Source organism: Brevibacillus sp. YAE8, assembly GCF_057543335.1.
In genome coordinates, this window is the sequence record NZ_BAAIYG010000011.1 from 1 (window position 1) to 56,712 (window position 56,712).

At 55.1% G+C, this 56,712-nt stretch carries 55 protein-coding genes and 2 riboswitches (1 of these 57 only partly in view); of the genes, 37 read left to right on the plus strand and 18 right to left on the minus strand.

What is annotated here, in order from left to right; genetic code table 11:
* Window positions 1–255: 255 nt before the first annotated feature.
* The 7 genes from AC27IT_RS14840 to AC27IT_RS14870 form a co-directional block, all read right to left on the minus strand.
* Window positions 256–588: a spore coat protein gene (locus tag AC27IT_RS14840; protein ID WP_005826671.1), complete on the minus strand. Its 333-nt coding sequence runs from the start codon at window positions 586–588 to the stop codon at window positions 256–258.
* Window positions 589–603: 15 nt separating this feature from the next.
* Complete coding sequence (locus tag AC27IT_RS14845; protein ID WP_005826669.1) at window positions 604–912, minus strand: ferritin-like domain-containing protein; 309 nt, start codon at window positions 910–912, stop codon at window positions 604–606.
* 110 nt (window positions 913–1,022) lie between these two features.
* Window positions 1,023–1,838, minus strand: coding sequence for a hypothetical protein (locus AC27IT_RS14850; RefSeq protein WP_026558494.1), 816 nt, complete (start codon window positions 1,836–1,838; stop codon window positions 1,023–1,025).
* A 146-nt stretch (window positions 1,839–1,984) separates the two neighbouring features.
* On the minus strand, window positions 1,985–2,827 hold the full coding sequence (proC, locus tag AC27IT_RS14855; RefSeq protein WP_025844033.1) for a pyrroline-5-carboxylate reductase: 843 nt from the start codon (window positions 2,825–2,827) through the stop codon (window positions 1,985–1,987).
* 20 nt (window positions 2,828–2,847) lie between these two features.
* Entirely contained in the window at window positions 2,848–4,116 is a 1,269-nt protein-coding gene (locus tag AC27IT_RS14860) for a glutamate-5-semialdehyde dehydrogenase (RefSeq protein ID WP_005826665.1), read from the minus strand.
* A 32-nt stretch (window positions 4,117–4,148) separates the two neighbouring features.
* Entirely contained in the window at window positions 4,149–5,261 is a 1,113-nt protein-coding gene (gene proB / locus AC27IT_RS14865) for a glutamate 5-kinase (protein WP_005826664.1), read from the minus strand.
* Between the two features lie 358 nt (window positions 5,262–5,619).
* Window positions 5,620–6,234, minus strand: coding sequence for a hypothetical protein (locus tag AC27IT_RS14870; protein WP_429777852.1), 615 nt, complete (start codon window positions 6,232–6,234; stop codon window positions 5,620–5,622).
* 196 nt (window positions 6,235–6,430) lie between these two features.
* Between AC27IT_RS14870 and AC27IT_RS14875 the strand changes: the two genes are divergently transcribed.
* From AC27IT_RS14875 to AC27IT_RS14905, 7 genes are all read left to right on the plus strand, one after another.
* Window positions 6,431–6,847 carry a hypothetical protein gene (locus tag AC27IT_RS14875; RefSeq protein WP_005826661.1) on the plus strand — a complete coding sequence of 139 codons (417 nt, stop codon included), beginning with the start codon at window positions 6,431–6,433 and terminating at the stop codon, window positions 6,845–6,847.
* 171 nt (window positions 6,848–7,018) lie between these two features.
* A complete protein-coding gene (locus AC27IT_RS14880; protein WP_005826659.1) occupies window positions 7,019–7,744 on the plus strand; it encodes an ABC transporter ATP-binding protein in 726 nt (241 codons plus the stop codon).
* The gene (locus AC27IT_RS14885) at window positions 7,737–9,404 is read left to right on the plus strand and encodes a putative ABC transporter permease subunit (RefSeq protein ID WP_431809686.1); all 1,668 of its coding nucleotides are present in this window, start codon (window positions 7,737–7,739) and stop codon (window positions 9,402–9,404) included. The genes AC27IT_RS14880 and AC27IT_RS14885 overlap by 8 nt, the downstream gene beginning before the upstream one ends.
* A gap of 259 nt (window positions 9,405–9,663) precedes the next feature.
* Entirely contained in the window at window positions 9,664–10,779 is a 1,116-nt protein-coding gene (locus AC27IT_RS14890; protein ID WP_025844037.1) for an S-layer homology domain-containing protein, read from the plus strand.
* A 368-nt stretch (window positions 10,780–11,147) separates the two neighbouring features.
* Window positions 11,148–13,556: a 3-hydroxyacyl-CoA dehydrogenase/enoyl-CoA hydratase family protein gene (locus tag AC27IT_RS14895; protein ID WP_005826655.1), complete on the plus strand. Its 2,409-nt coding sequence runs from the start codon at window positions 11,148–11,150 to the stop codon at window positions 13,554–13,556.
* Between the two features lie 19 nt (window positions 13,557–13,575).
* Window positions 13,576–14,754 (plus strand): acetyl-CoA C-acetyltransferase, encoded by a 1,179-nt coding sequence (locus AC27IT_RS14900; protein ID WP_487091879.1) that lies wholly within the window; start codon window positions 13,576–13,578, stop codon window positions 14,752–14,754.
* A gap of 36 nt (window positions 14,755–14,790) precedes the next feature.
* A complete protein-coding gene (locus AC27IT_RS14905; protein ID WP_005826652.1) occupies window positions 14,791–16,569 on the plus strand; it encodes an acyl-CoA dehydrogenase family protein in 1,779 nt (592 codons plus the stop codon).
* An 84-nt stretch (window positions 16,570–16,653) separates the two neighbouring features.
* Here the strand turns inward: AC27IT_RS14905 and AC27IT_RS14910 are convergent, their stop codons facing one another.
* Entirely contained in the window at window positions 16,654–16,908 is a 255-nt protein-coding gene (locus tag AC27IT_RS14910; RefSeq protein WP_487091880.1) for a Ger(x)C family spore germination C-terminal domain-containing protein, read from the minus strand.
* Between the two features lie 170 nt (window positions 16,909–17,078).
* On the opposite strand from AC27IT_RS14910, the gene AC27IT_RS14915 reads away from it, so the two are divergent.
* Window positions 17,079–17,339: a hypothetical protein gene (locus tag AC27IT_RS14915; RefSeq protein ID WP_487091881.1), complete on the plus strand. Its 261-nt coding sequence runs from the start codon at window positions 17,079–17,081 to the stop codon at window positions 17,337–17,339.
* A gap of 10 nt (window positions 17,340–17,349) precedes the next feature.
* Here the strand turns inward: AC27IT_RS14915 and AC27IT_RS14920 are convergent, their stop codons facing one another.
* Complete coding sequence (locus tag AC27IT_RS14920) at window positions 17,350–18,093, minus strand: GerAB/ArcD/ProY family transporter (protein ID WP_238503997.1); 744 nt, start codon at window positions 18,091–18,093, stop codon at window positions 17,350–17,352.
* Window positions 18,094–18,254: 161 nt separating this feature from the next.
* Between AC27IT_RS14920 and AC27IT_RS14925 the strand changes: the two genes are divergently transcribed.
* The 3 genes from AC27IT_RS14925 to AC27IT_RS14935 are packed head-to-tail and all read left to right on the plus strand — an operon-like array spanning window position 18,255 to window position 21,999.
* On the plus strand, window positions 18,255–19,790 hold the full coding sequence (locus tag AC27IT_RS14925) for a spore germination protein (protein WP_025844042.1): 1,536 nt from the start codon (window positions 18,255–18,257) through the stop codon (window positions 19,788–19,790).
* A complete protein-coding gene (locus AC27IT_RS14930) occupies window positions 19,787–20,878 on the plus strand; it encodes a GerAB/ArcD/ProY family transporter (RefSeq protein ID WP_025844043.1) in 1,092 nt (363 codons plus the stop codon). Before AC27IT_RS14925 ends, AC27IT_RS14930 begins: the two co-directional genes overlap by 4 nt.
* Entirely contained in the window at window positions 20,875–21,999 is a 1,125-nt protein-coding gene (locus tag AC27IT_RS14935; RefSeq protein WP_005826641.1) for a Ger(x)C family spore germination protein, read from the plus strand. The genes AC27IT_RS14930 and AC27IT_RS14935 overlap by 4 nt, the downstream gene beginning before the upstream one ends.
* Before the next feature lie 78 nt (window positions 22,000–22,077).
* Here the strand turns inward: AC27IT_RS14935 and AC27IT_RS14940 are convergent, their stop codons facing one another.
* The 4 genes from AC27IT_RS14940 to AC27IT_RS14955 are packed head-to-tail and all read right to left on the minus strand — an operon-like array spanning window position 22,078 to window position 25,144.
* Window positions 22,078–22,590, minus strand: coding sequence for a 1,2-dihydroxy-3-keto-5-methylthiopentene dioxygenase (locus AC27IT_RS14940; RefSeq protein ID WP_005826638.1), 513 nt, complete (start codon window positions 22,588–22,590; stop codon window positions 22,078–22,080).
* A gap of 17 nt (window positions 22,591–22,607) precedes the next feature.
* Window positions 22,608–23,261 (minus strand): methylthioribulose 1-phosphate dehydratase, encoded by a 654-nt coding sequence (locus AC27IT_RS14945; RefSeq protein ID WP_005826636.1) that lies wholly within the window; start codon window positions 23,259–23,261, stop codon window positions 22,608–22,610.
* A gap of 3 nt (window positions 23,262–23,264) precedes the next feature.
* The gene (locus AC27IT_RS14950; protein WP_025844045.1) at window positions 23,265–23,933 is read right to left on the minus strand and encodes a 2-hydroxy-3-keto-5-methylthiopentenyl-1-phosphate phosphatase; all 669 of its coding nucleotides are present in this window, start codon (window positions 23,931–23,933) and stop codon (window positions 23,265–23,267) included.
* Window positions 23,930–25,144 carry a 2,3-diketo-5-methylthiopentyl-1-phosphate enolase gene (locus AC27IT_RS14955; RefSeq protein ID WP_448792343.1) on the minus strand — a complete coding sequence of 405 codons (1,215 nt, stop codon included), beginning with the start codon at window positions 25,142–25,144 and terminating at the stop codon, window positions 23,930–23,932. The genes AC27IT_RS14950 and AC27IT_RS14955 overlap by 4 nt, the downstream gene beginning before the upstream one ends.
* A gap of 119 nt (window positions 25,145–25,263) precedes the next feature.
* A riboswitch (SAM riboswitch) is annotated at window positions 25,264–25,414 on the minus strand.
* Window positions 25,415–25,571: 157 nt separating this feature from the next.
* Here AC27IT_RS14955 and AC27IT_RS14960 point away from each other — a divergent pair.
* The 9 genes from AC27IT_RS14960 to AC27IT_RS15000 all read left to right on the plus strand — a co-directional run bounded on the left by AC27IT_RS14960 (window position 25,572) and on the right by AC27IT_RS15000 (window position 36,306).
* Complete coding sequence (locus tag AC27IT_RS14960; RefSeq protein WP_026558502.1) at window positions 25,572–26,090, plus strand: sigma-70 family RNA polymerase sigma factor; 519 nt, start codon at window positions 25,572–25,574, stop codon at window positions 26,088–26,090.
* Window positions 26,087–27,280, plus strand: coding sequence for an anti-sigma factor (locus AC27IT_RS14965; RefSeq protein ID WP_122953066.1), 1,194 nt, complete (start codon window positions 26,087–26,089; stop codon window positions 27,278–27,280). Before AC27IT_RS14960 ends, AC27IT_RS14965 begins: the two co-directional genes overlap by 4 nt.
* 92 nt (window positions 27,281–27,372) lie before the next feature.
* Window positions 27,373–27,518: riboswitch (SAM riboswitch) on the plus strand.
* 180 nt (window positions 27,519–27,698) lie between these two features.
* Window positions 27,699–28,928, plus strand: a complete 1,230-nt coding sequence (gene mtnK, locus AC27IT_RS14970; RefSeq protein ID WP_005826623.1) for an S-methyl-5-thioribose kinase — start codon at window positions 27,699–27,701, stop codon at window positions 28,926–28,928.
* The gene (gene mtnA, locus AC27IT_RS14975) at window positions 28,925–29,965 is read left to right on the plus strand and encodes an S-methyl-5-thioribose-1-phosphate isomerase (RefSeq protein WP_005826621.1); all 1,041 of its coding nucleotides are present in this window, start codon (window positions 28,925–28,927) and stop codon (window positions 29,963–29,965) included. Before mtnK ends, mtnA begins: the two co-directional genes overlap by 4 nt.
* Before the next feature lie 159 nt (window positions 29,966–30,124).
* On the plus strand, window positions 30,125–30,679 hold the full coding sequence (locus AC27IT_RS14980; protein WP_007776467.1) for a GNAT family N-acetyltransferase: 555 nt from the start codon (window positions 30,125–30,127) through the stop codon (window positions 30,677–30,679).
* Window positions 30,680–30,906: 227 nt separating this feature from the next.
* Window positions 30,907–32,649 carry an ABC transporter ATP-binding protein gene (locus AC27IT_RS14985; RefSeq protein WP_487091882.1) on the plus strand — a complete coding sequence of 581 codons (1,743 nt, stop codon included), beginning with the start codon at window positions 30,907–30,909 and terminating at the stop codon, window positions 32,647–32,649.
* 27 nt (window positions 32,650–32,676) lie between these two features.
* Window positions 32,677–34,764 (plus strand): ABC transporter ATP-binding protein, encoded by a 2,088-nt coding sequence (locus AC27IT_RS14990; RefSeq protein WP_487091883.1) that lies wholly within the window; start codon window positions 32,677–32,679, stop codon window positions 34,762–34,764.
* 39 nt (window positions 34,765–34,803) lie between these two features.
* Complete coding sequence (locus AC27IT_RS14995; protein WP_487091884.1) at window positions 34,804–35,988, plus strand: MFS transporter; 1,185 nt, start codon at window positions 34,804–34,806, stop codon at window positions 35,986–35,988.
* 177 nt (window positions 35,989–36,165) lie between these two features.
* Window positions 36,166–36,306, plus strand: a complete 141-nt coding sequence (locus AC27IT_RS15000; RefSeq protein WP_167333240.1) for a hypothetical protein — start codon at window positions 36,166–36,168, stop codon at window positions 36,304–36,306.
* A gap of 95 nt (window positions 36,307–36,401) precedes the next feature.
* Here the strand turns inward: AC27IT_RS15000 and AC27IT_RS15005 are convergent, their stop codons facing one another.
* The 3 genes from AC27IT_RS15005 to sppA form a co-directional block, all read right to left on the minus strand.
* Window positions 36,402–37,412: a CAP domain-containing protein gene (locus tag AC27IT_RS15005; RefSeq protein WP_487091885.1), complete on the minus strand. Its 1,011-nt coding sequence runs from the start codon at window positions 37,410–37,412 to the stop codon at window positions 36,402–36,404.
* 132 nt (window positions 37,413–37,544) lie between these two features.
* Window positions 37,545–38,018 carry an RDD family protein gene (locus tag AC27IT_RS15010; RefSeq protein WP_007776457.1) on the minus strand — a complete coding sequence of 158 codons (474 nt, stop codon included), beginning with the start codon at window positions 38,016–38,018 and terminating at the stop codon, window positions 37,545–37,547.
* A 15-nt stretch (window positions 38,019–38,033) separates the two neighbouring features.
* On the minus strand, window positions 38,034–39,005 hold the full coding sequence (gene sppA / locus AC27IT_RS15015; protein ID WP_005826609.1) for a signal peptide peptidase SppA: 972 nt from the start codon (window positions 39,003–39,005) through the stop codon (window positions 38,034–38,036).
* A gap of 182 nt (window positions 39,006–39,187) precedes the next feature.
* Between sppA and AC27IT_RS15020 the strand changes: the two genes are divergently transcribed.
* Window positions 39,188–39,916: an amino acid ABC transporter ATP-binding protein gene (locus AC27IT_RS15020; RefSeq protein WP_005826607.1), complete on the plus strand. Its 729-nt coding sequence runs from the start codon at window positions 39,188–39,190 to the stop codon at window positions 39,914–39,916.
* Window positions 39,917–39,971: 55 nt separating this feature from the next.
* Here the strand turns inward: AC27IT_RS15020 and AC27IT_RS15025 are convergent, their stop codons facing one another.
* Window positions 39,972–40,673 (minus strand): polysaccharide deacetylase family protein, encoded by a 702-nt coding sequence (locus AC27IT_RS15025; protein ID WP_005826604.1) that lies wholly within the window; start codon window positions 40,671–40,673, stop codon window positions 39,972–39,974.
* 141 nt (window positions 40,674–40,814) lie between these two features.
* Between AC27IT_RS15025 and AC27IT_RS15030 the strand changes: the two genes are divergently transcribed.
* The 6 genes from AC27IT_RS15030 to gcvH all read left to right on the plus strand — a co-directional run bounded on the left by AC27IT_RS15030 (window position 40,815) and on the right by gcvH (window position 44,327).
* Window positions 40,815–41,627, plus strand: coding sequence for a DUF2797 domain-containing protein (locus AC27IT_RS15030; RefSeq protein ID WP_005826602.1), 813 nt, complete (start codon window positions 40,815–40,817; stop codon window positions 41,625–41,627).
* Window positions 41,628–41,685: 58 nt separating this feature from the next.
* Window positions 41,686–41,874, plus strand: a complete 189-nt coding sequence (locus tag AC27IT_RS15035) for a hypothetical protein (RefSeq protein WP_005826599.1) — start codon at window positions 41,686–41,688, stop codon at window positions 41,872–41,874.
* Window positions 41,875–42,013: 139 nt separating this feature from the next.
* Entirely contained in the window at window positions 42,014–42,376 is a 363-nt protein-coding gene (locus tag AC27IT_RS15040; protein ID WP_005826597.1) for an arsenate reductase family protein, read from the plus strand.
* 3 nt (window positions 42,377–42,379) lie between these two features.
* Window positions 42,380–43,567, plus strand: coding sequence for an aminotransferase class I/II-fold pyridoxal phosphate-dependent enzyme (locus AC27IT_RS15045; protein WP_025844052.1), 1,188 nt, complete (start codon window positions 42,380–42,382; stop codon window positions 43,565–43,567).
* 56 nt (window positions 43,568–43,623) lie between these two features.
* The gene (locus AC27IT_RS15050; RefSeq protein ID WP_005826592.1) at window positions 43,624–43,887 is read left to right on the plus strand and encodes a hypothetical protein; all 264 of its coding nucleotides are present in this window, start codon (window positions 43,624–43,626) and stop codon (window positions 43,885–43,887) included.
* Window positions 43,888–43,946: 59 nt separating this feature from the next.
* Window positions 43,947–44,327: a glycine cleavage system protein GcvH gene (gene gcvH / locus AC27IT_RS15055; protein ID WP_005826591.1), complete on the plus strand. Its 381-nt coding sequence runs from the start codon at window positions 43,947–43,949 to the stop codon at window positions 44,325–44,327.
* Between the two features lie 307 nt (window positions 44,328–44,634).
* Here the strand turns inward: gcvH and AC27IT_RS15060 are convergent, their stop codons facing one another.
* A complete protein-coding gene (locus AC27IT_RS15060) occupies window positions 44,635–46,689 on the minus strand; it encodes a methyl-accepting chemotaxis protein (RefSeq protein WP_007780223.1) in 2,055 nt (684 codons plus the stop codon).
* A 304-nt stretch (window positions 46,690–46,993) separates the two neighbouring features.
* On the opposite strand from AC27IT_RS15060, the gene AC27IT_RS15065 reads away from it, so the two are divergent.
* The 10 genes from AC27IT_RS15065 to sufB form a co-directional block, all read left to right on the plus strand.
* Complete coding sequence (locus tag AC27IT_RS15065; protein WP_005826586.1) at window positions 46,994–47,428, plus strand: hypothetical protein; 435 nt, start codon at window positions 46,994–46,996, stop codon at window positions 47,426–47,428.
* Between the two features lie 28 nt (window positions 47,429–47,456).
* On the plus strand, window positions 47,457–47,849 hold the full coding sequence (locus AC27IT_RS15070; protein WP_005826584.1) for a VOC family protein: 393 nt from the start codon (window positions 47,457–47,459) through the stop codon (window positions 47,847–47,849).
* A gap of 185 nt (window positions 47,850–48,034) precedes the next feature.
* Window positions 48,035–48,376 (plus strand): hypothetical protein, encoded by a 342-nt coding sequence (locus tag AC27IT_RS15075; RefSeq protein WP_005826582.1) that lies wholly within the window; start codon window positions 48,035–48,037, stop codon window positions 48,374–48,376.
* Window positions 48,377–48,454: 78 nt separating this feature from the next.
* Window positions 48,455–49,615, plus strand: a complete 1,161-nt coding sequence (locus AC27IT_RS15080; RefSeq protein WP_221842300.1) for a M20 peptidase aminoacylase family protein — start codon at window positions 48,455–48,457, stop codon at window positions 49,613–49,615.
* A 360-nt stretch (window positions 49,616–49,975) separates the two neighbouring features.
* Window positions 49,976–51,556: a phosphoenolpyruvate carboxykinase (ATP) gene (pckA, locus tag AC27IT_RS15085; RefSeq protein ID WP_005826578.1), complete on the plus strand. Its 1,581-nt coding sequence runs from the start codon at window positions 49,976–49,978 to the stop codon at window positions 51,554–51,556.
* Between the two features lie 524 nt (window positions 51,557–52,080).
* Window positions 52,081–52,869, plus strand: a complete 789-nt coding sequence (sufC, locus tag AC27IT_RS15090) for a Fe-S cluster assembly ATPase SufC (protein WP_005832072.1) — start codon at window positions 52,081–52,083, stop codon at window positions 52,867–52,869.
* A gap of 21 nt (window positions 52,870–52,890) precedes the next feature.
* On the plus strand, window positions 52,891–54,189 hold the full coding sequence (gene sufD / locus AC27IT_RS15095; RefSeq protein WP_005832073.1) for a Fe-S cluster assembly protein SufD: 1,299 nt from the start codon (window positions 52,891–52,893) through the stop codon (window positions 54,187–54,189).
* A complete protein-coding gene (locus AC27IT_RS15100; RefSeq protein WP_007780199.1) occupies window positions 54,189–55,415 on the plus strand; it encodes a cysteine desulfurase in 1,227 nt (408 codons plus the stop codon). Before sufD ends, AC27IT_RS15100 begins: the two co-directional genes overlap by 1 nt.
* Complete coding sequence (gene sufU, locus AC27IT_RS15105) at window positions 55,402–55,839, plus strand: Fe-S cluster assembly sulfur transfer protein SufU (protein ID WP_005832076.1); 438 nt, start codon at window positions 55,402–55,404, stop codon at window positions 55,837–55,839. Before AC27IT_RS15100 ends, sufU begins: the two co-directional genes overlap by 14 nt.
* Before the next feature lie 40 nt (window positions 55,840–55,879).
* On the plus strand, window positions 55,880–56,712 hold the 5' portion of the coding sequence (sufB, locus tag AC27IT_RS15110) for a Fe-S cluster assembly protein SufB (protein WP_025844056.1). The gene runs 565 nt beyond the window's last position; the window shows 833 of its 1,398 coding nt (coding positions 1–833); the start codon lies at window positions 55,880–55,882; its stop codon lies off the right edge, out of view.

Genomic DNA, 56,712 nt, shown 5'->3' on the forward strand with positions numbered 1-56,712 from the left:
GAAGAGCCTACGGCTACCGCAATCTAGAGAGATTCAAGATTCGCATTAGACTGGAGTGTAAACCGGCTACATAACTACGAAAAACTGCGATAGAGGGAGATCAAGCACGTTTTACGGTGAAGAGCTATAAAATTATACAATTTGGAAAAAGAAGTAAAAAGCCCCTCCACAAGAAAACGCCGCAAGCACAACAAACAGCCCCGGCCCGAATGGGAATCGGACCAGGGCTGCATCACCCATGCTGGAAAAGCCAAACTATTGATACGGAAACTGACTGGAGTAGCCGGAGAACTGCTGGTAAGCTTGCTGCAGCTTTTGCTGTTCCTCCGCTTCGAGCTTGTACCAGCCTTTTTGGAACATGAGGTTGAACGTATCGCGCGCCGACTGGTGCGTCTCGTTCAACAGTTGCAGCATGTCGCTGTACAGTTGCTGGTGGCTCATCTCGCGCACCGCGACGTTCAGGCTGTCGGTGACATATTTGCAGGTCGCCAGACAATCGTTGAGAAAATCGCGGTCATTCATTTGCGGCCCTTTGATTTGCGGCAACTGTCCGGATTGCGGGTTTGCGATCTGGTTTTGGTTTGGCATCCTTGTTCTCCTCCCTTACTGCATCTGTTGTTGCTGTTGTTGGGATTGGGTCTGCGGCAAGGTCGCCATGACGGCTGTGTTGTTGTTTTGCAGGTGGGAGAGCAGCTTTTCGTAGTGCTGCTGGTGCATGCGGCCCGTTTTCTCCAGACATTGCTTCACGTCCGGGTCTGTGGCTTGCTGGGCAAAGAAATGCAGCTTTTTAAAGGCGAGCAGCTCCCAGGACAACGCATCTTTCAGGTAGCTCAAGTCTTTGGTCGTGATGACTTTGGGCGGCTCGGGAATCGGCGCTTGTTGAAAAGGCGTGGAAGACATGATGGATGGCATCTGATTGCTCCTTTCATGTGTGATACACGTATAGGATGGGCAACAAGACAGCAAGTAACCCTGCCTCTTTCCGCCAAAAAAAGAACCGATCCGAGAAAGGACCGGTTCCGCTATTTTGCAGAGGCCAGCTCCAGCGAGGCGACCTGAATGTCGATGCTGGCCGGGGCGATGTTGAGGCAAAAGCTGGCTTCCTTGTGCAAATCTTCCTGAATGTCCCGGATCAATCGGGTCATATCCGCCAAATAAGGCAGCTTGAGGGCCAGCGTGATCTGCAGGCGAGGCAAATCGTCGAAGGAAAAGGCAACTTTGACGACCTGGCTGACTTCTTCGTAACGGCTGCAAGCAGCCAGCGTAATTTTGCGCAGCACTTGGGGATGAATCAGGATGCGGCCGCCGGAAAAAGGCGGGTGAACCACGGTCGATTCGCCGATGACTTCCTTTTTCGAGCTGAAAATGCGGGTGGCAGAAGCGATCAGCCGCTGCAAATAGTCTTTTTCAACCTCGACCCGCGGGATCGGGATGACGTGCCTGCCCATCGTCTCCCGCACGTAGCGCGCCGCCTCGATTTCCTGCGGCGGCTTGATGGACTCGATGGGAATGTATTCAATAGAAGCAGGAAGGTGCAGCGCCTCGACAATCCGTGTAATCATGCGCTGCGACGTGCCGAGAATCAGCAAGCGTCCCGGCTGAATCTGCTCCAGGCTGCGCCGCACTTCCTCTGCGTGCTCGTCGTAGTGAAAAATCGCCCGCTTGACCGCCTGGATTTTTGTCTTTTCGTACTTGGCGGAGGTACCAGCCACCTTGCGACCCTGGTAGATCAGGATGCCGTCGTCAATAATGGCGTCGATATTCATGCGGTGGGCGAGTTCTAGTGCACTGGAGCTTTTTCCTGTACCACTGGTGCCGTACAAGGCGTAGATTTCCATCGGATACCTCCCTCGTTAAGCTTCTCGCAAAAAATAGGGCAACGGTGCGCCTGCTTGCGTGCGCGTCTGGACATGCTTTGTTTCAACATGGTAACGCACAGGCGGCTCACGAAGCAACCATCTTTGCGAAAAGCTCTTACCGATACTTACCGATACTGCGCGCCCATTTCCCTGGCGCGCTCTGTCGCCCGCAGGATGGCTGCTGTTACCGCCTCCTGGAACCGATACGACTCCAACACTTCCAGCCCGGCCTGCGTAGTTCCGCCAGGGCTGGTGACTTGCCTGCGCAGCAGGGCAGGCTCTGCGCGCGTCTCCAGCAGCATATGGGCCGCGCCGATCACCGTCTGGAGAGTGAGCTGACGGGCCATTTCCCGATCCAGCCCGGCTGTCGCGCCTGCTCCCATCATCGCTTCGACCAAATAATAAATATAGGCCGGGCCGCTGCCGGACAGCCCTGTGATAATATCGAGCTCTTCTTCTGCGACTTCGTGCACGGTGCCAATCGCTTCAAACAGGCGCGTGGCGAGTGCAAGCTGCTCGGGACGCACAAACGCATTGGCACTCAGTCCTGTCGCAGACAGCCCGACAGCGGATGACGTGTTCGGCATCGTGCGAATGATCGGGCAGTCTACCCCCAGCCATTCGCCGATCAGGCTGGTAGGAACGCCTGCGATGACGGAAATAATCAGTTGGTTCGGAGAGATGGTTCCGCGCAGTTCGAGTAGCGCTTCCCCCGCGTCCTTTGGCTTGATCGCCAAAATCAAAATGTCAGATGCCCGCGCCACCGCCAGTTTATCCGTGGTGGCGTTGACCCCGTATGCGTCCGTCAACTGCTCCAGGCGCTCCGCGTTGTTGCGGTTGGTGACAAAGATGCGGTCTGCTGCGGTCAAGCCTTTTTTCAAAATCCCCGAAAGCATCGCTTCCACGATGGAGCCTGCGCCGAGAAAGCCGATTTGTCCGGTTGTTATACTGGCTGTTTGGTTGCTCATCGCTGTTTCCTCCCTTTGGACTAGCGGATTTGTCCCGTTCCACGTACGACGTACTTGTAGGAAGTGAGTGCGGGCAAGCCCATCGGCCCGCGGGCGTGCAGCTTTTGCGTGCTGATCCCGATCTCGGCGCCAAAGCCGAACTCTCCGCCGTCGGTAAAGCGGGTAGAGGCGTTGTGATAGACAGCAGTTGCGTCGACAGCGGCCAAAAATTGATTCGCTGCGGCGTCGTCTTCCGTCACGATCGCTTCGGAGTGGCCTGAGCTGTGCGCGGTTATATGCTCAATCGCTTCGGCCAGACTGTCGACTGTGCGGACAGCCAGGATGAGAGCGGAGTATTCCGTATCCCAGTCCGCCGCCTGGGCTTCGCGGAGGAGAGAAGCGAGCTCATGGTGCGCCTCTCGCGTTTTGGCGCAGACGCGCAGTTCGACTCCTTGATCGAGCAGCTTTTGCAGCAGCGCCCGCTGGTAGTCGTGCGGCCAGTTGCGGTGGAGGAGCAGCGTTTCGGCTGCGTTGCAGACCGCGGGGCGGCTTGTTTTCGCGTTGACGGCGATTGCTTCTGCCATGTCGTAGCGGGCCGCCTGATCGATATAGATGTGGCAGTTGCCTACTCCCGTTTCCAGCACAGGCACGCTGGACAGTTGCAGCACGCGCTGGATCAGACCTGCTCCGCCGCGCGGGATGATGACGTCGACCAGTCCGTTTGCGGTACATAACAGGTCGACAGAAGCATGCTCGGCAAAAGGCAGGTATTGCACAGCGGCTTCGGGTAGTTCTGTCGCTGCCAGCGCCTCGCGAATCGAGCGGGCCAGCGCGACGTTGCTGTTGACGGCGCTGTGGCTGCCGCGCAGGACGATCGCATTGCCGGTTTTCAGCGCAATCGCCGCCGCATCGACGGTGACATTCGGCCGAGCTTCGTACACCATGCCGATGACGCCAAGCGGGACGCGAATCTGTTCGATGACGAGACCATTCGGCTGCGTCCAGGAATCCATTTTTTGTCCGACAGGATCATCGAGAGCGGCCAAGGAAGCCAGGCTTTCCACGAGATCGTGTACACGCGCAGGTGTCAGGCGCAGGCGGTCGAGGTAAGAGGCGGGCTGTCCGTCAACTTCCGCCTTGGCGATATCCAGCTCGTTTGCCGCCAGGATGGTTTTTTCGTCGGCCAGCAGCTTTTCGCCGATGGCAGCCAATGCCCTGTCTTTTTCTGTACGGGTCAAGAGCGCCATTTGCCGTGAAGCCTGTTTAGCCAGCGAGAGTTGTGCATACACTTTTTCTTTCAAGCTTTCCATTGTCTCCCCATCTCCTTTTCTCTCTTTCGGTTTCAAAACGTTTTCGAGCGTGCCGGGGTCCATTCATCGCGGTGGATTACGGTACCGCTGCGTCGCGTCAAGCCAGAAGGTGAGAGCGAATCCAGGAGCTGGGCAGCGCCGTACCTGCTGACGCCCCGGCCGATCAGAGCGCCTTCGCAATACACCTCGATAACCTCGCCTTCCTCGAACATCCCCGAGACATCGCGTACGCCCGCCAGAAGCAGGCTGCGGCTTTTTTCCAAAATCGCTTCCGCCGCCCCGCTGTCGACCGTGATCGTGCCGCGAACAGGGGAGTGGAGCGCGATCCATTGCTTGCGCGTGGAAACGCCGGCTGTTGCAGGGGATTCGGGACGGTAGCCGACGTAGGTGCCATCGCCGTTGCCCGCAAGCACCTTGATAAGATCAGCCGATTGCGCCAATTTTCCGATAAAGCTCGGGATTCCCAAGCCTTGCGCCGTTTTCGCGGCGATCAGCTTCGAGCGCATTCCGCCCGTGCCGAGCTGTGACGCGCCTCCTGCCAACGCCTCGATTTCCTCTGTCACCTGCTCAAGCGAGCCGATTCGCCGGGCGTCCGGATGGTGGCGCGGGTCTTTGTCGTACAGTCCGTTCGTATCGGTGAGAATCATGTACAAATCAGCGTGGACCAGTCCGGCCACCAGCGCGCCGAGCATGTCGTTGTCGCCAAAGGTCAGCTCCGCCACAGATACCGTGTCATTTTCGTTGATGATCGGTAAAATGTTTTTGTCCAAAAGCAGCGACAACGTTTGAAAAGCGTGCTGGTAGCGCTCGCGATCGGAGAAGTCTCCCCGCGTCAGCAAAATTTGCGCCACGCTGAAGTGATGGGCCGCGAACATTTGCGTGTACGTCTGCATCAGCAGGCTTTGCCCGATGGCTGCGGCGGCCTGCTTGGCAGCGAGAGAGCGGGGGCGCTGCTGGTAGCCAAGACGTTGATAACCGCTCGCGACCGCGCCCGAGGAAACGAGCACGACCTGGTGCCCTGCCTCGCGCAGCTTGCTGACAGCGGAGACGAGCAAGGACATTTTCGCCGGGTCCACGCCACCGCCTGCCGCGGCAATCGAACTGCTGCCCACTTTGACAACCAAACGCATTTTTCCCTTCTTCATACTTTGACCTCCTAGCACTTACTTGTAATAAAAAAAGCCCAATCGTCTCTTTGATAAGGACGAAAGGGCATGTTAGCCTTACGCGGTACCACCTTAATTGACGTCTGCCGACAGAAGATACCCGTCAAGTCGCAAACATCCAGCTCTCTTTCTTTGATAACAGGTGAAAGAAACCCGTCCAGGTCTTCCCTGGATGCTCTGGGGTGGGTTCAAACCGATTCATGGACGAAACCTCTCAGCCGTTGGATTTCGCTCTCTGGACCTGAAGGGCGGTTTTACTGTTCCCCGTCATTGCCGCTCGCTATGCGCTTGTTAATTCACTATTATTCGCCGGGCCTATAAGAAATGTCAAGAGGGTTTATTGAAATTGTTCGCTGCCGTACGTGCCCGATCTTGTTTTGATCTCGAACCGCTTCGTCTTCTGATCGCGAACGAGGCGGTAGTGCAGCGTGCGGTCGGAGGCAAAAGACGAGTCGGTCGCGTCCTGGACCGTTACGTTCAGCTCGCCGTTTGCTTTGGCGACCGTCGTATTGCGGACGGAGATCAGGACCGGATAGTCGACGCGCGGAATCGCAATGTACAGCTTTTCCTTGACCAGCTTCGTCGTCAGCTTGTCGTACATCGCCAGCGCGAGCGGCGTGCTCCAGAAACGGCCGAAGTACTTGACGATTTTGTCCTTGCTGTCAAATTGCTTCGGCAGCTCGCGGAACGCCAGCCCGTCCTCGTAGACGGTTTTGCCTTTGGCGTTGTCGAGCGCGGCGAAGTACACTTCCTCCAGCAGATGTTCGGCACGGTTGAGGAACAGGACGACATCCATTTTGTTGTCGCCGAGCTTCTGCATGGCAGACAGCTTCACGGGCTTGCTCTGGGCTTTCGTCTTGCTTTTGCTCTCTTCCTTGCCGGGAAGGGCACAGCCTGTAACGATCAGGGAGAGGGACAGAAAAATCATCCATTTTTTCCAGTTGGTTTTCATTGCGCACCTCACTTGAAAAGCCGTTGTTACCTGTTAGCGTGTGTGGCAAAAGAAATAAATAACCATGTGAAAAGATGCCAGTTGAAAAACAGGGCGGGATCACGGAAAAAGGAAACAGGATAGGGGTTGTCTGACAACGGGATTATGTCTATCATGGAGAGAGTTGTGCAGATCGAACGATTGAGGTGGAAAATACATGTTTGGATTTGGAAAAAAGGCAAAGAAGCTAGATGGCATTGATATTTTGATTATCAAGACCATTGAGGCGAAAAACCGCAACTTTTACCAGGTTGCTTTTCCCAGCGTGGTAGCAAACGATGTGATGTCCATGCTGCAAAAGCTGGAAAAATCGAAAATCAACCAGCAAGAATTTTTGGGCGAGATCGGCGGCTTTCGCATCGTGACTCACCTGGAAGCGCTGACCAGTTACAATGTGCTCGATGACGCGGATATGGAAGCGCAGCCTGTACAAATTGCCGATTTCGCAAACATCCTGCTCCGCCGCCTGGAAGCGCTGGCGGAAAGCGGCAAGCTCGGTGAATCCGAAGAGTTGGCGTTCATCATGGGCGAGCTGACGATGCTGCGCGATGGCAGCTTTGTACCGCAAGAGTAAAGAATACCCGGATGTTGAAGCCGGCCTTACGCTGGGCAGAATACATGATAAGCCGTTGGGAAACCGACGGCTTTTTTCGTATCCGCAACTTTCTCCGGCCATCGGGCGTATAGCATAAAGTGGAATCTGTTGGAAATGGGAAAAGTAAAACAGATAGAAGGAGGGACGGACATGATCGAGCTGGTGAATGTGACGAAAAGCTACAACGGGACAAACAAAGCGGTCGATCAGCTAAATCTGACAGTGCCGAAGGGGGAAATATTCGGCTTCCTCGGCCCCAATGGAGCAGGGAAGACGACGACGATCAAGATGGTGACCGGAGTGATCCGCCCGGACCAGGGCGAAATTACGATTAACGGAAAAAACATCGCTTCCCAGCCGCTTGAAGCCAAGCAGCAGTTTGGCTATGTACCGGACAGCCCGGACCAGTTTTTGCGGCTGAAAGGGCTGGAGTACGTCAGCTTCATGGCCGATATGTACGATGTGCCAAAAGACGTGCGCGGGAAGCGGATTCTGGAACTGGCGAACCGCTTTGAAATGACGAACGCGCTCGGCGACCCGATTCAGAGCTACTCGCACGGGATGCGGCAAAAAATCATGATTATGGGCGTGCTTGTGCACAACCCCGAGGTGTGGATTCTCGACGAGCCGTTGACCGGGCTGGACCCGAAGTCGTCGTTTACGCTGAAAGAGATGATGCGGGAGCATGCCGACAGCGGGCGCACCGTATTTTTTTCGACCCACGTGCTGGAAGTGGCGGAAAAGCTCTGTGACCGTGTCGCGATCATCAACAAAGGGAAAATTTTGTTTTGCGGTACCTTCAAAGAGATGCAGCAGCATTTTCAGTCAGATGTTTCGCTGGAGAGCCTGTTCCTGGAGCTGACGAAGCATGAATAAAGTCCTGCTGTTATCCAAAGTGCTGCTTAAAAATGCGGGCTCGACCTGGGGGGCGAAAAAAGGAAGCGGCTGGAAGAAACTGCTGCTTGTCTTGGCGATTTTGATCGGACTGATTCCGATGATGCTCGGGGCTGTCGTCTTTATTTCCGCGATGTACGACGGGCTGGCGCTGCTCGGACAGGAAGCGGCGTTGCTCGGACTGGGAGTGACGGTGGTTTCGGTGGCGATTTTCGTCTTCGGGATTTTGTACGTCCTGAGCGTGTTTTACTACTCGCAGGATGTCGAGCAACTGTTGCCGTTGCCGCTTCGGCCGATGCACATTCTTGGGGCCAAATTCATTGTCGCGCTCTGCTATGAGTATCTTACGGCACTGGTTTTGCTGGGACCGCTTCTGGTAACATACGGAGTGAAGAGCGGGGGAGGCTTTCTGTACTACCTGTTTGCCGTCCTCATTTTTTTGCTCGTGCCCATCGTTCCGCTTGTGATGGCGGCAGTTGTGGTCATGCTGTTCATGCGCTTTACGAACGTGGGCAAAAGCAAGGAGCGCTTCCGCTTAATCAGCGGCCTGTTTGCGATTTGTCTGGCAGTCGGGTTTCAAATGGTCGTGCAGCGCCAGACGAGCGGCGGGGTAGACAGCATAGAACAACTGCAGGAGCTGATTGCCAGCCAGGAGAACGCGTTGTTGAACCTGGTGACGCAGTTTTTCCCTGCGGGCAGGCTCGCGGCACTCGCCTTGCAAGACAGCGGCACGCTGGAATCGCTCGGCTATCTGGCAGTCTTTTTCCTGGTGGCGGTTGCCAGTCTGATCGTCTTTCTTGTGGTCGGAAACAGCTTGTACTTCGCTGGGGTCATGGGGATCAGCGACGCTGTGGCCAAACGAAAAACGGTCGGAGATGCGGCTTTTCAAAAGCTCGTGAAGCAGCGCTCAAGACTCTTGTCCTACTTCTGGAAGGAATGGAAAATGCTCTGGCGGACGCCTGCCTTTTTCCTGAACTGCACGCTCTCCGGCATTCTCGTGCCGATCGTGGCCTTGCTGCCTTTGCTCGCCCGCCGGGATAGCGGAGAGATGCTCGCGCGCCTGCAAGCGACGCTACAGGGCGAGCACGCCGGAGCCATCAGCCTGGCGATTGCCTTCGCCGCTTTTGTGATGCTGGGTGCTCTCAACAGCACTTCGGTTACGGCGATTTCCAGGGATGGACAAGGGTTCTTTTACAACAAGACATTGCCGATTTTGCCCCAGCACCTTTTGCTGGCAAAAGTCATGCCGGGTATCATCCTCAGCACGATCAGCATGTTGTTGCTGCTGGCCGAAGCTGTCTGGCTTCTGGCGCTGTCCGGGGAGTTCATCGTCTGGGCGATCCTGTGCGGGATTCCGGGCGTGATCTTCATCAACCTGGTCGGCATCATGGTCGACCTGCACCTGCCCAAGCTGGGATGGAGCTCAGAGCAGGAAGCGGTGAAGCAGAATCTCAATCCGCTGTTCTCGCTTCTCGTCGGCCTGGTGGCGGGAGGACTGGTTGTCGTGGCTATTAGTTTTGCGGGGACTTCTCTGTTTGCAACGGCTCTGGGACTTTTCGCTCTTTTTGCCCTTCTGGACTTCGGAATTTACCGATTGCTTGTTGCCAAAGGACCAGGGTGGCTGGAAAAGATCGAAGAGTGAGCATAACGTTTGGCTGCTGAAAAGCCGTTCTCCCCGTGCTGGAGTGCGGCTTTTTTCACATGGTCAACGCCAATTAGGAACATTTTGTGAAAAGAGGGTATAAAGAAGTGCGCGATCCATCCCGATACATGAAAGGGGGATCGTTGTTGTCCGGGACGCTCGTCGAGTCCTGGACCTTTCTGCCACAGAAACGGCAGGGAGAACTACATAGAAAAAGGGGTAAAGATTCTGGCAAAGGAGAAAGGAGTATGCGTATAACATGATGAAGCGTTTTGCTCTCTGTTTTCTCATGGCATTGCTGCTCGTGCAAACTGCATGGACGGGCGGTGCACATGCTGCAGGTGTTTTCGATGACACCGAAGGACACTGGGCAGAGCAACAAATTGAAGAACTGGCGAGCCTGGGGATTGTAAAGCGAAACAGCAGCCACGCGTTTTATCCGAACAAGCCGATTACGCGCGGCGAAGCGCTGGCTCTGCTCAACCGCGTATTTGAGACGGCCTACGGCTCACTTGAGCTGCCGCAGCGAAAAAGCAACCTGGACTACCGCTTTCTGCTTCGGGGGGAAGTAGAACAACTGTTGGTCAACATGAAGGCGATCTGGCAAGTAGAAACGAATGCGCTGTCCAGCTACGATCCGGGCGACAGAATGCTCTATTACTTGTACCTGGCCGAAAGCGGGCAACTGCTCAAAAAACAGCAAAAAGAAAATCCTGACTGGTGGCTGTCCAGCGAAGCCATGCAGCGGCCGTTGACCCGAGAAGAGGCGAGCCTGCTGTTGTTCCACGTGCTGGCGCCGCAAAAATTCAGAACGGCCAATTTGAAGCCGCAAGACGCGGTGACGTACTTCAACAGCTTTTACGAGTGGAAGCAGGATCGGTTCTACCGCGATACATACTCTCCATACCCGCTGGCTATTCGCGAGTTTCAGTTGTTTTTGACCGAAAAGACGTTTTCACCCGAGAAAATCATGACCCGCGCGGAATATGCCGTCGTCATGAAGCGACTGCTCGATTATTACCGCACCGATATGGCAGCCCAGTTCCGCAGCACGGTGGCGCAGCAGCAAAATATCGCCCAACTGTACTTGCGCTCCGCTACTCTCGCGCTGGAGAAAAAGCAGCAGGCCCGCTTGGCCGCCGTGTTCGCTCCCGAACCGTTAAAAGCGATGACAACGCTTCCGCAAGTGCCGAAGTACAACGGCCCGGTGACGATTACAAGCAAGACAGACATGAATGACCCGAAAATTCTTTGGCTGATCGGCCACTATCGCGACCCGGTAAACGGAGACTTCCAGGTCGAATACAAGCTGGAGCAGGATGCGTCGAATGCTTATGGGCGCAAAATCACAGCCGTTCTTTATTCGGAAAAATAGGCAAGCACTATGGGGAGCATCTGTTGCAGGATGCTCCTCTTTGTTTTGAAATGGAAAAGAGGAAGAAACATCGACAAGTGACGATTGCAAATGACAGAATTTTCGATTACAATAAAACTGAACGGTGACTCAGTAGGGGGTCAGCCAAAACATCTCAGGGCGGGTAACATAGCCAACACGTGGGATGTATTTTTTGGCCCACCAACTGAATGAGCATTCATTCAACAAGAGCATGAGCCTTGGCATACAGGAATATGGTTAAGAATAGTAGAACTTATGGAAATGATCTACTAATCTGAAAAGTTGAGCAAGGATGGCAGCCATTGTGATTATGCCTCGACAGAGGTTCTCTAAAGGAGGATTTGAAGATGGAACGCAAAATTCGCAAAGCGGCGGTTCTCGGCTCTGGCGTCATGGGCGCCGGGATTGCCGCACATCTCGCCAACGTCGGCATCCCTACTTATTTGCTGGACATCGTACCGCGCGAACTGACGGCGGACGAGAGTAAAAAAGGACTGACACTGGCTGATCCGGCAGTGAAAAACCGCATTGCACAGGCGGGCAAAGACAGGCTGCTCAAGGAAAAGCCAGCTCCGCTCTACGATAAAAAGAACATCGAGCTGATAACGGTAGGCAACTTCGAAGACCATTTGCCGCTGCTCGCCGAAGTCGACTGGATCATCGAGGTCGTCGTGGAGAACCTCGAAGTGAAGAAAAGTGTGTTCGCGCAAGTAGAAGCACACCGCAAGCCAGGGACGATCGTCTCTTCCAATACGTCCGGCGTTTCTATCAACGAGATGGCAGAAGGCCGCTCTGACGATTTCCGCAAACATTTTCTCGGCACGCACTTTTTCAACCCGCCGCGCTATTTGAAGCTGCTGGAGCTGATTCCCGGACGCGATACCGACCCGGCCATCGTAGCTTTCATGAAGCAGTTCGGGGAGCATGTGCTCGGAAAAGGAATGGTCGTCTGCAAGGACACGCCAAACTTCATCGCCAACCGCATCGGTACATACGGATTGCAGGTTTCGATCCACGAGATGGTGCGTCTTGGCCTCGGGGTAGATGAAGTCGATGCGCTGACAGGCCCGGTAATCGGCCGTCCGAAGAGCGCGACGTTCCGCACGCTCGATGTCGTCGGGCTGGACACGTATGTGCATGTCGCAGGAAACGTCCGCAACAAGAGCACGGACGAAGCGGAGCGCGCTGTCTTTGAGGTTCCGGATTTCGTTTTGCAAATGGTCGAGAAGCGCTGGATCGGACAAAAGGCAGGGCAAGGCTTTTTCAAACAGGTGAAGTCGGCGCAGGGCAAAGAAATTTTGGCGCTGGACATCAACACATTGGAATACCGCCCGAGCGTGAAGCCGAAGTTCCCGTCGCTGGACGCGGCCAAGACGGCGAAAACATTGCCGGAAAAGCTGCGGGCGCTCGCATACGGCAAGGACAAGGGCAGCGAGTTTGTCTGGAGCGTTTTCAAAAAAGTGCTGCTGTATTCCGCTGAAAAGGCTTACGAGATCGCCGACGACATCGTTGCAGTCGATCAGGCGATGAAGTGGGGCTTCGGCTGGGAGCTGGGGCCGTTCGAGACGTGGGATGCCATCGGCGTGGAAAAATCAGTGGCGCGGATGCGCGAGGAAAACGAGCGGATTCCCGCGCTGGTCGAGGAGCTGCTCGCGAGCGGCAAAACCTCCTTCTACCAAAAGGCAGAAGGCAAGCGCCAGGCGTTTGCGATCGGCGGCGTCTACAAAGGCATCGAGGAAAACAAGGAAAACATCAACCTCGCCGCGCTCAAGGAGCAAGGCAAGTTGATTAAGAAAAACGCGGGCGCTGCCCTGATCGACCTGGGCGATGGCGTCGCGTGTCTGGAGTTCACTTCGCCGCACAACGCGCTCGGACTGGATGTATTGCAGATGGCGAACCAGGCGGCAGAAGAGGTGCAGAAAAACTTCGCCGGACTGGTGATCGGCAACCAGGGCAAAAACTTCTGCGTCGGGATGAACCTTGCGATGGCGCTGATGGAAGCGCAAGATGAAAACTGGCTGGAGCTCGACATGCTCGTCAGCAATTTCCACAAAGCGGCCAGAGCGATTCGCTACATGCACCGCCCGGTCGTGGCGGCACCGTTCGGCATGACGCTCGGCGGCGGCGTCGAGGTCACGTACTTGGCTGACCGCGTACAGGTGGCAGCGGAAACGTACCTTGGACTCGTCGAGGTCGGCGTCGGGCTTTTGCCAGGTGGCGGCGGCACGAAGGAAATGCTGTTCCGCGCCATGGAAAACGTGCCGGAGGGCGGCAGCGTGCCAGTCGACCCGTTCCCGTTTGTCGCCAGAGCTTTTGAAACGATTGCGATGGCAAAAGTTTCGACTAGCGGACAGGAAGCGATCAACCTCGGCTATTTGCGGCCGACTGACCGGATCAGCATCAACTCTGACCATCTGTTGTACGATGCGAAGCAGCTCGTGCTCGCGATGGACAAAGAAGGCTATACGCCGCCCAAGCCGCGCAAAATCCGCGTGATCGGGGAGACGGGCTACGCCAACCTGCGCCAAAACATCTATGCGATGAAGAAGAGCGGGTACATTTCCGAGCACGACGAGCTGATCGCGTCCAAAATCGCCTATGTCATGTCTGGCGGCAACGTGCCGGCGGGTACGGAAGTGACCGAGAGCTACATTTTGGAGCTGGAAAAGCAAGCGTTCCTCTCGCTGATTAAGACGCCTAAGACTCAGCAGCGGATGCAGCACATGCTGACCAAAAACAAGCCTTTGCGCAACTAGGGAGAAGGAGGGTAAAACGATGAGAGAAGCAGTAATTGTCGCAGGGGCCCGGACTGCGGTCGGCCGAGCGAAAAAAGGAAGTCTCAAAGACGTACATCCCGTCGACATGGGGGCAGCCGTCGTAGCGGATTTGCTCCGCCGCGTTCCGCAACTGGACCCGGCGGATATCGAGGACGTCATCATGGGGACGGCGGTGCCGGAAGCAGAGCAGGGCATGAATATGGCGCGGCTGATCGGACTGCGCGCCGGACTGCCGACAAACGTAGCGGGCATTACGATCAACCGTTTTTGCTCCTCCGGCTTGCAGACGATTGCCTATGCCGCGCAACAGATTATGGTCGGCAGCTCGGACGTGGTCGTGGCAGGCGGAGTGGAGAGCATGAGCCTCGTGCCGATGCTCGGCCACAAGGTCGCGCTCAATCCGACACTGGTGGAGACGAAGCCTGAGGCGTACATGAGCATGGGGCACACGGCAGAGGAAGTGGCGCGGCGCTACCGTGTGACCCGCGAAGACCAGGACGCGTTCGCCCTGCGCAGCCATCAGCGCGCGGTTGCGGCGATCAGCTCGGGCAAGTTCCAGGACGAAATCGTTCCGCTGACGGTGAAGCAGTACACGGTAGACGAAGCCGGAAAGGTGCATATCCGCGAGCGCATTTTTGACAAGGACGAAGGCGCGCGCCCAGATACGACGCTGGAGGCGCTCGCCAAGCTGAAGCCGGTCTTCCACGTGCAGGGCAGCGTAACGGCCGGGAACTCCTCGCAAACGAGCGATGGCGCGGCAGCGGTGATCGTCATGTCAGCCGACAAAGCGGCAGAGCTGGGCGTTTCGCCTATCGCGAAGTTCCGCTCCTTTACCGTTGGCGGGGTGGACCCGGATGTCATGGGGATCGGTCCGGTCGTCGCGATCCCGAAAGCGTTGAAGCTGGCGGGGATCAGCCTGGACGACGTCGATTTGTTTGAGCTGAACGAAGCGTTCGCGTCCCAGTCGATTGCGGTCATTCGCGAGCTCGGCCTGGACCCGGAAAAAGTAAACGTCAACGGCGGCGCCATCGCCCTGGGCCATCCGCTCGGCTGCAGCGGCGCGAAGCTGACCGTCTCGCTGTTGAATGAAATGAAGCGCAGAGGCGGCAAGTACGGCGTCGTGACGATGTGTATCGGTGGAGGCATGGGAGCCGCAGGCGTTTTTGAAATGATCTAGCACGTACGTCCATTTTCATAAAAGGAGAGGGATAGCATGGCAGATACGAAAGAATTGATCCGTGGTGGAAGCTTTTTGATTGACGCAGGTTCGGCAGACGACGTGTTCGTGCCGGAGGAGTACAGCGAAGAGCAAAAAATGATCGCGAAAACGACGGAGGACTTTGTCGTCAACGAAGTTCGTCCGCATCTGGAAGAATTGGAGCAGCACAACTTCGACATTTCCGTCCGTCTGCTGAAGGAAGCAGGGGAGCTTGGCCTGTTGGCTGGCGATGTGCCGGAGAAGTACGAAGGACTTGGCCTGGATAAAGTCAGCACGGCTTTGGTCACCGAAAAGTTTTCGCTTGCGCGCGGCTTCGCGCTGAGCTATGGCGCACATGTGGGCATCGGCTCTCTGCCGATCGTGTACTTTGGAAACGAAGATCAGAAGCAGCGCTATCTGCCTGATCTGGCGTCCGGAAAACGGATCGCGGCCTATTGCCTGACAGAGCCAGGCTCCGGCTCCGACGCGCTGGGAGCCAAAACGACAGCGACTCTCTCTGCTGACGGCAAGCATTACATCCTCAACGGAGAGAAGCAATGGATCACCAACGCAGGCTTTGCTGACGTGTTTATCGTCTATGCGAAAATCGACGGGGAAAAATTCACGGCCTTCATCGTCGAGCGCACCTTCCCTGGCGTATCGTTTGGACCGGAAGAGAAGAAAATGGGCATCAAGTGCTCCTCGACTCGCACCGTCATTTTGCAGGATGTGCCCGTGCCTGTGGAAAACTTGTTGGGCGAGCCGGGCAGAGGCCACGTCATCGCCTTCAACATCCTGAACGTAGGCCGTTACAAGCTGGCAGTCGGCGCAGTCGGCTCCGCGAAAAAAGCGCTGGAGCTGGCGACGAACTACGCGAAGGAGCGGAAGCAGTTTAAAACGCCAATCGCCAATTTCACTTTGATTAAAAACAAACTGGCGAACATGGCGATCAAAGCGTACGCCGCAGAAAGCTCCGTCTACCGGACAGTCGGCCTGTTCGACACCGCGCTCGGCCGCCTGGGCGAAAAAGCGGATGACGGCGCAGAAGTCGCGAAGGCGATTGCCGACTACGCCATCGAATGCTCGATCAACAAAGTGTTTGCTACGGAAGTTTTGGACTACTGCGTGGACGAAGGCGTGCAAATCCACGGCGGATACGGCTTCATGTCCGAGTACGAGATCGAAAACATGTACCGCGACTCGCGGATCAACCGGATTTTTGAAGGCACGAACGAGATCAACCGACTGCTCATCCCGGACACGTTGGTGAAAAAGGCGATGAAGGGCGAGCTGCCGCTTCTGCAAGCAGCGACGAGCCTGCAAGCCGAGCTGATGAGCTATTACCCGGAGGAGATCGAGGAAGCGCCGCTTGCGGTGGAGAAGCACCTGCTCAGCATGACGCGCAAAATCATCCTGATGGTGGCAGGCTCCGCGCTGATGAAGTACCAGCAAGCGATTTCCAAGGAGCAGGAGCTGCTGGCGTTCGCTGCCGACATGCTGATCGAGCTGTACGCAATGGACAGCATCGTGAAGCGCACGGAAAAAGCGATTGCGGCCAACGGACTGGAAGCGGAGCAGCAAAAGCTGGAGTTGACAGCGGTCTATGTGCATGAAGCGTTTGATCGCATCGAAGCGTGGGCGAAGGAAGCGCTCGCTGCCATGGAAGAAGGAGATGAGCTGCGCCTGCGCCTCTCGATCCTGAAAAAGCTGACACGCCGTACGCCGATCAATACGGTTGCGCTGAAACGGTCGATTGCCGATCGCGTCATCGAAGCAGGCGGATACGTGGTGTAAACCGCACAGACACGCATACAGAAAAAAGGAGCGAAGAGTCATTCTTTGCTCCTTTTTCTTTTGCCCGCAGCCAAAAAGCTTGGCTCAAGGCTTTTGCTTCACTTTGGAAATACCGCCGTCGTTGATGTGCACCTGCACGTTTACCGACTCCAGCATGTCGGGGCGAAGCGGGAGCGCGCTGTTTTTTTGCAGTCTGTGCCACTCATGCGGGTGCTTGCGATAGAGCGTGTGCCCGAGCTGGAGAGTGTCTGCGCCCAGCTTCAGCCCTTTTTCAAACAGTCCGCGAATCTCTTCCTCGATTTTTTTGGCTGCTTCCGTTTCGATTTCGATTTCCCGCACAGGGCCTTGCGGAAAAGCTGGGTAATAAAGCCGGAGATGTCGACATCCACCTGAAAAACGACGTTCTCGCCGCGGAGCACCGGACGTATGGCTGCTTTTGGCTTTTCGAGCACGAGCATGGCGAGCGTCTGTTTGTCTTTTTTACCTCCAAAAGCGTACGGACTACATGCTTGTCCATCCAGCGCAAGCCGAGCAGCTCGGAGCGCGGCCAGCAAGCTGTAAAACTGGATGGCGCTGAGCGGCAGGAGCGAGAGCGTCGACGAAAGGAAAAAGAGTCCGGTCAGCCACCAGATCCGTTTTCGCCCGCCAGGTATCATCCAGATTTCCACGATCAGCAGATGGGCGAGCGCGATTCGGGTGAAAGCCCCGCTGAACCATTGGTAAATGCTCAAAAAATCGAGATGCTCGATATAAATGCCGATATTGGCTAGCCGCCACTCTTCATAGGCCGGGTAGCGCAGCTTGGCGGCTTCCGCCGGGCCAAATTCGACGATCGCGCCAATCGTTCGGCCCCAAGGTCAAGTCAATCAGCGACATCGCCAGCGAGAAAAACTGATAGTAAGGCACTTTGCTTTTCAGATGATGCTTCAGAAACAAAAACAGGAGCAGTTCCACAAAGCCGCTTCCCGCGTACATCATGCCTTTGAGCACCGGGGCCATCCCGTTTTCCATGATCGGCAGAAGCAGGCGGTAGTCTTTGTTCTGAAAATTCGTGGACATCACGAAAAACTCTACGACGACTGGCAACAACACCGTCGACGTCATTGCAATGGAGCGTATCCCGAACAGAGCGTTGACGAGACACAAAGCGGCGAAGAGGACAGTGTGAACCGTCAGCGGAGTCTGGGGAGCAAAAGACAGGTTGATCCAGGTGACCGTGTCTGTTATGGTCATCTTCCCGATAATAAAGCAATAGAGAGAGGTCAGTAGCGCCAACAGGCGGGAAACGAAGAAGCCGTATCGGTTCTGCAACCAAACAAAAAGGTGTTCGCGCCCGGTTCTCAGATAGATAAAGTAAAGAAAGCACGTCCAGATCAGGTAGAGAGCCCCGGCAAAAAGGACGGAAATCCACGAATCTCTCTTGGCAGAGTCGAGCATCATGGGGATGACGATGACATGGTTCATCAAGCCGTTGGCCAGCATCAGTATTGCTACGATTTGAGTAAAAGCTAGTCCGTTTTTCATAGTTCTCCCGCCAGACTGTTCCAGTTCTTTTGTCAGTATTTGCAGGTCGTCTCGATTTATGCGACAGGACAGGCGTGCCTTCGAAGGTTGCATGCATATTTTTGGAAGCTGCCACGAAAGCTAAGAGAACATACTGAGCAGAGGATGGGGAACGGTTCGAGATGACGATGAGAGGATGGCTGAGAAGGAAACGGGTGTCGGCAAAAGACAGAATTCAGCCGTCCCATGCCCACCCGATAAGCGACAGCCTGGGCGAAAATATTAGCGAACTGGAGCGCATATTCACGCTGACACCTGACCTGGTGATTCGCACGTTTGAAAGCAGTATGCTCGAAGGTTCGGCAGCGATCGTGTATTTAACTGGGCTTGTGGACAAAAACTCCATCAACAACAATGTGCTGCGGCCGATGCTGGCTCAGCGGGATCGGGGAAAAGCGGGAATTCTCGACCTGCTGTCGGTAGGAGATGTCTCGATTGCCCGCGATTTTCGCACCGTTGAAAAGGAGATTTTCGACGGCAGCTGTATCATGTTTGTAGAAGGGCGCAACGAGGCGTTCGTTCTCGATACGCACGGCTGGCCGCAGCGGGCGATTGAGGACCCGCAACTGGAAGCGTCTTTGAAGGGCGCCCACCAGGGGTTTGTGGAGACAGGGATGCAAAATATCGCCCTGATTCGCCGCTACTTGCCTAATCGGGAGTTGAAAATCAAGGAATTTTGGATAGGGGACAGGGGAGCTACCCGGGTGTCGATCCTATTTTTGCAAGATGTCGCACATCCGGAGGTTTTGCAAGAAATGGAGGACCGGATCAAGCAGATCAAGATCGACTCGATTCTCAATACAGGCGAGCTGGCAGAGTTGATTGAGGACAATCCGTTTTCCCCTTTTCCGCAGTTGATGATGACGGAGCGGCCCGATTCGGTGGCCTCGCACATTTTGCAAGGCAAGATCGCCGTCGTGGTAGACCGTTCTCCCAGCGTCTTGATTGGCCCTGCCACCTTTTCCTCCTTTTTTCAAAACGTGGACGATTACAGCACGCGCTGGCTTGTTTCGTCGTTTATTCGTCTGTTGCGGGGGCTGGCTTTTATCATCGCGACCTTTCTTCCGGCTCTCTACATCGCCCTGATCTCGTTTAACTACGAGGTGATTCCGCTCGACTTGATTTTATCGGTCGGAGAGTCGAGAGAGAGAGTGCCTTTTCCGCCTTTACTCGAAGCGATGCTTATGGAGCTGACTATGGAAATGCTGCGGGAAGCAGGGGTCAGGCTGCCAACGCCCATCGGACAGACGGTAGGCATCGTGGGGGGGATCGTCATTGGACAGGCAGTAGTTCAGGCGGGGATTGTCAGCAACATCATGGTGATTGTGGTCGCGTTTACAGCGATCTCCTCCTTTATCATCCCGAATTACGATATGGGGTCTGCGGTTAGACTGCTCCGGTTTCTCATGATGGTGCTGGCTGCTTTGTTCGGTATCGTCGGGATTATCGTCGGGCTGATGGGCCTCATTGCCCATCTGATCCAGTTGGAATCGCTTGGCGTTCCCTACGGAAGTCCGCTCGCGCCCGCTCGTTTCAGCGACTGGAAAGATTTCTTTGTCCGCTTGCCGTTTTGGACGATGCGGGATCGGCCAGTCAGTACGAGGGCCATTCAAGCGAGAAGGCAGGGAGATAATCGTCCAAGGGGAGATGGCGAATGAAAAAATATGCCTTCAATGAACTGACGGTCTTCCAGTACATTTATTTGATTCACGGTGCGCAGGTAGGGATCGGGGTGTTGTCCATGCCGCGAGAGCTGGCCGAGGTGGCAGGGACGGACGGATGGCTCTCAATTTTGATTGGTTGGTTCGCGGCTATGGCGGTCAGCCTGGTCATCATCGGCATCATGAAGCGCTATCCCGGCAAAACGATTGTCGATCTGCTGCCGTTGTTTTTGGGTAAATGGCTGGGGAAAGTCTGTGTTGCAGGAATCGCCGTCTATTGCGGTTTTGCCTCTTTCACTGTCATGGCCAACACTGCGGCCATCGTCAATACGTGGATTCTTAGTCAGACACCGATTTACATGGTAGTTATTTTGCTGGCCATTCCGGCTTATATGGTTCTCCAAGGCGGCTTGCGGGTGCTTGGACGGTATGCCGAGCTGATCTTTTATCTGACGCTGTGGATGCCGATCGTCTTGGTCACTGTCTTGCCGAAAACGAACTGGCTTTATTTGCTCCCTATTTTCAAGGAAGGGTGGTGGCCGATTCTGGCGGGAACAAAATCAACGGTTCTGTCTTTTTTAGGATTTGAACTGGCTTTTTTTCTCTATCCTTTTTTGCAGAAAAAGCAGTATGCAGTCCTTGGTATCGTTGTGGCCAATACGTTGTCCATGCTGATTTTTATGAATATCACCTTGTTCAGTTTCGTGTTTTTCAACCCTGATGAAATTCTACAATATACGTGGCCAACATTGAATTTATGGAAGGTGATTGAGTATCGATTTTTGGAACGAATGGATATTATCTTTCTCGCTTTCTATTTATTTTATTTGTCTACAACCAGCTTCCCTTATCTGTATTTTTCAGTCTTCTCGTCAAGTCAATTGTTCGGTGCAGCAGATCATCGCAAGCATTTAGGCATCGCTTTGCTGTTGGTTATTTTACTGCTTTGGCTGTATACGCCTACGTTCATGGATTTACTCAAATGGAAGCAGTGGTGGAGCACTGGCGGTTTGCTATTCGGATACGCGCTGCCCGTTCTGGCTTTTGTGCCGATCTGGCTGCTGCGTAGGTCAGTGAAGGAGTGAAGGTTATAAAAAGATACGTACACGTTCTATTGATTTTGTGTGTAGTCTCCCTGCTGACGGGGTGTGTGGATCGGATTGATCTGGAAGACGCGACGATCACCCTGATGACAGGGATAGATCTGAATGAAAAAGATCAGCTTCTCGTCTATTTATCGAGTCCGGTGTTCAGCAAGGAAGCCAAGGATAAGGAAGAGGAGTACGGAGTCAAGATAGAATCGCTCCGTCAGGCAAGAGGACGGTTTGACGGGCTGGTGACGGGCCTTTCGTTATCAGGCAAAATACAGGTGTTCGTTATCGGGAAAAAACTGTTGGAACATCCCGATTGGTTTCCCATTATGGATGTGATGTTTCGCGATGCGCGATTTACGGTGAATGCGCGAGTGATCGTTTGCGACGGGCCGGTCAAGGAGCTGTTCAATTTTAATCCGACGGATAAGCCGCGGCTTCCGCTTCACCTAACCAGGCTGCTCGATAAGGCAAGCCAAAGGAATTTGACAGTAACAACAAGGTTACAGGAATTTCATCGACAAATGTTTGAAAAAGGAGGCACACCGTTACTCGCTGAAATCAACTCAGGACGCTCTGTTAAAGTATTGGGGACGGCACTGCTAAACAAGGGCGGCAAGTACGCTGCGCTGCTCGAGCCAAGAGATACGATGCTGTTGCAGATGCTCCGTAATCAAAAGCAGGGAGAGACATCCTTGACGCTTCCGCTTCCCGTAAACGGTGGCAGCAATCACATAGCGAGGGATCGGCTCAGTTTTTTGGTGAATGGCGTCAATCGCTCCGTGAAAACAAGCTACCGTAACAATCGGTTTCAATTCGACGTAAAAATGAAAATTCGCATTTCCATCACCGAAAGGCTGTTTTTGTTCGACATGGAACAAGACTACAGGAAAATGGAGCAAATGATTAGCGAGGAACTGCGCAAAGAGTTCGCAAATCTGGTCACAAAGTGCCAGGAGAGTGGAACAGACCCGTTTGGCTTTGGCGTGTACGCCCGTGCGTATGAGTACGAGGAGTGGAAAAAGGTACAGGAAGATTGGCCGGCGGCATTTGCCAGAGCCGATGTCCGTATTGTGCCGGAGGTGTCGATTATAGGCGATGGCGTCATTAAGTGAGTAAATAGCAGGAAAAAGGAAAAGCACCTTGTCGCCAAGGCTATGGTCCAAGGTGCTTGTTTGTTTTTGCGATACGTATCAGTAGATAGCCTCCCAGCCTGCAGGAGTGACGAACAGGCGGATTGCCTTGATTTTGCGGTCGTCCATCAAGGTGAAGTAGTGGCGGAAGTTCGGCGGTACGGAGATCAGGTCGCCTGGCTCAAGCTCGACGTCGAAGTAGCGCCCGTCTTTGCCCTTGATCGCGAAAATGCCGTGGCCGTCTACGCAGAAGCGGCACTCGTCGTCGGTGTGATGATGCTCGTTCTTGAATTTCACGAGCAGCTCATCGAGGTTAGGGGTTTTGTCAGAGAGGACGATGATGTCGGCAGTCAGGTAGCCGCGGCGCTCGCTGATCGCGTCGATCTCCGGCTTGAAGGCGGCGAGAATCTCCTGTTTTTCTTCCTCTGTCGGGCTGTAGTTGTCGCGGTGCTTGGGATCGAGGCGGTCTACGCCCCATTTTTCGTAAATGATCTCTTGGCTGTCCAGGAAGGAAATGACTTCCTCCGGTGCGGAAATGTACTCGTTAGTGTCGTGGAAACGAATTTGTGCCATCTTGTTTGCCTCCTTGGTTAATTGGTTGTAGTGGACACGACGGCTTGGCGCAGTTGCAGCCAGCGGGCGTGGTACTCGAACAGAAATTCAAATGCTTCCAGGTGGCGCTTCGCTTCAAAGTCGTTGCCGCCCCAGGCGTAAATGCCGTGGTTGCGGATGAGCACGCCCGGAATTTCCGGGGTGATGACTTTTTCAATCGCGGCGGCCAGGGTCGGAATATCGGCAAAGTTCTCAACAATCGGAACAGTGATACGCGCGTTTTCCTCCCAAATGCCCAAGCCTTTAATCAGCTCTTGCCCCTGGATGGAGAAGGCGCGCTGGCCGAAGTACAGCTCGGAGATGAGGTTGTTCCAGACGGTATGGACGTGGAAGCAGGCACCTGCCTGCGGGAACTTTTGATAGACGACGGCGTGGATCAACGTCTCTGCGGACGGCTTGAGCGAAGTCGCGTCTACAGGGCGGGAATCTCGATCGACTACGAGGTAGTCTTCCGGCGACAGCTTGGTCTTGTCTTTGCCGCTTGCGGTTACGGCAAATTGCAGCGGCTCGTTCTGGATTTTGATCGAGAGATTGCCGCTGGTACCGGGAAACCAGTCCCGGCGGGCAAATGTCAGCTTGGCGTCGTCCAGACGGCGAAAAGCGTCCAGACGTTGTTCGAGTGTTGCGGTCATGGATTAGACAACCTCCTGTTTCAGTTCGGTCAGCGTGCCAATCACGTCGTGGAAGGTCGCGAATGTGCTGTGCGGCAGCGCAAGCTCCTGTGCCTTCTCGGCGAGGAAGGAGCGGGCGATGACGTAGTCGGCGATCTTTGCGCCAGCCAGGTCCGTGATCGAATCGCCAATGACGACGCGATAGTGAGTGGCAGGGTCGTAGCGGCGAATGATGGTCGTCTTGCACATGCCGCAGCCGTTCGTGCAGTGCTCGTCGCAGGAGTGCGGCCACGTGATCGTGATGTTCTCGCCGGAGAAGTCGCTGCCGTTGCAGTAGATCGGGACACCGCTAAGGTCAAACGGAGCGAGAATCGGCTGGACGAAAAAGTCGATGCCGCCGCTCGTAATCAAAAGCTCGATGCCTTCCTCGCGGCAAAAGCGGACGAAGTCAGCGAAGCCGGGGCGAATCGTAGCCTCCTGGACGATGTAGTCTACAATATCCTGGCGCAAGGAAGAAGGGAGCAACTGAAACAGCTTGCCGACGCCTTCCTGTACGCTTATTTGTTGCGAAAGAATTTGTTTGGTGAGTGCTTCCCATTCGGGGGGAGCGAACTTTTTCACAATCGCGACGATGTTGTCTTTTTCCGTAATCGTTCCGTCGAAATCGCAGAACAGCACGAGCTTTTTGCTCATCGTGCGCCACCCCACTTTTCCAGGGCGATGGCAAGCTCAGGCGATCCGGCAGCGGCTTCTTCCAGGCTGCGCCCGGCAGTGACGGCAGCGATTGCGTCGACAAAAGCTTTCGCTCCGGCCGTCGCGCCGCCGGGGTGGCCGTGAATGCCGCCGCCCGCGTTGACGATTTGGTCGAGACCGAAGTCCTGATACAACTGCGGCACGAGTCCGGGATGAATGCCTGCGGACGGAACCGGGAACGAGCGGCGCACGCCCTCCAGCGGCGTCGTCAAGTTGTGGGCGAGTTGCAGCGCTTCTGTCTTGTCCAGCGCCACGTTGCCGTACGGAGACGGGAACAGCACCAGGTCTGCTCCGGCGATCCGCATCAAGGTGCCGAGCAGAAGCGGCGTGGCGATGCCGTAGTCAGGCGACGGATAGTACGCGCCTGCGAGCGCCGGGTGCGCCATGATCGGGACGTTGACATCCGGATCGGCTGCCAGGCGGTGCAGGGCATCGAAGCCGAAGGCCAGCACGTTGAACAGCAGGCAGTCGGCGCCCGCTTCGACCGCGCGTTTTGCCTTTTCGTTCAGCTCGTTGATCGGCCCGGTCAGGTTGGCGGCGTAGAGGACAGGCTTGCCTGTCTCGGCTTCGGTCTCCAGGGCGATCTGTTTGAACGCCTGGATGCGCTCCAAAAACGGTGCGCGGTCGTCCGCGAAGAAAATTTCGTCATCTTTGACCAAATCGACGCCGCCCTGCGCCTGTGCTTTAAATTGCGTTTTCAGATCGTCGAACGGCAGGCCGAGGCAAGATTTGAAAATGCTCATCAGGAGCGGACGGTTTTGGGCGTCCAGTCGTCCGCGCAGTCCGTCTATGCCGAACTTCGGTCCGGGAAAAGCCTGGAGGAACGAGTCGGGAAAAGCGATGTCGACCAGCTTGATTTTTCCGTCCATCGAGAGCTTTCCGAAAATTCCGGTCAAGAGCGAAGGAATGTCGCTGGTGAAGTTGCGGGTCGGGTAGCTGACGGTAATCAGCCCGCGCACATCCCCGTTTTCCAATGTTTCCAGCGGAGTGGCGCTGACGGCTTCGCCTAGGTACGGCGCCAGCTCCGCTTGCTTGGTAGCGGGCAAGTCCGTCCAGGAGCCGACCGTCATGCCGACTGCGATGGCAGCGGCTTTTTTGTTCAAGTCTTTGGCTTGTGTCAAATAGGTGACGAGGATGCGTTGCTCACTCATGCTAGTCCTCCTTGGCAGCTTCAAAAGCTGTCGTGGTCGTTTCGAAACATGTAATCATGCAAAAAAGCCTCCCCACTTGAGCGGGGAGGCGGTTGTCGACTATGAAAACGTCTCGTCTCCTCTCATCTCTCGGGTCAGTAGCCGGAACAAACAGCTCCGACTCTTATCCGTTGGAATTAGCACCGTTTCGCTATTTTTGTCGAACGCAAAAAAATAGCGCCGGTTGCCGGGCATCATAGGGCCAGTCCCTCAGCCAGCTCGCGATAAGAGTTTATGTGGTTCACACGTCATCTATCCGTGTGCGATACACCCATGATATGCCTTCTCGTTCCGCTAGTCAATCTTTGTTTTTCCGAGAATGTGCATCTGCTCACAGGGAAAAGGAGGCAGCAAGTGAAACTTTTTTACTCAGCGTGCGTGGTATCGGATGAAAGGGTGTGGAGGCATTGGGAAAGTAGGCTTGGAGGACGTGTACCAGTTGCACGTAAACGATATATACCGCTATCTTTTCCGGCTCACACGCGATCGGAGGCAGGCGGAAGACTTGACGCAGGAGACTTTTTTTCGCGCGTATGCCTCCCTGGATGACTATCGCGGGGAAAAAGTGCGGCCGTGGCTGTTCAAGGTGGCCTACCACGCCTTCGTGGACTGGCATCGCAAACAGAAGCGGCGGCCAGTCGATTACGTCGGGAGCGTGCCGGAACGACTGGATGCTTCCGCCGTCGATCCCGCTGACCAGCTCGTGAACCAGGAGTTGTGGGAGGCGGCATCCGCCTGTTTGGAGCGGCTGCCGGAAAAGCAGCGACAGGTGATTTTGCTGTCGGCGATGCAGTTTTCCTACGCGGAAATGGCGGAGGTGCTGGGAATCGAACTGGCGGATGTTAAGCGCTCCCTGTTTCGGGGACGGCAAAAGATGCGGCAACTGTGGAAGGAGGAAGGGCTATGACGAACCAAAACGGGGATGACCGCGAGCAAAAACTGCTTGCTTACCTGAGAGGGGATTTGACGGGCGAGGAAGCGAAACGGCTGGGCGAGGAACTGGCGGACGACGAAGAGTACGGGAAGCGGCTGGAACGGCTATTGCTCGGGGAAGAACAAGGGACAGACGGCAAGCAGGAGGTTGCGCCAGGGCTTTCGGAAGCAAGACAGCGGGCGATCGTCCGCCGGGGAAAGTGGAAAAACAGGCTGACGACCTCCTTCTATGCCTTCGCGATTCCTTGCCTCGCGGGTGTGCTCTTGCTGTTCGTAAACGGCTGGGTGGGAAGGCTGATGCATGACGATTTGTTCCGGGTGGCACGGGACATGGTCAATTTTACCCAGCCTGGCGTGAGCGTGGGCAGCAGCGGCTCGCAGGTGGGGCTGTTGTACGGCAGCATCGACATGGAGCTGCGAGAGCAGGTTGGCAACGAGGCCAAAAGCGCTGGCCGCTTTCGGAGCACGAATGTGCTGTGGAACGTGAGCGCCAGACCGGAGTGGACAGGGGGCGTCCGGGAGCAAAAGCTGTTTTTCCGCTACCCGCTATCGGCCGGAGAACCGGAAGAAGACACGTCCTTTTTGCGCACGCCTGCCTGGACGACGCTGGAAAAGCTGCCGGAAGGAACGGTTTCCCAACTGGCGATCTCGTTTGACAGCTTCCTGACGTATGAGCAGTATGTCGAGCTGGTTTCCCGCCATGTCAGCAGCTACAACCAGGAGACGGTCTGGTTTGCCGTCGACACTGGCGTGGAGGTGAAACAAGTTGACGGGGAAGCCGGCAATCTGCTACTCGGCCCGGGGGAGGTCTGGGGCTTTGCCGAGCGGGAGCTGGATTACGGAACCGCGCCGATTCAGGTGAACGGAGAAGGCGAGCGGCGAATGGCCGCCTTCATGGGCGAGATGAAGTATTTGACCGAGCAAAAAAGCTTGGCGCGCGACATGGGCTACGCGCTGCTTTCGGGCGGCAATCCGCAACTCGAGGAGCGCTATCGCTATTTGCAGGAAAAAGGCGTGCGCATCTACGGCGCCGTCCTGACCGGGCCGACGAAGGAGCTGCTCAGGCTCAAGGAGGAAAAGTCGATTACCGCCGCGTTTGTCGGCAAAATCGACTGGTGGAACTGGGAGCGCCCCGCCGCCTCGGGGACGCAGAATAGCTGGTAGAAGGCGAGCCGTTTTTGCAAAAAAAGAGTGTTGACATCGTGGAACCGCAGGTTGTATGATTCAAACTAAATCAAAACCGCATACGTTTGGATACCTTATCCAGAGAAGGTGGAGGGACTGGCCCGATGATACCCGGCAACCGACACGACGCGATTTCAACGCGAGCAGCGATTGAAGCAAAAAGCGACGTGCACGGTGCTAATTCCTGCAGAAACAAAAGTGGTCTGGAAGATAAGGGGGACATGACACGTTATTTGTACGTGACGACAGCGACCTCTTTTCTTCGGAAAAGAGGTCTTTTTGTATGTCACAGCACGAACGCCGATGGCCGCATGACACCGTTTGACCGCAAGGCTGGGGGATATGACCAGTCCGCTACAGATAGAGAGAAACTACTTAACGAGGGGAGTAATCAATCATGGCATACCGCGCATTGACTGAACAGGAAGCAGTAGAGTACGTAAAAGGCTTGCCGGGTCTGTTTACAGAGGGGGCCGAGCTGACCAGCCGCGAAATCGGGGACGGGAACCTGAATCTGGTGTTCGATATTCAGGAGTCGGCTACCGGAAAAAAAGTGATCGTGAAGCAGGCGCTGCCGTTTGCGAGAGTCGTGGGCGAGTCGTGGCCGCTGACCATCGACCGCGCCCGGATCGAGAGCGAAGCGCTTCGCATCCAGCACAAATACGTACCGGACCTGGTGCCGGAAGTGTACCACTTCGATCAGGAGCTGGCCCTGACGGTGATGGAAAACGTAGGCGACCACATCATCATGCGCAAAGGCTTGATTGAGGGCAAGCGCTATCCGCTTTTTCCGAAGCAGATCGGCCGTTTTCTCGCGCACACCTTGTTCTACACATCGGATTTGGGCGCGCATCCGTACGACAAAAAAGCGCTCGTCGGAACATTCATAAATCCGGAATTGTGCAAAATCACAGAAGATCTCGTCTTTACCGATCCGTACGAAAATGCGCCGACCAACGACTTCAACCCGCTGATTCGCCGGGAAGTGGAAGCGATCTGGAACAACAAGCCGCTCAAGCTGGAGATCGCCAAGCTGAAATACGACTTCCTCACGCGCGCAGAAGCGCTGCTGCACGGCGACTTGCACACGGGCAGCATTTTCATCACCGAGACGAGCCTGAAAGCGATCGACCCGGAATTTGCCTACTACGGGCCAATCGGCTTTGACATCGGCGCGGTCATCGCCAACCTGCTGCTCAACTACGCAGGTCAACACGGATTGCAAGAAGACCCAGGAGAACGCGACTCGTACCGCGAATACTTACTGGAAACGGTGGAAGATGTCTGGAACGAATTCGTTTCCCAGTTCGTTCAGCTCTGGCACAAACAGGCAAAAGAGCGCAGCGCTCACGTCGAAGGCTTGTGGCAAAGCTACGTGAAGCGACTGATTCAGGACACGGCGGGCTATGCCGGCTGCAAAATTTTGCGCCGCGTGATCGGGCTTGCGGGAGTGGCTGATCTGAACACCATCGCAGACGATGAAAAACGGGCAGAAGCCGAGCGACTGGCGCTGGCGATCGGAGAAGCGCTGATTCTCGGCCGCAGCAACGTCGACGAATCGACAGACATCACGGACATCGTCCGCCAGGTAACCGCACGCTACTATCAGGAGGCAACGACAGTATGACAACCAGTACACAAACAACGCCAGTCAAGTGGGAAGACGACGCGCTCGTCTTGCTTGACCAGACGCGTTTGCCAGTAGAGACGATTTACTTGCGGCTGACGACCGCAGAAGAAGTATGGGGCTCCATTCGCCGCCTGGAAGTGCGCGGCGCGCCGGCAATCGGCATGGCCGCAGCATATGGACTGTACCTGGGGATTCGCGGCAGCGAGGCACAGACGTACGAAGCGTTTTGGCAGGAGTTGAACCGCCAGGCAGACTACCTGGGCACATCCCGCCCTACCGCTGTCAACCTGTTCTGGGCGCTCGACCGGATCAAGGCGCGCGTGAAAAAAGACGCTGCCCTGCCAATCGCAGAGCTGAAAGCCGCTGTGCTTGACGAAGCGCTGGCGATTCAAAAGGAAGACGCCGAGGTGTGCCGGACGATCGGAGAGCATCTGCTCACGCTGCTGCAAGACGGCATGGGCGTTCTCACGCACTGTAATCCGGGGGCGCTGGCGACGGCAGCGTACGGAACGGCTACGGCTCCCTTTTATTTGGCCAAGGAACGCGGCTGGAATCTGAAAGTATATGCAGACGAGACGCGTCCCGTCTTGCAAGGCGCTCGCCTGACCGCGTATGAATTGCAGCAGGCGGGCATCGACGTCACGCTGATCTGCGACAACATGGCGGCGATGGTGATGTCGCAGGGCAAAGTGCAGGCGGTCGTCGTCGGAACGGACCGCGTGGCGGCCAACGGCGATGTCGCCAACAAGATCGGCACCTACGGGGTAGCGGTTTTGGCAAAGGCGCACGGCATTCCTTTTTACGTGGCAGCTCCTCTGTCCTCAGTCGACCTGGCAACACCGACAGGCGCGGACATTCCGATTGAGGAGCGTCCGGCCGAGGAGATCACGCACGGCCTGGGCAAACAGGTAGCACCTGACGACATCAAAGTGTACAATCCGGCGTTCGATGTGACGCCTGCCCAATACATTACGGCGATTGTCACCGAGACGGGCATTTTCAAACCGGAAGAGATTGCGAAAAGCAAACAATAATCACGCTCATGAGCGTCTGCCAGTTCGCTGGCGGGCGCTTTTTGCGCAAGAAGCGTCCCTGCCGCTTGCCAAACAATGGCTCCGGTCGCATAATCGAGCGTAAGCAGTCGTTTGCCAGTCTTTAGTCGCTGCATCTACATAATAAAGGAGGGCTTTTGCATGAGAAGGATACCGATTAATGAGGAGACGTTTCTCAAACAGCTTGAGCTGTCCGATGCCGCCGAAATGTTCTGGCTCACGGACACCAACAGACCCTACCTGAAGGAATGGCTGCCTTGGCTGAATTTTACGAAGCGTGTCGAGGATACGAGCCATTTTATCCAGCGAACGATCCAGCAGCATAACGACAATCAGGGCATTCACTACGGAATCTGGCACAACGGACGGCTGGCCGGAACGCTGGGCGTGCACAATATTGACTGGATCAACAAGAAAACGGCGATCGGCTATTGGCTCGGCGCCCAGTTCCAGGGCAAGGGACTGATGACCGGGGCAGTGGCGGCGTACATGGACCAGCTTATTTTCGGCTCGTGGGGGCTGGAAAAGGTCACGATTCAGGCGGCGACGGAAAATTACAGGAGCAGAGCGATCCCGGAGCGGCTGGGCTTTCAACTGGAAGGAATCCTGCGCCGCAACGAGTTTCTGTACGACCATTTTGTCGACCATGCCGTGTACAGCATGTTGAAGGAAGAATGGCTGGCAAGACGTAGCTGAAAAAGTTGGATTGACAAAGAAAATTCAGTAAATTACGATGAAGGAAGCAAGAAGGGGTGCGTGATGCGCGCGCCTTTTTTATATATTAGTACAATTACGGTTTCGCCCATGGTTTGGTTTGGCGCAGCCGGGTTTGTCCATTCGCTGGAAAGGTGCAGTTGCCCAGGAGAAAAGCGCTGGCTGCAATTGAGTTCCATACAAGGCTACATCATGAGAGGGGGATCTGCTTGCATACACTCAAGGAGCTATCGTGGTTTTTTCGCGCGCACTGGAAACGGTACACAATCGGTATCTTGTTTTTATTTCTCATCGACGTCCTGATGCTTTGGCCGCCTCGTCTGATCGGAGAGACGGTCGATGCGATGCGCAACAGCTCTTTGACGACGCAGGATTTGACCAGGACGGTTGCGATCCTGCTCTCGCTTGGTGTCGGGCTGTACGCGATGCGTTTTGCCTGGCGGCACTTGCTCAACGGCGGTGCGCTGATTTTGGAGCGGACTTTGCGCGAGCGTCTGTTTGCGCACCTGACGCGGATGACGCCGTCGTTTTACCATCGCAAGCGCAGCGGCGATCTGATGGCTGTCGCGACCAACGACATTCCGGCGATCGAGCAAACGGCGAGTACAGGCGTGCTCACGCTGGTCGATTCGCTGTTCATGACGCTGTTGACGCTCGGGGTCATGGTGACGGTCATCGATTGGAAGCTGACGTTGGCGGCGCTGATCCCGATGCCTTTTTTGGCCTGGTCGACCGCCTACTACGGCAGACTGCTGCACGAGCGCTTTTATCTCGCCCAGGAAGCGTTTGGCGAGATGAACGACCACGTGCAGCAATCGGTTTCCGGCGTGCGTGTGCTGCGTGCGTTTGTGCAGGAAAAGGAAGACATTGAAGCCTATCGCCGGGTCAGTGAAAAAACGCTGGAGCGCAACGTGAGCGTATCGCGGATCGACGCGCTGTTCGAGCCGACGATTGCGATCATTATCGGCTTCAGCTTCCTGATCGGGCTTGGCTATGGAACATACCTCGTCTTTACGAGCGCGATTTCTTTGGGCGATCTGGTCGCTTTTAACCTGTACCTCGGGCTTTTGATCTGGCCGATGTTCGCCTTTGGCTGGCTGGTCAACGTGCTGCAGCGCGGCGGAGCGTCCCACAAGCGCCTCTCCGAGCTGTTGGTGGAACAGCCGGATGTGAAGGAAGTCGCCCACCCGGTGACGGCCGAGACGCCGAATACGGTAGAAGCTCGCCAGTTTTCTTTTGCCTACCCGGGCAGTGAAAAGCCTGCGCTCACTGACATCACCTTTTCGCTCGGGGCAGGCGAGACGCTGGGCATTGTCGGGCGGACGGGGAGCGGGAAGTCGACGCTGTGCCGCGCCCTGTTGCATCAATACGAGTTGAAGGAGCAGTCGCTGTTTGTCGGCGGAGTGCCGATTGAAAAACTGTCATTTGCAGCGCTGCGGGAAAAAATCGCCTATGTGCCGCAGGAGCATTTGCTGTTCTCGCGGACGATTGCGGAAAATGTAGCGTTTGGCCGGCCGCAAGCGACAGAGGCGGAGGTACTGCACGCGCTCAAGCTGGCGGAAATGAGCAATGATCTGGCCCAGTTCCGCGATGGCCTGCAAACGATGGTGGGCGAAAAGGGCGTGACCCTCTCCGGCGGGCAAAAGCAGCGGATTTCGATTGCCCGGGCTTTGCTGCTCGATGCAGGCATCCTCATTCTCGATGATTCGTTGTCGGCGGTCGACGCCCGGACGGAAGAGGCGATTTTGCGTCATTTGCGCGAGGAGCGCGCCGCCAAAACGACGATTATTACCGCTCACCGCCTGTCTGCCGTGCAACACGCCGAGCTGATTCTCGTGCTGGACGAAGGCCGGATTGTCGAGCGGGGAACACATGATGAGCTGATGCAGCAAAACGGCTGGTATGCGGAGCAGTATCGCAGACAGCAAATGGAGCGGGATGTTGCCGGCTAAGCCGTGAAGAGGGAGGGAGAGCGTTTCGTGGGGAAAGAACACGTATGGAAGCGGCTGGCCGCATTTGCGCGGCCGTTTCAAAAGCAAATAGGGGGAGCGCTGATCCTGCTTCTGCTCGGGACGAGTGCGGAGCTGGCGGGACCATTTCTGGCCAAGGCGATGATCGACAATCACATCCTCGCCATCCAGAAGCCCTGGTACGAGTTTGAACAAAAGCCGCAGGTGCCCGAGGACCTGGTGGTTGCGATAAACGATCGCTACTATATACGGGAGGATGCGCTGGCCGATGCGGGCTTGACACCCGGCAGCATCCAGGCGAGCGAAGCGACCGTAGTTGCGGCAGGCACGACGTATTACTTGATCGAGGGAAAAATCGAGCAAAATGGCGAGAAGCAGTTCACGCCCATCGAACCGGAAAATGGCCGGGAGCGCTTTGCGGTGACGGCTGGCGATGCGGCGGGGACGAGTGCGGCTCCGACAGGAATCCGGCTGACGGGCGAAGAAGTTTTGGCGATGTACCAAAACGACGTGCAGCCGATCATCTGGCTGTCGGTCGGGTACGGAGCGCTGATTTTGCTGTCGGCGTGCTTCAACTACATTCAGATTTTGTGGCTGCAAACGATCGCCCAGCGCATCATTCAACAGATGCGGATGAAGCTGTTCGTGCATTTGCAGAAGCTCCCGGTCTCCTTTTTTGACAAGACGCCGGTTGGCTCGCTCGTCTCCCGCGTGAGCAACGACACCGAGGCGATTCGCGAGCTGTACGTGAGCGTGCTTGCCACGTTTGTGCAAAACGGCATTTATTTGCTCGGAATCTTGATCGCGCTGTTCGTGCTCCAGCCGCAACTGGCCCTGTTCTGCTGTCTGACTGTGCCGCTGCTCGCGCTCTTGGTCTACGTCTATCAAAAGTACAGCTCCCGCTACTACGCGGTGATTCGGGCGAAGCTCGGCGACATGAACGCGACGATCAACGAGATGATTCAAAACATGGCGATTGTCCAGGCGTTTCGCCGCGAGGAAGGCGTGCAAAAAGAGTTTGCGCAGGTGAACGAAAGCTACTTCAAGGTGCGGATGAAGGAAATCAACCTGGAGTCGCTCCTGCTGCGGCCCGCTGTCGACCTGATCTGGAAAATCGCCCTGACCTTGATTATCTGGTACTACGGCTCCGCGTCGTTTCACAGCGTCATTTCGTTCGGGGCGCTGTTTGCCTTCGTAGACTACATGGGTCGCTTTTTCGAGCCGATCAACATGATTATGAACCGCCTGTCGCAAATGCAGCAGGCGACGATCTCGGCCACACGCGTCTTCGATATTTTGGACACGGCGGCCGAATCGCAAACAGCGGGGACGCCAATCGCGCGGCCGCGCGGGGAAGTGGTGTTCGACCAGGTGTCGTTTGCTTACAACGAAGATGAGTACGTGCTGAAAAACGTTTCGTTCACCGCGAAGCCGGGCCAGACGATCGCGCTCGTCGGCCATACCGGATCAGGGAAAAGCTCGCTGATGAACCTCTTGCTCGGCTTTTATCCGGTGACAAAAGGGCGCATCCTGATCGACGGCAAGAACATGCGCAAGATCGACACGCAATCGCTGCGCAGTCATATCGGGCTGGTGCTGCAAGACCCGTTTTTGTTTACGGGCAGCATCGGCTTCAACATTCGCATGTACAACGACGCGATTTCCGATGAAAAAGTCGTGCAGGCCGCCAAGGCAGTGCGGGCCGACGAATTTATTACGCGCCTGCCGCAAGGGTACGACGAGCCGGTTGTCGAGCGCGGCATGACGTTGTCTGCGGGACAGCGGCAGCTCATTTCGTTTGCCCGGGCGCTTGTGGCCGATCCGGCGATTTTGATTCTCGACGAAGCGACGGCGAGCATCGACAGCGAAACCGAGCTGGCGATCCAGGAAGCGCTGCACGTCCTGTCGCGCGGGCGGACGACGTTTATCATTGCCCATCGGCTGTCGACGATCCAGCACGCGGACCAGATTCTCGTATTGTCCCGCGGGGAAATCGTGGAGCGGGGAACGCATGACGAGCTGATGGCACAGGATGGACTGTATCAAAAAATGTACCAGCTTCAACAAGGGAGTCTTTCTGTTAAAGTGAATGGATAGAGGTTTACAGAGGATTTAGGGGAAAGGAGCTTCAACACCATGTCTTCGTCGAGATACACCTTCTGGGTGTTGATCCTGGTGGTAGCCATCTCGGGCTTGAGCCAAGGCTTGAGCATTCCGCTTTTGGCTGTGCTGTTGGAAAAGCAGGGCGTGTCGTCGGTCATGAACGGGCTGAACGCCGCCGCTCTGTACGTGGGGATGGTGCTCGTCTCGCCTTTGCTGGAAATTCCGCTGAGGCGGATCGGCTACCGTTCCACGATTTTGTGGGGAATGCTGCTGCTCACGATTGCGACTGCCCTCATCCCGCTGTTCAGCCACCTGGCTGTCTGGTTTGTGTTGCGCATGCTGATGGGGATTGGCGATTCCAGCCTGCACTACTCCAGCCAGATGTGGGTGACGAAAATCGCCGCGCCGCAAACGCGGGGACGCGACCTGTCCCTGTACGGGCTGGCGTATGGCGTCGGCTTCAGCATCGGGCCGCTTGGCTTGAATTTGTTGCCGCTCGGGCTGTGGGTGCCGTTTGGCGTCTTGCTTTTTTTGTACGCCGTAGCTTTTGTGCTTTTGTCGCGGATTAAAAACGAATATCCCGAACAGCTCAAGCAAACGGAAAAGAAACAAAACAAATACGCCACCGTGCTGCGCATCGGCTGGCTGTCGCTGATTCCTTCCTTTTTATACGGGTTCATGGAGACGTCTTTGAACGGCAGCTTTCCGGTCTACGCGTTGCGCACAGGCTTGTCGCTGGAGTGGGTTTCCCTGATTTTGCCGTCGTTTGTAGTCGGCAGCATTATTTTGCAAATGCCGCTCGGGACGCTGAGCGACCGGATCGGGCGCAGGCAAGTGATGCTCGCCTGTGCGCTTGTCGGGGGGATTGCCTTTTTCCTGTTCCCGCTGGCCGGGGAAAACGTCTGGCTGATGATGCTGCTGCTCGCGCTTGCCGGGGCGGCAGTCGGATCGTTTTACTCGCTCGGTCTGGCCTATTCGGCCGATATTTTGCCTGCCGCCATGGTGCCGACTGCGGGAATTATTGCGGGCATCAACTTCGGGATCGCGAGCATTCTCGCGCCAAACGTCAACGGCGTGCTCATGGAGCTGTGGGAGCCGTGGACGATGTTTTGGCTGATGGGGGCGCTTCTCGTGGTCTTCGCCGCCGCCTGCCTGTTTGCCCGAAACAGCAAGTCCCAGGCAGAGGGCTATCTGCTGCCATTGCAAAAACAAGGCTGATGGATGCCAAAAACGAAGCCATTCTCTGCATGTGTGGAGGATGGCTTTTTGTGCTGCCGGGGTTTCCCAATTATTTTTGCTGAACTGTAAGTTTTCTTCGTAAAAAAGCATAAACGGGCGCAGGGGAGGGAAGCGTATTACTATAGAAGAATTGTTTTTTTGGAAGGGGTTGACCCGATGCTGACTCCGTGCATATTCAAGCGGGGGATCGTCTGGATTTTGTTTTTCGTTCTCAGTCTGGTCATCATCCCGTTTTTTTCCGAAGAGGGGCAGGTTCCGCCGCCAACTCCTGCTACGAATGCGGCTGCGCAGCAGTAACTTCGACTCTGTCCGTGGATGAGGCAAGAAGTCTTCGTTAGAGCAACAAAAGACACGCCAAGCGATTGTGCTGGCGTGTCTTTTTTCGCGAGCGCTTACTTCGAGACGAAGTTTTGCGTGTAGAACGGGCGGCCGTCTTTGATGACGACACCGACGCCCAACTGTTTGAAGTTTTGATTCAAAAGATTTTGCCGATGGCCGGAGGAGTTCATCCAGCCCATGTGGACTTCAATGCCGTCCAGTTGGCCGTAGGCGATGTTTTCGCCCGCGTAGCTGTAGCGGATGCCTGCTTTTTTCAGGCGGTCAAACGGGCTTCCCGTCGTCGGCGAGGTGTGGCTGAAGTAGTTGTGCTGCGCCATGTCGTTGCTGTGCGCCCTGGCGACAGCCGCGACCTGCTCGTCCCAGGTCAGGACAGGCAATTTGGCGCGCAGCCGAGCGACGTTCAGCAAGTCGAAATTTTCTTTCTCATAAGCGATGGCGGCTTGCTTGATCTGGGCGTCTGTCAGCTTCGGCTGTGCCGGCAACTGTGTATAGACAATCGGGTACATCAGGCCCATGGCGATCGTGGCGAAGTGCTCTGGCGTGGAGATGCGGACACCTGCGACTTTGTTGCCGCCCAGTTGATCGATGGAAAAGGTGATGACCTGATTGTTTTGAAGATAAGTCGGATGTTTGAGCGTATTGTCCTGGATGCGCAGCGATGGAGTAATAGCCAGAGTGTTCTGTGGCGCTCCCCATGCCTCCTGCAACGCTTTGGTGGTGGAACCGATCGTGATTCCCCCGATATTGATCTTCGCTCCGTTCGTAAACAGCGTGACGACTTTGCTGTTTTGGATGCCCACCTCTATGTAGTTGTTCAAATCTTTGTTGTAGATCCACCATTCTACTCCGGTGTGGCTCGGGTCTTTGCCTGCGGGCTTGCCCAGCTTTTGCTCGACCTGAGCGGCGCTCATTCCGAGCTGGATGCCGTACGTGGACACCGATTTGACTGCTTGCTCTGCGGCTGCGACAGGAGCAGCGGACACGCCAAAAACGGGTGACAACTGGCCGAGCAGAGCCAGTGAAAGACCTAAGGCGAGGATGCTGATTGCTTTTTTCTTGTGCATATGTCTACCTCCTCGAAGTGGAATTGCCTTGGTTGTTACCAGTATCAGTGCAAAGACGGGCCAAAAACAGAGTCAAAGGAAGCAAATCTGTTACGAAAAAAGGAAAAACCTCCGAATAGACGATCGGAGGTTTCACGTTTTGCGGTCGTAGACGACGTATGTTTTCGCGAGCAAGTCATGCCAGCCTTGCTTTTGCGGATTCCATGCCACCCACAAATAGCCGAGCCCAAAAGGCAGCGTGGACAAAAACTTGCCAATCACTTCGCGCAGAATGACCTGGCCGCCCGACAGGTTGCCCCGGGACTGTCTGGCACTAATGACCCGGATTCCGGTAATCAGCTTGCCCAACGTCTGTCCCGTCCACCAGGTCAGAAGGATCATGTACAACAGTCCGAACAGCGCCTCCATCAGATCGATCAACGAAAAAAAGTCGCCGGATACGCCCATGGCGCGCCGCAGCGGATTGAACACGAGCAGGCTGACGCCGACCAGAAACAGGGAGTCCAGCAGGGAGGCCGCTACGCGTATCCAAAAGCCTGCGAAGTGGTGCTCGCGAGGCGGCTCCTGCCAGCCGTCCGGCTCTTGCCTTGCCATGAGGTCGCTCATTCCTCTCACTCCTTTTTAAAACGACGGGATGAATTGGTACAGGAGCCGCGGCGAGCTTTGGCGCTGCACGAGCTGCGCAAGCCCGAGCGGATCAGGGTTGGACCAGTGCTGCTTCAGGCTGAACAACAGCTTGCTGATGGAGAGCTGGTCATTGTAGCGCACGACCATCGCTTCCTGCTCGCCAGAGAGCGAGAGTGCATGCCGGGTCGCTTCTTCCAGATCGCCAAATTCGTCGATCAGTCCGAGCAGCTTGGCTTGCTCGCCGGAGTAGACGCGGCCATCGGCAATTTCTAAGACGCGCTGGCGGGAGAGATTGCGGCCTTTGACGATTACATCGACGAATTTTCGGTAGCTCTCGTTGACCAGCGACTGGAAAATTTGCCGCTCGGGATCGGTCAAAGGGCGCGCCGGGCTGCCGATGTCTTTGTAGCGCCCGCTTTTGATCGCGTACTGTTTGACGCCCAGCTTGGCTGCGGCCTCGTTGTAATTAAACAGTTGAAAAATGACGCCGAGACTCCCGGTCAATGTATTCGGATTGGCAAAAATCGCATCGCCAGCCGTTGCCAGGTAGTAGCCACCCGACGCAGCGGTCGAGCCCATGCTGACGACGATCGGGATGTCGCGCAACTGCTTGAGCCGCATCAGCCGGGTATGCAACTCATCCGTGGCGACGACCTCGCCGCCAGGGCTGTCGATCCTGAGCACGAGCGCCTTGACCATGTCGTCTTCCTCGACCCGCCGCAGTTGCTCGGCGAGCAGTTCTGCCATCGAAGGCATCCCGGAAGCGTTCGGCTCCCCGGAAATGACGCCGTTTACGAACAACTGCACAATTTTGTTGCTGCCTGACCCGTACACGACGTTTTCCTCCCAGGAGAATCCGGGGGTGTCGGCCAGCTCCTTGTAGCTTCCGGCCAAGCCTTCTACCGTTATTCCCGCGACAAAGACGACCAGCACGATCAGGAGCGCCACCCATTTTTTTCGTTGCATGAAAACCACCTCCCCCCTTAGCATGAGCCGCGAGGGGAAGAGTTACGCATCGGGCCGGGCTTGGAAAAACAGGGAGTGCAAAAACTGGGCGAGAGACTATTTGTGCAATTTTCAAACTATTGCGGTACAATATAGTTACATAGATTACAGCAAACGCATTTACCGCAATTAGGGGGATGACCATGATTATTCAAGTGACCGATTTGACGAAAAGCTACGGAGAGCTTCAGGTGTTAAAAGGAATTACGACACAGGTGGCGGAAAAGGAAGTCGTGTGTGTCATCGGGCCGTCGGGCTCGGGCAAAAGTACTTTTTTGCGCTGTCTGAACCAACTGGAGCAAATGACGGGCGGGAGGATCGTCATTAACGGGCATGACTTGTCAGACCCCAAGACAGATATCAACAAGGTCAGGGAAGAAGTCGGGATGGTGTTCCAGCGCTTCAACCTGTTTCCGCATAAAACGGTTCTGGAAAACGTCATGCTGGCGCCGATCAAGGTCAAAAAGCTCGCGCAAGAAGAAGCGCGCAAGCAGGGTCTGGCGCTTCTGAAAAAGGTCGGGCTGGAAGACAAGGCCGACGTGTACCCGGAGCGGTTGTCCGGGGGCCAGATGCAGCGGGTGGCGATTGCCCGCGCGCTGGCGATGAACCCGAAAGTCATGCTGTTCGACGAGCCGACCTCCGCCCTCGACCCGGAGCTGGTGGGTGAGGTGCTGACCGTCATCAAAAACTTGGCCAAGGAAGGGATGACGATGGTCGTGGTCACGCACGAGATGGGATTTGCGCGGGAAGTCGGCGACCGCATCATTTTCATGGATCAGGGCGTGATTATGGCAGAAGGAAGCCCCGAGGAACTTTTTGACAACACCAGCCACGAGCGGCTGCGTTCTTTCCTCGGAAAAGTTCTGGCCTAAAAGGCAAAAGGCAAGGCACCAGTTGCTTCGCGAAAGAGCGAGGCGTTGGTGCCTATTACTTGGCCTCATCGAGCAGTTGCGATACGGTGACAAAGCGGTAGCCTTGCGAGCGCAGGTCACTGATTAGCTCCTGCAGGGCGGCCACGGTTTGCTTCTGGTTCAGGCCGCCATCGTGAAACAAAATGATGTCGCCGGACGACACGTTGCTTTTCACGGTTTTCGCAATGACAGACGCCGTTCTCGCCAGCGACCAGTCTCGCGGATCGACCGACCAGTGAATGATGTCGTACCCGCTCGCCTGGACGGCGTTCATGACGTCGTGGGTCATGACACCCCCGGCGGGACGGTAGTATTGGGCGAGAATGCCCGTCGTCCTCAGGATGGAGCGCTCTGCTTGCTTGATGTCCTCGTACACCTCGTGCTCTGTCAGCTTGTTTAAGTCAAAATGGTGGTAGCCGTGATTGCCGATCTCGTGTCCGGCCTTGTAAATCCATTGCAGCACCTTTGGATGCTTGTCCACCTGGGAGCCGAGCACGAAAAAGGTGGCGGGCACCCGGTTTTTATGGAGCACCTCCAAAATTTTCGGGGTGTAGGTGGCATCCGGACCGTCGTCAAAGGTCAGGGCGACTACCTTTTTGTTCGTGTCGATCCGGTGAATCGGTTCGTAAGAGGGGAGCAGTTCCCGGGCCGTAACAGGAGATATCCCGTAGCCGAGCAGGCAGGCAAGCAACAAAGCATACAGCACGACGCGGCTCATGACGGACGCCCTCCTTTTGATTGAGATAGTTTAGGTTCACCCTCCGCTCTGGAAAACATGCTGCCAAAAGAAAACAGCGCCCGGTGCGCACAGGCGATATGTTAAAATGAGAGGACTGTACATGGGAGAGGAGAGAATGAAGTGGAACTCCGCGGTATTTTGCACGGTCTGAGCCACGATTATCACGGGAGAGAAAAGCCGGTCGACTACTATTTGAACATCGGCGAAGACCGTCTGCCTTTAAATGAATGGCTCGGCAGCGAACTGACCATTTCCTATCTGGGCCAAAAAAATTGCATCGCCTGCGGGCGCAAAACGAACAAAACGTTCAACAGCGGGTACTGCTACCCCTGTTTTACCAAACTGCCGGAAAATGACTTGTGCATCGTCAAGCCGCACGAATGTCATTTTGACCAAGGGACGTGCCGGGACGAGAGCTTCGGCGAGCAATACTGCATGATCCCGCACTACGTCTATCTGGCAGTTTCCAGCGACATCAAGGTCGGACTGACGCGCAAGCACAACCAGCTCAAACGCTGGGTCGATCAGGGGGCGATTCGCGCGATTCCGATTGCGGAAGTGCCGACGCGCCGGATGGCGGGAGAACTGGAGTACCATCTTAGCCAGTTTTTGCCGGACAAGACCAACTGGCGCAAAATGCTCAAGGGCGACGTCAAGGAAATCGACCTGATTGCTATGCGCGACGAGGTGTACAGCCATTTTCCCGAACCGTTCAAACCTTTCCAATACAGGGAAGACGAATGGGTGGATATTACATATCCGATTTTGGAGTCGCTGGACAAGATCAACTCGAAAACGTTGGACAAAGAGGAGCAGCTCGGCGGGCGGCTGATCGGCGTCAAGGCGCAGTACCTGATTTTTGAGAACGGCGTTTTCCAGGTGCGAAAGCACGCCGGCTACCAGGTAGAGATCAAGGCAAGCCACTCTGCATAAGTTCAGGCAAACTCCCCACACTTAAAAAAGCAGGCCAAGCTGAAGGGGGAGCTTTTTCGTGGATGGAGAAATCGAGTACACCCAGCCGTTGACGGGGACTTTGGCGGAAGCGGTAGAAGCGCAAAACGACAAGCAGCTAGGGGTGCCTTATTCGCCGCTTGCCCAGATGTGGCAGGTGAACCCCGGGGCCGAAGCCGTCGAGACGGAAGGCGCAAAAGCCGATCCGTCCAAAAGCCCGGGCCACTAACAGCAGAGCAAAACGCGAAAAACGGCAGCCGTTGAAGTGGGGCTGCCGTTTTTTTCAAGCAGGCAAACATTGTCCAGGACGGTGTGGTATTCTTTTACAAGAGAGAATGACTACATAACGAAAAGCGAGGGAATCGACCATGACCATGAAAGCGTATTTGTACAGCAAATGCGATACATGCCGCAAAGCGAAAAAATGGCTGACAGACCACAAGGTGAGCTTCGAGGAAGTGCCGATTGTCGATGCGCCGCCTTCCAAGGAAGAGCTTCGTCGGATTTGGCAGACGAGCGGACTTGACCTGCGCAAGTTTTTCAATGTCAGCGGCGTGCAATACCGCGAGCTTGGGTTAAAGGACAAGCTGCCGACGATGACAGACGAGGAAATGCTTGACTTGCTCGCTTCCAACGGAAAGCTCATCAAGCGCCCTCTCTTGGCGAGCGATGATACGGTGACGCTGGGCTTCAAGGAAGACGAGCTGGAAAAAGCGTGGGGAGGCAAGTAGGGAATGCGCCAACCGTCCAAAAGACTGCAAAACTTGTCTGCCGCGATTTTTTCCGAGATGGCTGCGCGAAAAAAAGAAGTCGCGAAGAAAAGGACCGTGTACGACTTGAGTATCGGCAGCCCGGACCAACCGCCTGAAGACCAGTTGCTCGAAACATTGCTCGCTGCTGCCAGACAGCCGGGCGCATTTGGCTACGCCTTGAGCGAGGGTACCGGAGCTTTTCGCGAAGAAGTGGCGCGCTGGTATCAATACCGCTTTGGCGTGGAGCTTGCGCCAGACGGCGAGGTTCATTCCTTGATGGGCTCGCAGGATGGACTCGCGCACTTTGCTTTGGCCTGGACCGATCCGGGCGACATCGTGCTCGTGCCTGACCCCGGCTACCCGATTTACGAGGGGAGCGTGCATCTGGCCGGGGCGATTCCTTACCGGATGCCGCTGCGCGCGGAAAACGGCTTTTTGCCCAGGCTCGCAGACATCCCGGACGAGATCGCGGCTCGTGCGAAGTTCATGATTCTGAACTATCCGAACAATCCTGTATCGGCTGTGGCCACCGTCGACTTTTTTGCAGAGGTCGTCGCATTCGCCAAGCGTCACGACATCATCGTCGTGCACGACCTCGCTTATTCGGAGATGGCTTTTGACGGCTATCGCCCGCCCAGCTTCCTGCAAGCGCCGGGAGCCAAAGAGGTCGGGATCGAGTTCAATTCGTTTTCCAAGAGCTTTAACATGGCAGGCTGCCGCATTGCGTATGTAGTCGGCAACAGCGAGATCATCAAGCCGCTGGCCATCGTCAAGTCGAATGTCGACTACGGCGTCTTTTTGCCTGTCCAGCAGATGGCGGTCGCGGCTTTGCGCATGGACCGGGAAGCAGGCGGCAAGAGCAGCGTCGGCCCTGTCTATCAGGAGCGCCGCGACGTCTTGCTGGCAGCACTGGCCGAGGCGGGCTGGGACATTGTGCCGCCGAAAGCGACGATGTTCGTCTGGGCACCCGTGCCAACTGGCTGGACGTCCCGCGAGTTTGCCATTGCGCTATTGGAGGAGGCAGGGGTGGTCGTCATTCCTGGTAGCGCCTTTGGCGACGAAGGGGAAGGCTACGTCCGGATTGCGCTCGTGCAAAGCCCGGAAGTATTGCGCCAGGCCGCTCGCTCGATTGCGGAGTCAGGCATTTTGGCGAGAAAAACAGGGGCATAGGCGCAGGCTGGCCGGCAAATGAGGGACGGTGTGGCAAATCGGCGTCGGCGAATGGTTTGAAAGTTACACGTATTCCTGTGCCGGATTTGGAAAAAGCTACAGATATTGAAGTGAGGAAACAGGCGATTGCGGAGCATGGCCTGAGGTATTCGCTTGCGGTCGTCGACGAAAAGGTCGATGCGCTGCCGGATGGACATGTCTCTGTTTTTGGCCTGTTTGACGAGAGGCTCCAGCGCGCCATTTTCTGGCAGGCGAAAAGGGTTTCAAGCTGGTCCCCAAAACGTCTGTTCAGAATTTTGTGGAGCGAAGAGGAATCCTAGAATGTTCGTCTAATTATGTATGTGTAATGGATTGTACCCGATAGGAGGATATGTAAACGATGGAATTCCCGAAAAATCTACGTTACAGTGAAGAGCATGAGTGGGTGCGAGTAGAAGGCAACAAAGCGTATATCGGAATCACCGCTTTTGCTCAATCAGAGCTGGGTGACATCGTGTTTGTCGAGTTGCCAGAGGTAGGCTCGACAATTCAACAGGATGAGCCATTTGGCAGTGTGGAATCGGTAAAGACCGTTTCCGAGCTGTACGCTCCTGTATCTGGCAAAGTAGTGGAAGTAAACGGCGAACTGGAAGACGCACCAGAACTGGTGAACTCTTCGCCTTATGAGCAGGCCTGGATGATCGCTGTCGAGCTGTCCGACACAGCCGAGCTGGACAAGCTGCTGGATGCCGACAAGTACGAGGCAATGGTAAAAGAATAGTTTGCAGACACACAAAAAGCCGGGGCATTGTTGCTCTGGCTTTTTTAGCTTTTTGGCAAAAGCCAGTCGACCGTTGCCGCAGTGGAGGGAGGAAACAGGAGAAAACGCTACAGGTACTTGGGCCTCTAGCGAGGAAGCGGAGACTGGCCGCCTGCGGGGAAAAAGGAAAACCGCGTCCAAAGTGGAGGATTCAGGGAAGCGGGTTCAAGGTGGACGCTTAAAGGCAGATACAAAAGAAAAAAGGCTTCGCCGAGCCGCTAAAGCTTGGCGAAGCCTTTCTATGATAAAACGTCAAAACCTCAAACCACTACCTAAGCTTAAACGAGCGCACCGTATCGTTCAGCTCTTCTGCCATCTTCGCGAGCATGGTCACGGCTGCGGAAATTTCTTCCATCGACGCGTTTTGCTCTTCTGCTGCCGCTGCGACGGTTTGCGAATTGCCGGCGGACTGGATGGCGATTTGCGAAATATGGTCGATCGCTGCGACGATCGTTTGCATTTCCTGGCTGATTTTTTTCATTTCCGCCGACACTTCGTCTGTGCGGGTAAGCAAGTGGGCGGTAGAGTCGGAAATTTGCTCGAAGGCGGTTCCGGTCGCGGTGACCAGCGTCATGCCTTCCCCGAGGATGATGGAGCCGTGGCTCATGGCGGAGATGGCCGATTCGGTATCGCGCTGAATGTCCGTGACGAGGCTGCTCACCTGTTCGGCGGCCGAGCTGGACTGTTCCGCCAACTTGCGCACTTCGTCAGCGACAACGGCAAAGCCTCGTCCTTGCTCCCCGGCTCTGGCGGCTTCGATCGCTGCGTTTAAGGCAAGCAGGTTGGTCTGGCTGGCAATCGAGGTAATCAGCGCGATCATTTGGCCGATTTCCTGGGAGCGCTGTCCAAGTGCGTTGACCACCGCTGCGGTTTGCTCCATTTGTCCGTGAATTACCGTCATGTGCTCCACTGTCTTCGCGGCCATCTGGTTTCCTTCTGCAGCCTGGCGATTGGCATCGCGAGTAGAGGAGCTGACTTCCTCGATGCCTTTTTCCATCAACGAAATATGCTGGGCGATTTCGTTGATGACATCGCTGCCCTGATTGGTCGCGTCCACCTGCTGCTCTGTTCCGTAGGCGATCTCCTGCACAGACTGGGCAATTTGCTCCGTCGCTTTGCTCGTCTGCTCTGCGCTCGCCATCAGTTGTTCGGAAGTAGCGGCGACTTGCTGGGCGCTGTAGCTGACCTGGCTGAGCGTTTCGCGCAAGGTGGCGGTCATCGTATTGAAGCGGCTTGCCATGACGCCCATTTCATCGGCTGTCTTGACGTCCATCGTAGCGGTGAAATCGCCGGAGGAGAGAGCTTGAGAAAGCTGGTTGGCCTTGTTGATTTGTCCGGTCAAATACTTGCTGAAAAAATAAATGACGGCAATCAGGATCAACAGCCCAAGCAGACTGACAGCGAGAAGCCGGTAAGCCAGAGCGTTCAGAGGCTTGGCAAATTCATTTTCCGGCATGACGAGCGCGATAGTCCAATTTGTGTCAGGGATTTTTTGGAAATAGACGCGATTGACGCCATTGTCATCGGAAAAAGTTGTCATGCCTTCATTTTCAGCGAGAAGAGCGGGGCCGATCTCTGCGAGCGACGCGTTGCTGTCGGTTTGCACGGATTGGACCATCAGCTTGTCCGACTGGGGATGGGACAAGTACTTGCCGTTCTGATCCAGCAAAAAGGCCCAGCCCGTCTCGCCTACTTTTGTACCCGAGACCATCGCTTGAATATCCGTGAGCGTGATGTCGTCTGTCGCTACACCCAAAAGCTTTTTGTCTGGGGAGTAAAACGGAGCTACGACTGTCGTCATGGAGACTTTGGAAATCTCGTCATAGTACGGCGGTGAGTAATTTGTCGGTTTTTGGGTCGACGCACCGATCTTGTACCACTCTTGCTCAGGATAGTTATAGGACGATGTACTGTACTCGTACGTAATGCTCACCTTGCCGTCTTTTTTGGCAGCGTAAGTAGCAACGAACTGCTTGCTCGGATCAAAAGCGTAAGGCTCCATGAAAATTCCCATGCCAACAGACGTTTCGTTGACGAGAACTGTTTTGCTCAGCAGGGAATCCAACTGCTCCAGCGAATAAGTAATGGGGCTCATTTCGATGACGCGCGCCATGTTCAGCGTCACCTTGCTGTGTGCTTCCAGTTCTTTCTCCACTTTGCTGCCGAGCACGTCCAACTGGTAGTTCATCTTCTCCGTCAGTTCCTTGTTCAACTGGGCGTGGGAAAACATGAAGGCCATGCTCATCAGAAGTACTAAGGTAAGGACAATGACTGGAAGGGTAATCGCAAGTGTCCGGGCGCGAAGACTTTTAAAACGAAACATAAAACCGCTCTCCTTTTATTGTGACTAGCTGACTAACTATTCTCTTTATCGGCGTGATTCGAACTTCTTTGCACGATTTTTAGGCATGTACCGACAAAAACTTCAAACTAATCAGAAAACGGTGTTCAAACGCAGGCAAATCGAGTACAATGGTATGACAATTTGTTTTGCCATAAACCGATTGGTATCTTTTTGCGGTAGAGCAGCAGAGGGATTACGGGTTACAATGCGGATACAGACAGAGAGTTTCGACCAGACGCTTCTAACGCTTTCGCTGTTTGGCGAAGAAGGAGGGAGACTATTTATGAGTTTTTGTTGCGGTGCAGGAATGGTAGGTTCCGTAGGCTCAGTCCGTCATTATAAAACGCTTGTACACAATGTCCCCATCATGTTTTGTCCTGTTTGTGACAGAATTGAGGTTCATCCCGGTATTGAGGGAGAGTACGAAATTTTAGTAGAATATGCTCAAGGGGATCAGGCGCCCGAAGTCGATTTCGCCGATTTTGTGAGTGTTGACAATACATCGGAGTTGTTTGAGAATTGTACCATGACGGATGAAGCAGCCAGCTTCGCCGATGTTTTGAAGCAGCAGATTGATATCTCCTTGGATTTGCTCGGTATTGCCAAGGAGTTAAAGGATGAAGAGTGGCGCGAAGCACTCATGATTCGTTTAAAACGGTTAAGCGAGCGACTGAAGCAGTACAATAAACGCAAGCAGGTGTCGCAAAAAAGCGCATGACCTTTAGTTGACGTGGGAGGCAGTGTGAATGTTTCATTTGAAAGGCGTTCACCACATCGCATTGAATTGCAGCGATGTCGTGAAGGTAGCTCGGTTTTTTAAGGACATTTTGGAAGTCCCCATCCCGGAAGAGAATATGGTGGAAGGAGCGCCTGTCTACTTTCAAATCGGCACATACACACGGATCGGTCTCCATCCGCACGACGGGGCGGAAGGCAAAGGCGGCGTAGGGCAGGTCGATCACCTCGCTTTCTCGGTAACGAGCCGCGCTGAGCTCGACTATCTGGTCGACAAGCTCGAGGCGGAAAACATTTGCTACCGTGGCCCGATCACGCAGCCTACGAGCTACAATTTGTATTTTGAGACACCGGATGGTCACCATCTGGAAGTCCGACTGGATAAAGACGAATTTGATGAATAACGGATGGATCAGAAGAGCATCTGCGGCCGCGGGTGCTCTTTTCGTTTTTGCGCAACAGATGAAAAAGCCTGTCGAGAAAAAGTCGGCCGCCCTGACAAGACCCGACAGTGGTTCTCATCCCTCGCCAAAGGATTCGACTGAGCGAGCCACGAACCCAATGGGAGAAGAGAGGGGGACGGATTTTTATGATCGGAATTGGCAGACTGCTTTACGAGGTAGGCGAGCGCCTACAAAAGAAAACGCATTTGCACTATATGACAGCAGGCTGGGAAAAGCGGATCGGGATCGTCGTCGACGACACGCAGTCGCGCTGGCAACTCACGATATCAAAAGGCAGCATTTCGGCAGGCGTCTGGGAGGAGGAGCAGTCCGCCGATCTGATCGTCAGGGGCGGCGAGCGGCAGATGGAGATGCTGTTTGGCGGAGACGAGCTGGTCTACACCTTGGCCAAGCAGCAGGTGAAAATAGCAGGGACATTGCGCGACCAGTTGAAGCTGGATGCGATTTTGCGCTTGACGTGCAAATAAAAGCTGGCTGATCCCGTTTCCAAATAAAGGCGCCCGCATGTGCTATAATGAGGAAGAAACGATGGGGGAGGCGCAAATATGTCTGATAGCTTGGCGTTGAAAGAAACAGTCGCTGCACGTGCGCGAAACATTGACGAAACATTCAGTCACTTGCACGCGAATCCGGAAATTAGCTGGCAGGAAGTCGAGACGACGAAGTACTTGGCCGAGAGAATGCAAGCATTGGGGCTTGCAGTCACTACTTTTGCAGATTGTACAGGGCTTGTCGCGGAGTGGGGAGAAGGGAAGCCTGTCGTCGGGCTGCGCACCGATATCGACGCGCTGTGGCAGGAAGTAGACGGAGAGTGGCGCGCCAATCATTCCTGCGGGCATGACGCGCACATGACCATGATTGTCGAAACGGTAGAGGCGTTGATCGCTTCCGGGTACAAGCCTCCGGGCACGCTGAAAGTTTTGTTCCAGCCCGCTGAGGAAAAAGGAACAGGCGCCTTGAAGCTCGTGGAAAAAGGCGTCGTGGACGACATCGACTATTTGTACGGCGTCCATCTGCGCCCGATTCAGGAAATGGCGAACGGGACGGCGGGGCCAGCCATCTACAACGGCGCCGCGATGTTTTTGTACGGAGAAATTACAGGCGTATCTGCACACGGAGCAAGGCCGCACCTCGGAATCAACGCGATTGAAGTCGCGGGTGCGATCATTTCCGGGATCGGACAAATTCACATCAATCCGATGGTTCCGGCGACAGTGAAAATGACCATGCTGCAAGCCGGAGGAGAGAGCTACAACATCATTCCGGACAAAGCGAGATTCGCCCTTGACTTGCGGGCGCAAACCAACCAGGCGATGGATGAGCTAGTCGGGCGCGTCCGCCAGATGATCGATGGGATCGCGACATCCTACCAGGCGTCGATCGAACTTACGGCCGGATCGCGAATGGTGGCGGCGGAAGTCGATGAGGAAGCGAAGGAGCTGATGGAGCAAGCGATTGTCGACGTGCTCGGGGTGGACAACCTCAAGGCGGCGCCTGTCAGCCCGGGAGCGGAAGACTTTCATTATTACACTGTAGAACGTCCGCACATCAAGGCGACGATGCTGGCTCTCGGCTGCGATTTGCAGCCTGGACTGCACCACCCGCAGATGAAGTTCGAACGGTCGGCACTCCGCGACGGCGTCCAGATTCTCAGCCGTGTCATCGTGCGCACGTTTGACAAGCTCGGAGAAAATGCCTCCCGCTAAGCGAATGCGCTGGAAGACCCGCTCATGCAGCGGGTTTTTTGTGTAAGCCATGGCGCAGGCACCATCCAGGGCTGGCGGATCAAGGCGGGCCGCTGTCCAGGCACTTTGTCGCGCCAACTGGTCAGACCAGCGAATTTTCAAAATATCCATTCATTTACGAAAGGGTGGACATAGAGTCGAAGAACTGAAATACTGTAGGGTGGGGAAAACTACTGGGGAGGCTATTCACACATTCTCCACAAGAGATTATAAAATTATGTGGCTTATTTGATTGAATGTGATATACTAATTACAAATCGAACGACATTGAGAAAAGTTACTTTACTTGGATATACATTTTGGGAAGGAGATCGTTCACACATGGAAACCAATACGGTTCACAAGCTTTCTGACATTCTGGGAGCTACACAGGTTTACCGCAACCTGCCTGTAGCTGGGCTCGTTGAGATGGCAGTAAAGCGTGGCGAAGGGATTTTGACCGACAAGGGGGCGCTCAATGCGCTGACAGGCAAGTTTACCGGCCGTTCGCCAAAGGACAAATTTGTGGTGGACGAAGCTTCCGTACACGATAAGATCAACTGGGGTCCGGTGAATCAGCCGATTTCTCCGGAGAAGTTCCAGGCACTCCAGCAGGACGTGCTGCAATACTTGCAAGGCAAAAGCGAGCTGTTTGTATTTGACGGTTTTGCTGGTGCAGACACAACCTACCGTCTGCCAATCCGGGTCGTAACCGAATACGCTTGGCACAGCCTGTTTGCGCGCCAGTTGTTCATCCGTCCATCTGCAGAGGAGCTGGCGACACACGAGGCTGAGTTCACCGTGCTTTACGCACCTGGCTTCAAAGCCAATCCATCTGTACACGGAACCAACTCCGAGACTTTCATCGTTCTGAGCTTCGAGCAAAAGACCGTTTTGATCGGTGGCACCGAGTACGCGGGCGAGATGAAAAAGTCGATCTTCAGCGTCATGAACATGCTGTTGCCTGAGCGCAACGTTTTGTCCATGCACTGCTCGGCCAACGTGGGCAAAGACGGGGATGTCGCCCTGTTCTTCGGACTGTCCGGTACAGGCAAAACAACGCTGTCCGCTGACCCGAACCGCTTCCTGATCGGGGACGACGAGCACGGCTGGTCTGACAATGGCGTATTCAACATCGAGGGCGGATGCTATGCAAAATGCGTCAAGCTGTCCGAAGAGGGCGAACCGCAAATCTGGAACGCGATCCAGTTCGGTACCGTACTTGAAAACGTAGATGTAGACCCGGCTACCCATGTCGCCGACTACGACAGCACGAAGTACACAGAAAATACGCGCGCAGCCTATCCGGTAGACGCAATCTCCGGCGCTGTGATTCCAGGTGTAGGCGGTCAGCCAAACGTCATCATCTTCCTGACAGCCGATTCGTTCGGCGTGCTGCCTCCAATCTCCAAACTGAACAAAGAGCAGGCGATGTACCACTTCCTGTCCGGCTACACGAGCAAAATGGCCGGTACAGAGCGCGGCGTAACGGCTCCGCAAACCGAGTTCTCCACGTGCTTCGGCTCTCCTTTCCTGCCGCTGCACCCGGTTGTGTACGCAGAAATGCTCGGCAAAAAAATTGACGAGCGCGATGTGCAAGTATATCTCGTAAACACAGGCTGGACGGGTGGCCCTGTCGGTGTTGGACAGCGCATGAAGCTCTCCTACACGCGTGCGATGGTAACGGCAGCGCTGAACGGCGATCTGGAAAAGGTAGAGTACGTGGAAGACCCAACGTTTGGCGTACAAGTGCCGACCACTTGCCCGAACGTACCGGCAGAAGTGCTTCAGCCGCGCAACACATGGGCAAACAAGGAAGACTACGACAAGCAAGCTGCCGAACTGGCTGCACGCTTCATCGAGAACTTCCAGAAGAAGTTCCCGGATGCAACAGACATTGCGAAAGCAGGTCCAAAAGCGTAAGCAACGGCTATATATATGGAGGAAACGGCTGGACAATAGCGTCTAGCCGTTTTGTTTTGTCCAAGGCGAGAGCGGCCAGGCAACGCTGCCAATCAGCAGGCTGTGGACAGGGCCGCTATCACAGCTTTTCCATTTGACTCGCGCAAAAGGGTCAGGTAAGCTTCCATAGGAGGCTTTTTCAGCGATGGAAACGAGCGGATTGGATACATAACCAACACGAGGCAAGCTGCTGAACTGGCTGTACGCACCTGTGCCTTTTTTTGTGGCGCTCGGGAGGCGAATCGGGAGAAAAGTTCCTGGAAAATGCCAGGCGATGTATTGGAAAAAGTTGCATGGGAGAAAATGCTTACGTGGCCGTTGTATTTGGGAAGGTTTTTGGAAGCAAAAACGGACTTTCTAAATATAATGATATAAAAAATACAGATATGTTTCATTCCTTGATTTATAATTATTCTTATTATAAGATAGTTATTGAGAATGGATTGAGAATTACCAACTCACTTTTGTGTATGGAGGGAATTCAGATGACAGCAGTACCGCATTTGCAAATAAAAAACCTTCGCGCCAAGATCGAGGACAAAGAGATCCTCAAAGGTTTGAACCTGGAAATCAAGGGCGGCGAAGTGCACGCGATCATGGGACCGAATGGTACCGGTAAATCGACACTGGCATCTACGCTGATGGGCCACCCGAAATACGAGGTAACCGATGGCGAAGTGCTTATCAACGGCGACGACCTTCTGGAAATGGAAGTAGACGAGCGCGCACGCGCAGGTCTGTTCCTGGCGATGCAATACCCATCCGAAATTAGCGGCGTAACCAACTCCGACTTCCTGCGTTCCGCGATCAACGCGCGCCGTGGCGAAGGCAACGAAATCTCCCTGATGAAATTCATCCGCGAGATGGACAAAAAGATGAGCACGCTGGAAATGGACGATTCTTTTGCGCACCGCTACCTGAACGAAGGCTTCTCCGGCGGGGAGAAAAAGCGCAACGAGATTTTGCAAATGATGCTCCTGGAGCCAAGCATCTGTATCCTGGACGAAATCGACTCCGGTCTCGACATCGACGCGCTGAAAATCGTAGCCAACGGTGTAAACGAAATGCGTTCTGCTGACCGCGGTTTCCTGATTATCACGCACTACCAGCGTTTGCTGAACTATGTGAAGCCTGACTTCGTACACGTCATGATGCAAGGTCGTATCGTGAAGTCCGGTGGTCCTGAGCTGGCTGAACGCCTGGAGGCAGAAGGCTACGACTGGATCAAGGAAGAGCTCGGCATCGAGGACGAAACCGTTAACGCCAACGTGTAGGAAGAAGGAGGCAGCAGTGAAATGAGTGTGGATGTACAGCTCCGCTTCGGTTCCGAAGCGATCACCGAGTACTCCAAAGCTAATCAGGAGCCTGCTTGGTTCCTTGAAAAGCGCCTCGCTGGACTGAAGGCGGCGGGAGAGCTTCCGCTTCCCGCTTTGGAGAAAACGAAGATTGATAAATGGAATACTGCCGGGTTCGACCCGTTTCAAACCACTGCCAAGATCGCGTCGGCCAATGAGCTGAGCGAACTGGTAAAAGGGCAAATCGACGTGGACAGCGTGAAAAACCTGGTGGTGCAAAAGAATGCTTCCGCCGTTTTTCATGCCGTGACAGATGAGCTGAAGGCACAAGGCGTCATTTTTACTCCGCTGGCTGACGCGCTGCAAAACCATGGCGAACTCGTACAAAAATACATGCACCAGGTAGTGGCGCCAGACGAGCACAAGCTGAGCGCGCTACATGCCGCAGTCGTAAACGGCGGCGTTTTCCTCTACGTTCCGAAAAACGTGGAAGTGGATGTACCGTTGCAGGCTGTTTACGAAATCGCTGGCGACCATGCGCTTCTTTGCCCGCATGTGCTGATCGTGGCAGAAGCGAACAGCAAAGTGACCTACGTGGATACATACGTATCTGGCGAAGGCAAAAGCATGGTAGCCAACAGCATTGTCGAAGTGTTCGTAGGGGCAGGCGCATCCGTGCAGGTAGCTTCTGTGCGTTCCTTGTCCGCAGAGGTTCACGACTACAGCTTCCGTCGCGCAACGGTTGACCGCGATGGCAAAATGGAATGGATTTTGGGCGAGATGAACGACGGCAACACCGTTGCCAACAACACAACCATCCTCAAAGGAACTGGTTCGAATGCACTGACCAAATCCATTTCGGTAGGGACAGGTTCCCAGCGTCAAAACTTGACTTCCCAGGTTCAACATATCGGCACCCACTCCGAGTCGGACATGGTGAGCAAGGCCGTTATGACAGGGGAAGCAGTCAGCATTTTGAATGGGATCACCAAAATCGAAAAAGGCGCTGAAAAAGCAAACGGTGTGCAGGCGGAAAACATCCTGATGCTGAGTGACAAAGCTCGCGGCGACGCCAACCCGATCCTGTTGATCGACGAGGATGACGTTAAAGCGGGGCACGCTGCTTCGGTAGGACGCTTCAGCGAAGAGTCCATCTACTACCTGATGTCGCGTGGAATTACCCGTCAGGGCGCAGAACGTCTGATTATTCTCGGCTTCCTCGATCCGGTTGTGTCCGAAATCCCGGTGGAAGAAGTGAGAAACAAACTCCGTCAGGCGCTTGAAAGGAAGTTAGGCTAATGGACGCCAAGGAGCTTCGGAAATATTTTCCCATCCTTCACCAAGAGGTAAACGGGCACCCGCTCGTCTATCTAGACAATGGAGCAACCTCTCAAAAGCCGCTTCCGGTAATTGAGGCGATGGATAAATACTACAAGGAGTTCAACTCCAACGTGCACCGTGGCGTGCACACCTTGGGCAACCGAGCGACTGACGGCTACGAGGGCGCGAGAGAGAAGGTTCGCGCCTTCATCAACGCCCGCGAGACAGCGGAAATCGTGTTCACGCGCGGCACGACCTCCGCGATCAACACGATTGCTTACGGCTACGCTCGGTTGGTTCTGAAGCCTGGGGATGAGATTGTCACAACGCTGGTAGAGCACCATGCCAATTTCATTCCGTGGCAGCAGGCAGCCAAGGCAACCGGAGCGACCTTCAAGTTCATCCCGCTGGCAGAGGACGGGACCGTCACTCTGGACGCGGTAAAAGAAACGGTTACGGACAATACCAAGATCGTAGCGATTCACCATATTTCCAACGTACTTGGGGATACTACTCCGATCAAGGAAATTGCCCAGATCGCGCATCAGCACGGCGCTCTTCTGTTTGTGGACGGGGCCCAGGGCGCTCCGCACAAAAAAATCGACGTCCAGGATTTGGATTGCGATTTTTACGCGTTTTCTGCGCATAAGATGGCAGGCCCGACAGGCATCGGTGTCCTGTACGGCAAACGCGAGGTGCTGGAGCAGGTCGAGCCGATGGAATTTGGCGGCGAAATGATCGACTACGTGGATAAGTACGACTCTACGTGGAAGGAGCTGCCGTGGAAATTCGAGGGCGGCACGCCGATCATCGCAGGCGCGATCGGACTCGGGGCAGCGATTGACTTTTTGCAGGAAATCGGTCTGGAAAACATCGAGCGCCATGAAAAGCATCTGGTGAAATACGCCATGGAGCAAATGCGCGAGATCGAGGGACTGACGATTTACGGCCCGCAGCAGGACCGCAGCAGTTTAATTACATTCAATCTGGATACGGTACATCCGCATGACCTAGCGACTGTGCTGGACAGCTACGGAATCGCAGTTCGTGCGGGCCATCACTGCGCCCAGCCGCTTATGCGCTGGCTGAATGTGACGGCTACCGCTCGGGCAAGCTTCTACCTGTACAACACAGAAGAAGAAGTAGATGTGCTGATAGCGGGATTGAAGAAGACGAAGGAGTATTTCGGCAATGTCTTCTCTTGATGATTTATACCGCCGCGTCATTATGGACCACTACCAGAAGCCGCGCAATCGCGGCAAGCTGGAAGAATCCGACGGACTCATTGTGAATTTGAATAACCCGACTTGTGGCGACAGCATCTCGCTCTCCTTGAAGGTTGAGGAGGGCAAGGTGGTGGACGCGAAGTTTCTCGGCGAAGGCTGTTCGATCAGCATGTCATCCGCTTCGATGATGACGGATGCGGTCAAGGGCCTGCCAGTGGAAAAGGCACTTGAGCTGGCGCACAAGTTTTCCGATATGATGCAGGGCAAAGAGATCGACGATTCCATTGATCTGGGTGACATCGAAGCTTTGTCTGGCGTAGCCAAGTTCCCGGCGCGCATCAAGTGCGCCACTCTGGCCTGGAAGGCGCTGGAGCAAGGCATCAAGCAGGCAGAGCAGAAATAGCAGCCAGGTATGGACATGAATGAAGAAGGAGTGAGCAACGATGGCTAAAAAAGCCCCTGAGATACAGGATTACCAGTACGGCTTTCACGACAAGGACGTCTCTGTATTCCGGACGAAAAAGGGTCTGACCCGCGAAATCGTCGAGGAAATTTCCAAGATCAAGGATGAGCCGGCGTGGATGCTGGAATTCCGCTTGAAAGCCCTGGACATTTTCAACAGCATGCCGATGCCGAAATGGGGTGGCGACCTGGACGACCTCGATTTCAACAGCATCACGTACTACGTAAAGCCTTCGGAAAAGCAAGGCCGTAGCTGGGATGAGGTGCCGGAAGAAATCAAGGCGACTTTTGACAAGCTGGGGATTCCGGAAGCAGAGCAAAAATTCCTCGCGGGTGTATCCGCTCAATACGAATCCGAGGTCGTTTACCACAACATGCAGGAGGACCTGGAAAAACTGGGCGTTCTGTTCTGCGACATGGATTCGGCAGTGAAGCTGTACCCGGATATCGTGAAGGAATACTTCGCGACCGTCATCCCGCCAGCAGACAACAAGTTTGCGGCGCTGAACTCGGCTGTATGGTCCGGCGGCTCCTTCATTTACGTGCCAAAAGGCGTAAAAGTGGAAACTCCGCTGCAAGCGTACTTCCGCATCAACTCGGAAAACATGGGCCAATTCGAGCGCACGCTGATTATCGCTGACGAAGATTCGTTCGTGCACTATGTAGAGGGCTGTACAGCTCCGATCTACAGCACGGATTCCCTGCACTCCGCCGTTGTAGAAATCATCGTGAAAGAGCGCGCACGCTGCCGCTACACCACGATCCAAAACTGGTCGAACAACGTTTACAACCTCGTGACCAAACGCGCGGTTGC

Coding starts and splice junctions, on each gene's coding strand:
- sufD (WP_005832073.1), top strand. CDS start 52,891: ATGAGTGTGGATGTACAGCTCCGCTTCGGTTCCGAAGCGATCACCGAG.
- AC27IT_RS14905 (WP_005826652.1), top strand. CDS start 14,791: ATGGCAGATACGAAAGAATTGATCCGTGGTGGAAGCTTTTTGATTGAC.
- sufC (WP_005832072.1), top strand. CDS start 52,081: ATGACAGCAGTACCGCATTTGCAAATAAAAAACCTTCGCGCCAAGATC.
- gcvH (WP_005826591.1), top strand. CDS start 43,947: ATGGAATTCCCGAAAAATCTACGTTACAGTGAAGAGCATGAGTGGGTG.
- AC27IT_RS14860 (WP_005826665.1), bottom strand. CDS start 4,116: ATGGAAAGCTTGAAAGAAAAAGTGTATGCACAACTCTCGCTGGCTAAA.
- AC27IT_RS14945 (WP_005826636.1), bottom strand. CDS start 23,261: ATGACCGCAACACTCGAACAACGTCTGGACGCTTTTCGCCGTCTGGAC.
- AC27IT_RS14955 (WP_448792343.1), bottom strand. CDS start 25,144: ATGAGTGAGCAACGCATCCTCGTCACCTATTTGACACAAGCCAAAGAC.
- AC27IT_RS14840 (WP_005826671.1), bottom strand. CDS start 588: ATGCCAAACCAAAACCAGATCGCAAACCCGCAATCCGGACAGTTGCCG.
- AC27IT_RS14995 (WP_487091884.1), top strand. CDS start 34,804: ATGTCTTCGTCGAGATACACCTTCTGGGTGTTGATCCTGGTGGTAGCC.
- AC27IT_RS14895 (WP_005826655.1), top strand. CDS start 11,148: ATGGAACGCAAAATTCGCAAAGCGGCGGTTCTCGGCTCTGGCGTCATG.
- mtnK (WP_005826623.1), top strand. CDS start 27,699: ATGGCATACCGCGCATTGACTGAACAGGAAGCAGTAGAGTACGTAAAA.
- AC27IT_RS14875 (WP_005826661.1), top strand. CDS start 6,431: ATGTTTGGATTTGGAAAAAAGGCAAAGAAGCTAGATGGCATTGATATT.
- sufU (WP_005832076.1), top strand. CDS start 55,402: ATGTCTTCTCTTGATGATTTATACCGCCGCGTCATTATGGACCACTAC.
- AC27IT_RS15070 (WP_005826584.1), top strand. CDS start 47,457: ATGTTTCATTTGAAAGGCGTTCACCACATCGCATTGAATTGCAGCGAT.
- AC27IT_RS15075 (WP_005826582.1), top strand. CDS start 48,035: ATGATCGGAATTGGCAGACTGCTTTACGAGGTAGGCGAGCGCCTACAA.
- AC27IT_RS15025 (WP_005826604.1), bottom strand. CDS start 40,673: ATGAGCCGCGTCGTGCTGTATGCTTTGTTGCTTGCCTGCCTGCTCGGC.
- AC27IT_RS15000 (WP_167333240.1), top strand. CDS start 36,166: ATGCTGACTCCGTGCATATTCAAGCGGGGGATCGTCTGGATTTTGTTT.
- AC27IT_RS15080 (WP_221842300.1), top strand. CDS start 48,455: ATGTCTGATAGCTTGGCGTTGAAAGAAACAGTCGCTGCACGTGCGCGA.
- pckA (WP_005826578.1), top strand. CDS start 49,976: ATGGAAACCAATACGGTTCACAAGCTTTCTGACATTCTGGGAGCTACA.
- AC27IT_RS14850 (WP_026558494.1), bottom strand. CDS start 1,838: ATGGAAATCTACGCCTTGTACGGCACCAGTGGTACAGGAAAAAGCTCC.
- sppA (WP_005826609.1), bottom strand. CDS start 39,005: ATGCAACGAAAAAAATGGGTGGCGCTCCTGATCGTGCTGGTCGTCTTT.
- AC27IT_RS15020 (WP_005826607.1), top strand. CDS start 39,188: ATGATTATTCAAGTGACCGATTTGACGAAAAGCTACGGAGAGCTTCAG.
- AC27IT_RS14965 (WP_122953066.1), top strand. CDS start 26,087: ATGACGAACCAAAACGGGGATGACCGCGAGCAAAAACTGCTTGCTTAC.
- AC27IT_RS15045 (WP_025844052.1), top strand. CDS start 42,380: ATGCGCCAACCGTCCAAAAGACTGCAAAACTTGTCTGCCGCGATTTTT.
- AC27IT_RS15100 (WP_007780199.1), top strand. CDS start 54,189: ATGGACGCCAAGGAGCTTCGGAAATATTTTCCCATCCTTCACCAAGAG.
- AC27IT_RS15040 (WP_005826597.1), top strand. CDS start 42,014: ATGACCATGAAAGCGTATTTGTACAGCAAATGCGATACATGCCGCAAA.
- AC27IT_RS14870 (WP_429777852.1), bottom strand. CDS start 6,234: ATGAAAACCAACTGGAAAAAATGGATGATTTTTCTGTCCCTCTCCCTG.
- AC27IT_RS14930 (WP_025844043.1), top strand. CDS start 19,787: ATGAAAAAATATGCCTTCAATGAACTGACGGTCTTCCAGTACATTTAT.
- AC27IT_RS15065 (WP_005826586.1), top strand. CDS start 46,994: ATGAGTTTTTGTTGCGGTGCAGGAATGGTAGGTTCCGTAGGCTCAGTC.
- proC (WP_025844033.1), bottom strand. CDS start 2,827: ATGAGCAACCAAACAGCCAGTATAACAACCGGACAAATCGGCTTTCTC.
- AC27IT_RS14890 (WP_025844037.1), top strand. CDS start 9,664: ATGATGAAGCGTTTTGCTCTCTGTTTTCTCATGGCATTGCTGCTCGTG.
- AC27IT_RS14925 (WP_025844042.1), top strand. CDS start 18,255: ATGACGATGAGAGGATGGCTGAGAAGGAAACGGGTGTCGGCAAAAGAC.
- AC27IT_RS15060 (WP_007780223.1), bottom strand. CDS start 46,689: ATGTTTCGTTTTAAAAGTCTTCGCGCCCGGACACTTGCGATTACCCTT.
- AC27IT_RS15005 (WP_487091885.1), bottom strand. CDS start 37,412: ATGCACAAGAAAAAAGCAATCAGCATCCTCGCCTTAGGTCTTTCACTG.
- AC27IT_RS14845 (WP_005826669.1), bottom strand. CDS start 912: ATGCCATCCATCATGTCTTCCACGCCTTTTCAACAAGCGCCGATTCCC.
- proB (WP_005826664.1), bottom strand. CDS start 5,261: ATGAAGAAGGGAAAAATGCGTTTGGTTGTCAAAGTGGGCAGCAGTTCG.
- AC27IT_RS14920 (WP_238503997.1), bottom strand. CDS start 18,093: ATGAAAAACGGACTAGCTTTTACTCAAATCGTAGCAATACTGATGCTG.
- AC27IT_RS14960 (WP_026558502.1), top strand. CDS start 25,572: ATGAAAGGGTGTGGAGGCATTGGGAAAGTAGGCTTGGAGGACGTGTAC.
- AC27IT_RS14880 (WP_005826659.1), top strand. CDS start 7,019: ATGATCGAGCTGGTGAATGTGACGAAAAGCTACAACGGGACAAACAAA.
- AC27IT_RS14885 (WP_431809686.1), top strand. CDS start 7,737: ATGAATAAAGTCCTGCTGTTATCCAAAGTGCTGCTTAAAAATGCGGGC.
- AC27IT_RS14950 (WP_025844045.1), bottom strand. CDS start 23,933: ATGAGCAAAAAGCTCGTGCTGTTCTGCGATTTCGACGGAACGATTACG.
- AC27IT_RS14940 (WP_005826638.1), bottom strand. CDS start 22,590: ATGGCACAAATTCGTTTCCACGACACTAACGAGTACATTTCCGCACCG.
- AC27IT_RS14980 (WP_007776467.1), top strand. CDS start 30,125: ATGAGAAGGATACCGATTAATGAGGAGACGTTTCTCAAACAGCTTGAG.
- AC27IT_RS15010 (WP_007776457.1), bottom strand. CDS start 38,018: ATGAGCGACCTCATGGCAAGGCAAGAGCCGGACGGCTGGCAGGAGCCG.
- mtnA (WP_005826621.1), top strand. CDS start 28,925: ATGACAACCAGTACACAAACAACGCCAGTCAAGTGGGAAGACGACGCG.
- AC27IT_RS14900 (WP_487091879.1), top strand. CDS start 13,576: ATGAGAGAAGCAGTAATTGTCGCAGGGGCCCGGACTGCGGTCGGCCGA.